Origin of the sequence: Gluconobacter albidus (assembly GCF_002005485.1) — a bacterium.
Classification (GTDB): Bacteria; Pseudomonadota; Alphaproteobacteria; order Acetobacterales; family Acetobacteraceae; genus Gluconobacter; species Gluconobacter albidus.
Map to the genome: position 1 here is coordinate 2,877,470 of NZ_CP014689.1, position 55,991 is coordinate 2,933,460.

Genomic DNA, 55,991 nt, shown 5'->3' on the forward strand with positions numbered 1-55,991 from the left:
TCACACGACTTCGTCTTTGTTTATTTCGCATTTTTTGGGGGAGGCGCAGATTGATCGCGGTCCGGGAACGGGCTCGACGATCGGAAATGCCACGTTCGGTGGCACGATGGGTTTCACATCCAAGACGCCTCCGGCCAAGAGGGGCGTGTCGCTCTATGGGACGTATGGCAGTTTCAATACGCGGGCCGGTGGGATCGAGTTTGACAGCGGCAAGACGCGTTTTGGTCGGGCGTTTCTCGACATGCAGCACGAGGAGACGAACGGATATCTGACGAACTCGGCAGAGCGCCGGAGCAATCTGATGTTCAAGGACGTGATTGATCTTGCGCCCGAGACGACGCTGACATTCGAGGCGACCTATAACAAGGAATGGCAGTTTACGACGCAGGGCGCGACGCTCGCGGAATATGCGAAATACGGGAAGAATTATGGGCTGTGCAACGACCCGGCCGCGCAGTGTTATTATGGATATAATCCCAGCACCTACACGTCGGATTTTGATTACGTCAGTCTGAAAAGCCGTCTTGCGTCGTGGCTGACGATGGAGAACCAGCTTTATACGAGCGGCTTCGAGCATGATTATACGGAAAGCACGGATGCCAGCCAGACGAGCACCGCTGCGAATGGCGTGACGTTCTATAATACGGCCGGGAAGAAGGTGGCGACCTATGCCAATGATATTCCCGGGAAATATGCGGACGCCAAATTCCGTTCCTATGGCGATACGTTACGATTTAAGGCGCATACGTCTTACGGGGATGTTCTGTTCGGTGTGTGGGCGGATGTGCAGAAGGATCGCCGATACACCTATGCACTCGATCTGAGTAAAAATGCGATACCGGTTCCGTCCAAAACAGGGTCGGCTTACAGTTATGATATTTCGGATCTGAACACGACCATTCAGCCCTATCTCGAACTGGATATTCACCCCTGGAAAGGGGCAGTTATCAAGCCGGGTGTGAAATATTCCATGTTCACAAGGGACTATGATGCAGCCATTAACAAGTCCACGAAGGTGCCGCTGAATGATACGCAGCATTATGGATCCTGGCAGCCATCCATTGCGATCAATCAACGGATTATGAAAAACTGGAGCGCTTATGCGCAGATCGCGCGAGGCTTTCTGGCACCTCCAATGTCGGTTTTCCAGGTGAAGTCGGTTGGAAACGTGAAGCCCGAAACGACACTGAATTATCAGGTGGGGTCGGTCTATCACGGCAAGAACTGGATGCTGTCACTGGATGGATATTATATCGATTTTTCCAATTATATCGCATCCGCACAGATCAAGGTTGATGGTATCGGAACCACGTCTACATACGTGAACAGTGGCGGCGCGATTTATAAGGGGATCGAGCTTGAGGGGCAGTATGTCATTGGATATGGCTTCTCGCTTTACGGCAATTACAGCGTAAATGATGCGCGCTACAAACATAGCACCGTGCGCGTTGCGACGACGCCGGATTCACTGGCATCGTTCGGTCTGCTTTATGAAAATCCGAAGGGGCCGTATTTCTCGCTGATGGGGAAATATGTCGGGCATCACTGGGGGCTGGACAGCACCACAAATGCGGCTGGAAATGCTGTGTTTGAAAACCAGTACAAAATTCACAGCAATGTGACTGCGGATCTGGCACTGGGGTGGCGCATTCATAATATCGGTGGTTTCATGCGCGACGTGACGCCGAGCCTCAAGATTTCCAACCTCTTCAACAATCGCTCCATCAGCGATTTTGCGGGCAACCAGTCTTATGGTGATGCGCCGCTTTACTGGCGCCTGGCCGGGCGCAGCGTCTTCTTCAACATGACGGCGACCTTCCCGTGAAAAAGACGCACTTTATTCTTCTGTGGGCCTTGTTCCTGACGGGATGTTCGGAGAGTGCTTCCGTGCCGTCGGGGCCTGTTCTGGAAAAAGTCGTGCTGCTGTCGCGGCACGGGATCCGCAGTCCGACGGCGTCTGCAACGGCGTTGCGGGAGAAGACCGGTTTCAACTGGCCTGAATGGTCTGTCGCGCCCGGAGAAATGACGTCGCATGGGGCTGTGGCGCTTGGGGCCATGGTTCAGGCTGTTCGGACGCATTATATGGGTCTCGGGTTTGATCCGTTACGATCCTGTTCCAATGGCGTGCGGATCTGGGCGGATGGCGCGGATCATCGGACGCAGCAGACCGGGCAGGTCTGGGCGCGTGGTTTGGCTCCGGACTGTCATGTTTCTGCGCAATGGCAGGAGCATGGGCCGGACCCAGTGTTCAATGCCATTTCGGCTGGACGCGCGGTGCCGTCGAAGCAGGAGACGGAGCAGGCGTTTGCCTCCATGCTGCCTGTCTCGAAGCGTTCGGATGTTCGGGGTGGTTTGCAGGCTTTGCAGACACTGATGGCGCCCGGCGCGTGTGATGGTGTTGCGCATACGGCGTGGTGTCTGCGCGATGATGCGGTGCTTGAATGGAAGAAAGGCGCGCCGCGTCTCTCGGGAGGGGTGGCGACGGGTGGCATGGCGGCGGAAAGTCTGCTGCTGCTGTATTCCGAAGGCTTTGCAGAGGGTGTTTTCGGGTCTGCGAAAGCGGATGTTCCGGGGCTGCTGAAAACCGTTCTGCCGGTTCATGAAGCAGAGAGCCGGATGTTGCGACGTCTGCCTGTTGTGGCGGCGGCGCGTAACGGGGTGATGGCCGAGAGCGTCCGGGCGTTTCTGGCGGACCGTTCGGTGACGGAGATTCCGGGTGTGACGGATTCCACGCGGCTTCTGGTTCTGGCGGGGCACGATACGAACCAGGATGCGCTGGCGGCGATTTTCGGGCTGTCATGGACGTTTGACGATCAGCCGGACAGCACGGCGCCGGATACGGTTCTGGCGTTCGAGCAGTGGCGTTATCCGGACCGGCATGTTGAGGTCAGGGTGCGGATATTCCATCAGTCTCTTGAGGAACTGCGTGCGGGGCAGGCGTCCGGGGTGGAGCGTTCGATGCAGACGCTTGAGCCGGGGAATGCGATCCTTCCCTGAGATCAGCGTTTCATAAAAAAAGCCCGGCTGGTGACAGCCGGGCTTTTTTTTATGGTGTCCGTGCGGACGGGACGCGGATCAGTGCGTCCAGTCAGCCGGAACCTTGCCGCCATTTTTGGCCAGCTCGGCATAGACCTGCTTGATGAGCCAGACGTTCATCGTCGCGGTGTCGTCCGTGCTGCCCGAATAATGCAGCTCGCCGGCCAGTTCCTTGCGGGACTGGAGCGAGCTGTCGAGGCCGAGCAGCTTCAGGAGGTCCACAATGGAAGTCTTGTAGTTCAGCGGCTGGCCTGCATTTGCGGCCAGACCGGACAGGACGGCGTCCACATCCACGGGCGCTGCTGCCGGGGCTGCTGCTGCGGTGGCCGGAGCTGCGGCTGCTTCAGCCGGAGCGGCTGTGGTGGACGGTGTGGCGGCTTCTGCATGTCCGAAGATCTTGGACATGATCGTGCTGAAAAGACCCATGAGTGTAACTCCTGTTGGTTAAGGAAATCCGGAAAGGGCGCAATCAGGATTCCGCCCTTCCTGATCCGCCTCGTCTTAGTAGCGGTATTCTTCGTGCTTGAACGGACCGTTGACGGGAACGTCGATGTAGTCCGCCTGTTTCTGTGACATTTTGGAAAGTTCTGCGCCGACCTTCGCGAGGTGCAGGGCAGCGACCTTCTCGTCCAGAGACTTCGGCAGGGTGTAGACCTTGACTTCGTACTGGCCGGGCTTTGCCGTCCACAGTTCGATCTGCGCGAGGGTCTGGTTGGTGAAGGATGCGGACATCACGAAGGACGGGTGGCCCGTTGCGTTGCCCAGGTTCACCAGACGGCCTTCGGACAGAAGGATGATGCGGCGGTTCGGAGCCAGCTCGATTTCGTCAACCTGTGGCTTGATGTTGTTCCAGCGGTAGTTGCGCAGGGCTTCGACCTGGATTTCGCTGTCGAAGTGACCGATGTTGCAGACGATTGCACGGTCCTTCATCTCGCGCACATGGTCGATCGTGATGATGTCCACGTTGCCGGTGCAGGTGACGAAGATGTCGCCGCGCGGCGCTGCGTTTTCCATCGTGACGACTTCATAGCCTTCCATGGCCGCCTGAAGAGCGCAGATCGGATCGACTTCGGTCACGAGCACGCGGCAGCCTGCGTTGCGCAGGGAAGCAGCGGAGCCCTTGCCCACGTCGCCGTAACCGGCAACCACGGCGACCTTGCCGGCCATCATGACGTCCGTGCCGCGACGGATCGCGTCCACGAGGCTCTCGCGGCAGCCATACAGGTTGTCGAACTTGGACTTCGTGACGCTGTCGTTCACGTTGATGGCCGGAACCTTCAGCGTGCCCTTCTTGGACATTTCCCACAGACGATGCACGCCCGTTGTCGTCTCTTCGGAAATGCCGCGCACGTCCTTGAGCATTTCGGGGTACTTGTCGTGCATCATGATGGTGAGGTCGCCACCATCATCGAGGATCATGTTCGGCGTCCAGCCATCGGGACCGTGGATGGTCTGCTCGATGCACCAGTTGAACTCCTCTTCCGTCAGGCCCTTCCAGGCGAAGACGGGGATGTTCGCTGCGGCGATGGCGGCGGCGGCGTGATCCTGCGTGGAGAAGATGTTGCACGAGGACCAGCGGACCGTGGCACCGAGGTCGATCAGTGTCTCGATCAGAACGGCGGTCTGGATGGTCATATGCAGACAGCCGGCGATGCGTGCACCCTTGAGCGGCTGTGTGTCCTTGTACTCTTCGCGAAGAGCCATCAGGCCCGGCATTTCGCCTTCGGCGATGGAGATTTCCTTGCGGCCCCAGTCTGCCAGAGTAATGTCGCGAACCTTGTAATCCTGCGTCGTCATGAAATGGCCCTTGCTGCCCATCTTTGGATGGCTGCCTGTATAAAGGCTTGGCGGACCCGCGGAAAGGGCGGGCCCGGCAATAGGCTTTTCCGTCTTATTCCGGCGACGACGTCTTGCTCGGAGCAGGCGTCTTTTTATGCGTGTGATGATGCTTGCCGGGAAGCTTGTGCACGTCCTTCTGGTCCGACGGGACGGGGCCCGTTTCGTTCGTACTGCGGGTCATGGGGCTGGGCGCGGCGGGAGCGGGCTGGTCCGGCTGTTCGGTTATGGTGCGCGGGTTGGTTGGCAGGGCGTTGTTCGGCTGGCTGACCGTGGAGTTCTGCGCTTTCTGGATCGCAGAGGTCGAGCTCTGTGGCTGGTCGTTGCTGGGAGCGCTGACCGCCTGGGCCATTGCAGGAGCAGCGATTGCAGTGCCGAGCAGGAGGCTGCTGGCGAAGAAAGCTGTGCGGATGGACATGAATGTTCCTTTCCGGAGGAGCGTGCCCGTGTGTCAGGGCTGACTCATTGCGATATGGTGTTTTAACTGTCTGTTTGGGGTGGAGTTGCATTCGCGGGACGGTTTCGGTGCGGAAAGACGGGTATATTGCGTCTGTATGCAGGGCATGCGAGAAGCCGGAGAGGGCGCGTTGCCCCGTCGTTTCTGTTGAACCTGCATGCCGGTTCTGCCGGTCCTGAACCCCCTGAAAACAGGAGGATGTCGTGTCAGACAGCACTGCCTACAACTTCCCCTTCACGGTTCTGGACCCACAGCATCAGGAAACCGGCGCGCCTGCGTTCGCAAACGGGCTTGTCTGGGCCGTACATGCCGTTCCAGGGCAGGATCTGCGGACGCTGGGATCGGCCGAGGTGGAGGCGCTCCTGGCGCCGGGACGTCCGCTTGAGAACGAAGGCTGGTACTGGCTGCATTTCGATACGGTGCATAGTTCGGCGAGGGGGTATGTCGCACATCTGCCAGATCTGCCCGAAGACGTCTGCGCGATGCTGGCCGAGACAGAATATGGGATTGCGCTTGAGGCGTTCGAGGATCTGATCTGGGGGGCGCTGCCCGCCTTTGACGATGCGCTGTCTGAAGAAGACCGGGAGATCTGTGCCTGGCGCTTTGCGATGCGCCCGGATCTGCTGATTACGACGCGGCGCAATCCCATTCCGGTGCTGGGAGCGGCCTATCGTTCCCTGCGGCCGGATCAGATCCCCAGGACGCCTGCGGGGATCATTGATCGTGCCTTGCGGGAATTTACTGGGACCGTGCGGCGTCAGCTCGGGCATCTGGATGATGAGCTGGACCGGGCGGAAGATGTGCTTCTGCTGATCGAGCATCGCTCCGATCTGGGGCATCTGGGTAGTATCGTGGGCAAGGTGCGCCGTCGTGCGACCGAGCTGCGCCGGGTTGTGACGCCGATCGACCGTGTTCTGAAAGACGAAGATCTGGATCTTCCGGACTGGGCCGAGGATGAACTGCGGGACCGGGCGGAACGGCAGGTTCATGCGGCTCTGGACGATCTGATCGCGCTTCAGGACCGTGCGCGGTCGTTGCAGGACGAACTCGGGTCCAATCAGGCGGAAGAGACCAACCGGCGGCTGTATATCGTTTCCGTCGGGACCACGTTGATGCTGCCCGCGACATTCGTAACCGGGTTCTTCGGCATGAATACCGGCGGGATGTTTCTGGCTCAGGGATCGCTGGGGACCGTGGAGGCAGGCATTGTCTGTTTCGTCTTCATGAGCGTGACGTTTCTGTTCATGAAGGTCGCGCGTCTGCTCTGACGGTCGTCAGGTTTTCATGTGGTACAAAAGAAAAACCCCCGTGTCTGACACGGGGGTTTTTCTTTGGAGACCTGTTTGTGGTCAGGTGTTGATCAGGTGTTCTGGGGCTTGCGGGAGTTTGCGGCTGCAACGGCCTTGCCCCACTGGACCAGTGTCTTGGTGCAGTCCGTCCGGTCGAGCTTGCACTCGATGAGCGTCGGGCCACGGGTGTTCTTCTTGGCCTTGGCGATGGCTTCGGCCAGTTCTTCGCCCGTCGTGGCATGCAGGCCGAGACCGTACTTGCCGCTTTCCTCGCCGGGGACGCCCTGGTTGAAGCACTGCATCAGAGCGGCGTAATCCCAGTTCTGGATGTAGTTGTACGGGCCGTCATGGATGGCGATTTCGATGACGTAGCCGTGGTTGTTCACCAGGAAGATGATGACCGGCAGTTCGTAGCGGACCATCTGGGCCACTTCCTGCGCGGTGAGCTGGAAGGAGCCATCACCAACCATCAGCACATGCTTGCGCTCCGGCGAGCCGGTGGCGTTGCCGAACATGGACGGAACGGACCAGCCGATATGGCCCCACTGCATTTCCGTCTCGACCTTCGCACCTTCGGGAAGATGCATGCGCATGGCGTTGAACCATGAGTCGCCGGTCTCGGCGAAAAGGGTGGTGTTGCCGTCGACCAGATCGTTGATCTGGCGGGTCATTTCGTCGTTGGTCAGCGGCTTGGCCTGATCGGCCTTGGGCAGGATGACGGGCTTGTATTCGCCGGTCAGGGCTGCGGACTTCTTCGGGGCCTTCTCGGTCAGGGCCTTGACGAATTCCTTGAGGCGGAAGCCGTCGAAGGTCTTGCCGTTGACGGTCACACGGTCCGGATCGATTTCGAGAACCTTTTCGCCGCGGATGATGCTCTGCCAGCCGCCCGAGGAGTAGTCGTTCCAGACGGGAGCAAGGCAGATCACGGCGTCGGCGCCTTCGATGATCTCCTGGGCACCGGGGCTGCTGACATCGCCCCAGTAGACGCCCCGGAAGCCGGGATGCGTTTCGGGGAAGTAGCTCTTGGCGGCAGCCATGACCGTCACGGGGCAGCCGAGCTTGTCGGCCAGTTCGACGGTTTCTTTGAGCGCTTCGGCGGCGCGCAGCTTGGTGCCGACGAGGATGGCGACCTTGGTGGCCTTGTCGAGGAAGCTCAGGCTTTCGTCCAGAGCGGCCTTGAGGCTGCCTTCGTCGGGGCGTGGGTGGGCGTGCAGGGACGACACCGGACCCGGACGGACACAGGGTGCGGCCGAGACGTTACAGGCGATTTCGAGATAGGCCGGCTTCTTCTCGCGCAGCATGGTGCGGATGACATGGTCGATCTTCGCCGGAGCTGTCTCGGCGGAGGTGATGCTTTCGGCCGCACAGGTAACGTGTTTGGCCATTTCCATCTGGTAGCTGTATTCGGTCGTGCCGATCGTGTGGTGCAGGACATGGCCCGAACCGTGATCGTTGGTGTTCGGCGCGCCGGAAATCACGAGGATCGGCAGGTTTTCGGCATAGGCGCCGCCCAGACCGTTCATGGCGGAAATCGCGCCGACGCTGAAGGTGATGATGGCTGCGGCGGCACCATTGGCGCGGGCATAGCCTTCGGCGGCGAAGCTGCAGTTCAGCTCGTTGCAGTCATAGATCTGCTTGGTGCCGCCCTGTTCGATCATCTGGTCGAGCAGAACGAGGTTGTAGTCGCCCGCGACGGCGAAATGGTGCTTCAGGCCGATCTGCGTCAGGCGTTCGGAAAGATAATGTCCGACAGTGTAGGTCATGATTTCGATACCTCAGAAGCCATAGGGACGGTCAGATGACTGGATGGTCTGGCGTGCTGACAGGACCATGCAGTCATCTGACCAGAGACAGGCGGATGGCAGGTTGCGGGCTGGTGTCTGGAGCAGGGTGTCGGGGGTAACGTGCCGTCAGGGGAGAGTGGAAAATCGTAAAGGCCGGGATAGCGATTGTCTGTCGTTAAATAATGAACAGTATAAGACAATAAACGGTCCGTTCCGTAAGGACGGCCCCTGAACGCGGCAAGAAAAGAACCTGTTGGCGACATATCTTCCCATGACAGCCGGAAAGCAGACCGGCTTCGTATGAAATACCTGTCTGCTCCAGACGCATGAATGTTTAGAACAAAAATTCTGTCTGTGAAGGACATCAATCAAAAATTACAATTAATTGAAAAAACCCTTTCTCATGAGGGAGAATCCAATACAGACAGGGAATTTCCGTGGAACCGATGGGGACCAGAAAGGTCTTGTTCAAATATTACAGGCAACGGAGCATCTCCTGATCCGCAAGGCGTGCAGGAGGTATGTCTGCGCCTTGTGGATCAGGAGCTGTTTTTAAGGGGAAGGCGGCTGGGTGGGGGCTTCGCGGGAAGCGGTGACGGAAGTTGGCGGGGCGTCGGCGCTCCATGTGAGTGCGAGGCTGGTGGTGTTTCCAGGCATGATCTGGCCGATCTGGATCAGGGCCGCCGTATTCAGGAACAGGGGGAGGGATCTGTCACCGAACTGGAGGGTGAAGCCGTGCTGGAGTGCGGGGGCGGGAAGGCTGTGTCCCGCGTCGTCTTTTAGGCTTACGATGTCTGGCTTCAGGATCAGGGAAAGCCCGCGCAGCATTTCCATTGTCATGGGAAAGAACGTTTCCCATTCCCTTGGCTCGGGGGCTCCGAAATCTATCGAATCCGCGCCGGTTGGGGCGCTTCTCAGATAGGTTCCACTCTGTGGAAGGAAAAAGACCACGCGGTTTGGGGCATGTTCCCGCAGTTCCATTTCGGGAAAGGGGCGGGGCATTGAAATCCGTTTTTCCAGTAGCGGACGGCAGGGAAGCTGGAAAGGCAGCGGAACGCTGGCGCTGAGGCCCGGAAGGCGGCCTTCCTGAAAAGGAGTGCGGCACAGCGCGTCTTTCAGGGAATTATGATCGAGCATCCAGCCGAACCAGTCCATGAACCAGAGGCGGAGTGTCGGAGGGGTCTCAGTCATCATGTCTCCGGAGGCGGTTGGGTGAGGGCCAGACATTTCTTCATGACGCCGGGCAGCGCGGCGCGCTTCGTTGAGCGGAACGTGCCGAAAGAGGAATCGATCCCTGCATTATGGCCCTGTGGAAGGCAAGCCTCATAGACCGTGAGGAACAGGGTGAAATGGGTGAAGACATGGCGGATTTCGCCTCTGCGGGTCCAGTCGGTCAGGCCGGGGGCGAGGGCGAGGGCTTCGTCTTCGCTCCAGGGCGTACTGCGCCAGTCTGTTCCCGGCAGTTCGTCCATGCCACCCAGAAGGCCTGTGGGCGGGCGGGTCCGCAGCAGGATCTGGCCGTTGGAATCGTGCAGGAGGAAATGTGCGCCGTAGCGGGTGGGGCGTGTCTGTTTGGGCTGTTTGGCCGGGAGTCGGGCCGCGATACCGCGGGCATGGGCGATGCAGGAGGTCTGCCAGGGGCAGGTCAGGCATGCAGGGTTGCGGGGCGTGCAGATCGTTGCGCCGAGGTCGAACAGGGCCTGAGCGAAGTCTGACGGGCGGCTTTGTGCGACAGGGTCGGCGTTCAGGAGCGCGGCCTGTTTTGCCAGAAGGGGGCGTGCAGCCGGGAGCGGCTCTTCGGTTGCGTTGAGGCGGGCCGTGACGCGTTCGACATTGCCGTCAACGGGGACAACGGGGCGTCCAAAGGCGATGGCGGCGATGGCGCGGGCTGTGTAGGCGCCGATTCCGGGAAGGGTCAGCAACTCTGTGACCGTGTCTGGGAAACCGCCGCGTTCGGAGACGCGTTTCGCACAGGCATGGAGATTGCGGGCACGGGCATAGTAGCCGAGGCCGGCCCAGAGATGCAGGACATCTTCGAGCGGAGCCGCTGCGAGATCCTGAACTGTGGGGTAATGCGTGAGAAAGCGCTCGTAATAGGATATGACGGCTTTGACAGTTGTCTGCTGGAGCATGATCTCGCTCAGCCAGACGGCGTACGGATCCGGGCGCTGGCCGGGCAGGCTGCGCCAGGGAAGGGCGCGGCGGTGGTGGTCGTACCAGCGCAGCAGGGCGGATGCATCAGGAGTCACGGGAACGGATATGACGAAGGATCGCGGTTCGGACAAGCGCCCGTTACGAAATACGGCCCGAAAGAAACCGGCGCAGGAGCCTGATGGCTGGGTGCCCGCGCCTGATCGTAACTGGACGCCGCGCCGTTCGGGCACGAAGCAGATCGGGTCTTTCGTGCAGGCGCTGACGCAGCCAGTCTTCAAGAAGAAGCCGCCGGTTCTGGCGCGTCTGATGATGGACTGGGCGGATTTTGTCGGCCCGCGTCTGGGGAAACAGACCGAACCGCGCCGTCTGTCTGCGGGGACGCTGACGCTGGCCTGTGCGGGGCCGATCGCGATGGAGCTTCAGCATCTGGCGCCGCAGATCATCGAGCGCATCAATGTGGCCTGTGGGCTGCGGGGCGAGTATGGGATCGAGCGTCTGAAGATTGTTCAGGATCTGGTGGCGTTCGAGCGACCGACGCCGAAGCGTCCGAAACCGTTGCAGATCGAAGTACCGGATATCGAGGACGAGGAGCTTCGTCTGGCGCTGGAAAGCCTGGGCGGGCATCTGGGCGCGAAGCGCAGGCGAAAGTGACGGAAGTGTTTCACGTGAAACAAGTTGTTTCGTCATGGAAAGCCCTCTTCCTACACGATCTGGTAATGCCGATATGGAAAACATGATCGGGCTTTCCCGCAGGAGACTTGCCATGACCTTCACAAACAGACCGGCCGCCGCACTGATGCTGGCCTTGCTGGCATCCACGATTTCCGTTCCCGCTTTTGCCCAGCATGGGGGAGGTCCGGGGGGCGGAGGTTTTCATGGCGGCGGCGGAGGGCCCGGCGGGGGCTTTCACGGTGGTGGTATGGGACCCGGCGGTATGGGGGGCGGTTTTCATGGTGGTCCGGGCGGTGGCGGCGGGTTTCGCGGCCCGCCCGGCGGCGGTGGATATCGTGGAGGCTGGGGTGGTGGTGGCTATGGCGGTGGCCGTCCCGGATGGGGGTTCCGTGGTGGCGGCTGGGGCGGAGGCTGGGGTGGCCCTCGCTTTGGCGGTTGGGGCTATCCGGGCTGGGGTGGTTGGAACGGCTGGGGTGGACCAGGCTGGTTTGGCTATGGCTGGGGGATGCCGGGCTGGGGCGGCGGCTGGGGCTGGGGCGGCTGGGGCCTTGGTGTTGGTCTTGGCGTCGCGACCGGGATGGCGATCGAGGCCTCGCCTTATGGTTATGGTGGAGGGTATGGCGGCGGATATGGTTATGCGCCGGGCTATGCTCCTGGTTATGCCGTGCCATCCTATTCCAATGTGCCGCCCTATACCTGGGGATACTGATCGAAAAAAAAGCCGCCGGAGAATCTCTCTCCGGCGGCTTTTTCGTATCGTCAGGGTTTGAGGTCCGGTCAGTCCGTGACGAAATCCTTTGCACTGTAGCCCTGTGCGAAGAGATGTGCGCGCAGGCTGGCGAAGTTGATCTGTGTGGGAATGATGCGGCGGACATTGGGTTTGGCGTGGAAGGCCAGACCAAGACCCGCGCTGGCGAGCATGGGGATGTCGTTGGCGCCGTCGCCGGTTGTCAGAGCCGCACGAAGCTGTACGCCGCGCTCTGAGGTCAGGCGTTCGAGGTGGTCGCGCTTGGCATCGGGACCGAGGATCGGGCCAGCGAGACGGCCGGTGATTTTGCCGTCTGCGATTTCCAGTTCATTGCCGTAATTCTCGTCGAATCCGCACAGTTCGGCGACGCGCTGGGTGAACCATGTGAAGCCGCCCGAGACGAGAGCTGTGCGGCCATTATGCCTGCGCATGGTCTGCACGAGTTCGCGGGCCCCTTCCGTCAGGGTGACGGACTCCCAGACCTGTTCGAGAACAGAAGCAGGTTTTCCGGCCAGAAGGGCCACGCGCTGTTCGAGCGCGGTTTCGAAATCGAGTTCGCCGTTCATCGAAGCGCGGGTGATGGCCGCGACGTCTTCGCCGCAGCCCAGAAGGTCCGCCAGTTCGTCGAGCGTTTCGCCCGTGACGATGGTGCTGTCCATGTCCGCGACGAGGACGGCCCGGCGGCGACCGCGTGTTTTGAGAAGCAGGGCGTCGACACGATAGGGCGCGAGTGTTGCGCGGATCGTGGTGATGTTGGCCGATCCGGGGCGTGGCGGCGGGCAGGGAATGTCTACCGCTTCTCCCGGAGACAGGACGATGGGCGCGTTGCCCTTGACGAGCGCGCGGGCCATGTCGATGGCCTCGGGTTTGAGGGGACCGGATTTCCGGTCGGCGATGAGGGTCAGGACGGCAGGAAGGGACATGAGATCTCGTAACGGTCCGGCACGTGTGGCAGGAGGGGAGAATGAACGCCCCGAAGACAACAAAAACTGCGATCATTGTGGCCGGACCGACGTGCTCCGGCAAGTCGGCACTGGCGCTCGACCTCGCGCGACGCTTTGACGGCACGGTCATCAACGCGGATTCCATGCAGGTTTACCGCGATCTGCGGATTCTGACGGCCCGGCCCGACGATGTGGATGAGGCGGCCGTCCCGCACCGGCTTTATGGGGTTCTGGATGCGGCTGTGCCGGGCAGTGTGGCCTGGTGGCGATCCGAAGCCCTGCGGGAAATGGACGAGGCGTGGGCCGTGGGGCGTTTGCCGGTCCTGTGTGGTGGGACGGGGATGTATCTGCGGGCGCTGACGGATGGTCTGGTGGAGGTGCCGGATCCCGGAGACGCTGCGCGGACCGAAGCGCGGGGGCTGGCGGAAGAGATCGGGCCGGAGGTGCTGCATGGGCGGCTGATGCAGGTTGATCCTGAAACGGCGTCCGGCCTGCGTCCGAACGATACGCAGCGGATTTCGCGGGCCTGGGAGGTCTGGACGGGGACGGGGCGTGGACTGGCCTGGTGGCGGTCGCAGCCGGGTCTGCCGCCGGCGTCCTGCCGGTTTGTGTCGGTGCAGCTTGATCCGGAGCGGGAGGGGTTGCGCCGGGCGATCGATTCCAGATTCGGGCTGATGCTGGAGGCCGGAGCTCTGGAGGAAGTGTCCCGTCTGCTGGAGCGGGGGCTCGATCCGGTTCTGCCTGCCATGCGGGCGCATGGCGTGCCTGAACTGGCAGCCGTTCTACGGGGGGAGGAAACGCTTGAGGAAGCGCGGAAATCCGCGGTCCTTGCCATTGGGCGCTATACGCGACGGCAGGCGACGTGGTTCCGGCATCATGCGTTGGGAAAAGAGGGTGACGCGATGATTTCGTTGCGCAGATATGCCCATTTTGCGCAAGAATCGGAAAGTCATTATGAAAAAATAGAGAACTTTATATCGGAACGAGTTGACGCCGCCGCGTTGTCGTCCTAAATCCCGCCGCTCATACCTTGGGAGGAAACGGTGACGGCTGCTGAAAGAGACGCAGGAACAGGCAACGAGGCGCTGAATGGCGCGGAAGTGCTTCTGCGCGTTCTCGATGAAGAGGGTGTGGAGGTCATATTCGGATATCCGGGTGGGGCTGTTCTTCCGATTTACGATGCTCTTTTCAAGCAGGACCGGATTCGACACATTCTTGTGCGTCATGAGCAGGCCGCCGTTCATGCGGCGGAAGCCTATGCGCGCTCGACGGGCAAGGTTGGCGTGGTTCTGGTGACGTCGGGTCCGGGGGCGACCAATGCCGTGACCGGGCTTGTGGACGCGCTGATGGATTCCATTCCGCTCGTCTGTCTGGCGGGACAGGTGCCGACGAAGCTGATCGGCAATGATGCGTTTCAGGAAGCTGACACGACGGGCATCACGCGCCCTGCGACCAAGCACAACTATCTCGTCCGGGAGCCCGGAACACTGGCGCAGACCGTGCGTGAGGCGTTCGAGGTGGCACGCTCGGGGCGTCCGGGGCCGGTTCTGGTGGATCTGCCCAAGGACATCACGGTTGGCAAGGCGCCGTTGACGAAGCCGGCACTGTCGCGCCTCCAGCGGCTGCGCCATCAGGGTGGGCCGGATGCGGAGGCGATCGCCCGGACCCTCGAAGCCATGAAGACGGCGAAGCGCCCGCTCTTCTATACGGGGGGTGGCATCATCAATTCCGGGCCGGAAGCGTCGGACCTGCTGCGTCGTCTGGCGCGCAAGACCGGTTTCCCGGTGACATCCACGCTGATGGGGCTGGGGGCGTTTCCGTCTCCTGATCCGCAGTTCCTGGGTATGCTGGGGATGCACGGTTCGGTCGAGGCGAACATGGCCACGCATGGCTGTGATCTGCTGATCGCTCTGGGGTCGCGTTTCGATGACCGCGTGACGGGGCGTGTGGATGCGTTCTCGCCCAATTCGTTCAAGGTTCATGCCGATATCGACCCGAGCCAGATCGACAAGATCGTGCCGGTGGATGTGCGGATCGAAGGCGATGTGCGCGATACGCTTGAAGCGCTGCTCGAGGGCTGGGGGGAGACCCCTGCGCCGGATCTGTCGACCTGGTGGAACCAGATTGCGTCCTGGCGGAGTGTGGACGGGTTTGGCTTTACGCAGGACATGACGCCGTCTGCCGTCATCCGTCCGCAGCATGCGGTTCGCCGTCTGTATGAGCTGGCGAAGGAAACGGGTCGCGATACGTTCGTGTCCACCGAAGTTGGTCAGCACCAGATGTGGGCAGCCCAGCACTTCCAGTTCGACAAGCCGAACCGCTGGCTGACGTCGGGTGGGCTGGGGACGATGGGCTATGGTCTGCCGGCTGCCGTAGGCGCGCAGGTGGCGCATCCGGATGCGCTGGTGATCGACATCGCCGGTGAGGCGTCCACGCTCATGAACATCCAGGAACTGGGGACGATCGCGCAGTATCGCCTGCCGGTGAAGATTTTCATCCTGAACAACCACTATATGGGCATGGTCCGTCAGTGGCAGGAACTGCTTCATGGCTCGCGGTATTCGCAGTCCTACAGCGAGGCGCTGCCGGACTTCGTGAAGCTGGCCGAGGCGTTCCATGCGACCGGGATGCGGGCGACGCATGTGGGTGAGCTGGATGACGTGATCCGCCGGATGCTGGCGCATGACGGGCCGGTCGTGGCCGATATCTGCGTGGCCGAGGGCGAGAACTGCTATCCGATGATTCCATCGGGTGCGGCGCATAACCAGATGCTGCTGGGTCCGGATCAGGATTCCGAAGCGGCGGGACTGACCGAAGAAGGGAAGATGCTGGTCTGATGACGGAGACGATCCAGAATTCGGTCATTTCAGTCCTGATCGAGGACGAAAGTGGCGCGCTGGCCCGCGTGGTGGGCCTGTTTTCCGGCCGGGGCTACAACATCGAGAGCCTGACGGTGGCGCTGGTGGATGCGGAGCAGAAGCTCTCGCGCATCACGGTGCTGACGTCGGGCACGCCGATGGTGATCCAGCAGATCAAGGCGCAGCTCAAGCGCCTGATCCCGGTGCATGACGTCTGCGACCTGACGCAGGAAGGCCCGTATGTGGGCCGCGAGCTTGCGCTGGTGAAGATCGTCTCGTCCGGCGAGCGCCGGACGGAGGCCCTGCGCATTGCGGATTCGTTCCGCGCGCGGCCCGTGGATACGACGGCCACGAGTTTCGTGTTCGAGCTGACGGGGTCGCCCGAGAAGATCGACGCGTTCATCGAGTTGATGCGCCCCCTTGGTCTGGCCGAGGTTTCGCGCACCGGGATTGCCGCCATCGGGCGCGGTCCTTCAGTCTTTCACCTTAAAAAGGAGCCTGTCTGATGCGGGTATATTATGATCGCGATGCCGATCTGAATCTGATCAAGAGCAAGAAAGTCGCGATCATCGGCTATGGCAGCCAAGGTCACGCTCATGCCAACAACCTCAAGGACAGCGGCCTGACGGACATCGTTATCGGCCTGCGTCCGACGTCTTCTGCCGTCAAGAAGGCTGAAGAGGCCGGTTTCAAAGTCATGTCCCCGGAAGACGCAGCCGCGTGGGCCGATGTGGTCATGGTTCTGACGCCGGATGAAGGCCAGGGCGCCCTGTACAAGGACAGCCTTGAGAAGAACCTGAAGCAGGGCGCAGCCCTTGCTTTCGCGCATGGTCTGTCCATCCATTTCCGCATCATTGAAGCCCGTCCGGATCTGGACGTGTTCCTGATCGCGCCGAAGGGCCCGGGCCACACGGTCCGTTCCGAATATCAGCGTGGTGGTGGCGTTCCGTCCCTCGTGGCCGTGGCGCAGAATGCTTCGGGCAATGCGCTCGAAATCGCTCTGTCCTATGCCAGCGCCAATGGTGGCGGCCGTGCAGGCATCATCGAGACAACCTTCAAGGAAGAAGTCGAAACCGATCTGTTTGGCGAACAGGCTGTCCTGTGTGGTGGTGTGGTCGATCTGATCCGCGCCGGCTTCGAGACGCTGGTTGAAGGTGGATATGCGCCGGAAATGGCTTATTTCGAGTGCCTGCACGAGATGAAGCTGATCGTGGATCTGATCTACGAAGGTGGCATCTCCAACATGAACTACTCCATCTCCAATACTGCGGAGTATGGCGAGTACGTGACGGGTCCGCGCATCATCACGGCGGAAACCAAGGCTGAGATGAAGCGCGTCCTGACGGACATTCAGGACGGCACGTTCGTTCGCAACTTCATCCTTGAGAACCAGTCCGGTGGCGTTGGCTTCAAGGCCATCCGCGCCCGCAACGACGCGCATCAGATCGAAAAGACCGGTGAGAAGCTGCGTGCGATGATGCCGTGGATTGCCAAGGGCAAGCTGGTCGACAAGAGCAAGAACTGATCAGGCGGGTTCGGGAGGCCGGATTCGGCTTCCCGGAAACGGGACGTATCATCGTCTGTCGGGCGTCGGGATGTGTGGGATTCGTTTCCCGCAGATCCGGCGCCCGAACTGTATGCGGGGTCTTGGATTCAAGAATTTTCCGCGTTCCAGCCCTGTGTGCAGGAAAGGGAAAACCTCTTTCTCATGCAATGGGGACATGCGGCGGGGGAGATATGTGACATATTGGGGAATCGCCCCATAAAGTGCTTGCATCAGGGGGGAGGGGCCGCTAACTAGCGCGCTTCCTGGCCCAAGGGGGCATTTTTTGCCCAACAGGCTGTCTACTGGTTTGGGGGTACGTGATGAACGCACTTGCTCAACTGGGGATGGTATCGGAATTCCCGAGAGATATCCAGAACAGCGACGCTCACTTTGTTGAAGATGAGCGCAAGGATTACTTCATTGAGCGTGATGGCGAGCGTTTTGCTGGCAATCACCTGCTGATCGATTTCTGGGACGCCCGGAATCTCGATGATCCGACGCGGATTGATGAAACGCTGTGCGAAGCTGCGGTTGCGGCTGGCGCGACGATCCTGCACAGCCATTTTCACCACTTCACGCCCAATGGCGGCGTGTCGGGCGTGATCGTGCTGGCGGAAAGCCATATTTCGATCCACACGTGGCCGGAGCGGAATTATGCCGCTGTGGACGTGTTCATGTGCGGCGTGTGTGATCCGAACCTGTCGATTCCGGTGATGCAGCGCCTGTTCCAGGCCGGCCGGATCGAGGTCGATGCCGTGCGGCGCGGCCGCGTGCAGGACAAGGCCGCAAAAGCGGTCTGAACTGATGAAAGGGCCGGGTCACCGGCCCTTTTTCAATATACTCCGACAAGGAAACGATGATCCATGGCTGAAACATGGCTCAACGAGACACTGTACCCGGACTGGGGACAGCGTTTTCTCGTTACGCGCGAACTCGCACGGGTAAAATCCGACTTTCAGGATGTGGTGGTGTTCGAAAGTTCCAGCCACGGCCGCGTGCTGGTTCTGGACGGCGTTATCCAGATTACCGAGCGTGACGAGTTCGTCTATCAGGAAATGCTGACGCATGTGCCGCTGCTGGCGCATCCCTGTGCGAAGCGCGTTCTGATCATCGGTGCGGGTGATGGTGGCGTTCTGCGTCGCGTGTTGCAGCATGAGACGGTCGAGAAGGCTGTCATGGTCGAGATCGACGGTGCGGTGATCGAGCTGTCCAAGCAGTATCTGCCGAACATTGCCGGAGATGCCTGGAACGACCCGCGGGCCGAGGTCATTGTCGGCGACGGCATCGACTATGTTCTGAAGGCGGCTGATGGCGCGTTTGATGTGATCATCGTCGACAGCACCGATCCGATCGGTGTGGGCGAAGTGCTGTTCACGGATGAGTTCTACAGCAACTGCGCGCGCATCCTGTCGGACGAAGGTCTGATCGTGAACCAGTGTGGCGTTCCGTTCATGCAGGCGGATGAACTGCATGAGACGAGCCTGCGTCGTGCGAAGTTCTTCCCGCATGTCGGTGCGTATGTGGCGGCTGTTCCGACCTATGTCGGCGGGTTCATGACGCTGGGTGTGGCCTCCAAGGGGCAGGCACCGAACACGCAGACGGTCGAGCAGATCCGCGCCCGTGCGGATGCTGCGAAGATCGTGGGTACGACGCGCTACTGGACGCCGGCGATCCATGTCGGGGCGTTCAACCTGCCGCCTTATATTGCCGAGCATCTTCCGAAGACCGGAAAATGATCCCGCGCCTGCCTCTTCCTTAAAGGGGCAGGCGGTTACAGCTGCTCTTTCAGGCTGCTGTTGATCCGTTCCAGAAGTGTTACGAGAATATCGCGTTCGAGGGGTGTAAACCCCTTGAGTGCTGTGTCGGTTAAATGTTCCATAACAGGAACGATATTCCGGCTTTTCCGCTGACCGTCCAGTGTCAGTGTGACCAGTGTGCTGCGGCGGTCTGTTGGGTCTGGTTCGCGCCGGATCAGGTCGTCGCGTTCCATCCGGGCGAGAAGTGTCGTCATGCCCGGCTGTTCGATATCCGCAAAATCCGCGAGCGCTTTCTGATTGAGGGTCTTTCCGTCCTGCAAAGCCTGCAACACGGGGAGCTGGCCGATCCGGAGGCCGGTCTTTTTGAGTTCGCGTTCCAGCAGGAGTGTGAAGAGCCTGGTGTTGCGGGTGGTCAGGGCGCTCAGGGGAGAGGGGACGGTCATGCGGATTCCGGGGATCATGTGGATAGAATACATAACATGTTATGTATTGAGGCCATGAAAAAACCCGGCGGCTCTTTCGGGCCTGACCGGGCTTGATCTGACCAGGCTGAAAAATCAGGGTGTCATTTTGGCCAGTGGGGCGACGCAGCGGTGCTCGCGGTAGAGCGTCCATTCGTCGCAGATCTGGTTGGGCGGGAAGGTGCAGGTGCCGGTTTCGCCGCCTGCAGTCCGGACATCACCGTGTCGGCCGCCCTGCTGCGTGCAATAGACGCTGGCGGGGTTGGGAATGCCGATCAGGCGGGTACGCGGATTGTGCTGCGGATGGGAAGCGCACGCGGACACCGTGCCGCACAGGAGGGTGATGGCCAGGAGGCGTTTCGTGCTTGAAAGATGCATTGCTCAGGGAGCCCTTTTCTTCAGGAAGCGGACGCTGCGTTCCTTGATGTCCAGTTCTTTTACAGCGTTTGCGAAGACCTCGAAATGCGGGGTCCTGAGGTGCTCTTCGAAGGCCGCGCGGTCGGTATAGACTTCCACCAGGATGACGGTATCGGCTTCCGTTTCGGGGGAGAGGACCGTGAAGCTGTGGCAGCCGGATTCGTCGGCGACGGAGCGTTCGCTGTCATAGGCGCAGACCTTGAGAAATCTGTCATAGGTTGCCGGTGTGGTCTCGAATTCTGCAATGACCGTCAGTTCGCCAGCCATGGAGTTCTCCTTTGTGCATTTAAGGTCTCGGGACACAACGCAGGAGCGATCGTAACGATTGCGGAGTTTTTCGGAAACTGGCAGGATCGGAAGGACCGACACGGGAGAGACCGGCCGAGAGGCTGGCGCCGAAGGAGCAACCGCCCCGGAAACTCTCAGGCCAAAGGACCGAGGCGGTCAGGACATTCTGGAGAGAGGTGCGCTTGACGCATCCGCCGACGGGATAGCGATCTCAGGCGAAAGGACAGAAGGGGCGACGTTTTTTCCGGCCGCATTCTGCGGGAAGCCGGGGGCGTCTGCATCTTCACGTCTTGAGATAGAATGGACCGGGCTTTTTCGTATGAGCGATTCCCTCCAGCGTACTCCCCTTTACGATCTGAATCTGGAACTTGGCGCGAAGATGGTGCCGTTCGCAGGCTTTGAGATGCCGATCCAGTTCCCTGCGGGACTGATGGCGGAGCATCTGCATACGCGCGAGAAGGCTGGTCTGTTCGACGTGTCCCATATGGGGCAGATCCGTATTGCTGCGAAAAGCGGCGACGTGAAGGACGCGGCTGCGGCTCTGGAGACGCTGGTACCGGCGGATTATGTCGGACTTGCCGCCGGGCGCCAGCGTTATGGACTGCTGACCAATGAAGAGGGTGGCATTCTGGACGATCTGATGGTCGCCAATATGGGCCATGATCTTCTGGTGGTCGTGAACGCGGGTTGCAAGGTTCAGGACGCAGACCGGATCGAGGCCGCGCTGTCTGATCGGTGTGTTGTGACGCGCCAGTTTGATCGGGGGCTTATGGCGCTTCAGGGGCCGGCTGCGGAAGCGGCTCTGGCGCCGCTTTGCCCGGCCGTGAAGGACATGCGCTTCATGGATGTGATCGAGACTGAACTGGCCGCTGCGACTGGGCCCGTGAAGGTGACGGTGTCGCGGTCCGGCTATACGGGCGAGGACGGGTTCGAGATCGGCTGTGCGGGCGCGGATTCTGAAAAAATCGCACGTGCGATCTTGGCGCAGCCGGATGTGCTGCCGATTGGTCTGGGCGCGCGGGACTCGCTGCGTCTGGAGGCCGGGCTGTGCCTGTATGGCAATGACATTGATGTCAAGACAACGCCGGTTGAAGCCTCGCTGGGCTGGGCGATCCAGAAGGCGCGTCGTGAGGGCGGCTCCCGCGCTGGCGGCTATCCGGGGGCGGAAGTTGTGCTGAAGCAGACGCGCGATGGCGTGTCGCGCAGGCGCGTGGGTCTGCTGGCGGAAGGTCGGGCTCCGGTGCGGGCGGGGGCGAAGCTTTTTGCCGACGCCGAGGGGCAGAAGGAAATCGGGGTGGTCACGTCCGGGGCGTTTGGCCCGAGCGTGAAGGCTCCTGTTGCGATGGGCTATGTCGCGTCGGATCATGCGGCGCTGGACACACTCGTCTTTGCGGAATTGCGGGGCAAGTATGTGCCGCTGCATGTGCGGGCGATGCCGTTCGTGGCACCCGGTTTCAAGCGCTGAACTTACAGTCGAATTTCAGATCAGGAAAAAGCAGCAATGACGACCTATTACACGAAGTCCCATGAATGGATCCGCGTCGATGGCGAGCAGGCGACTGTTGGCATCACGACGCATGCCTCCGAAGAGCTGGGCGAACTGGTGTTCGTTGAAGCCAAGGACGAGGGCACGGAAGTTGCCGCCGGTGACGCGGCTGCGGTTGTCGAGTCCGTGAAGGCGGCGTCCGACATCTATGCGCCGGTGGCGGGTACGCTGGCGGGCTTTAACGAAGCGCTGTCCGATGATCCGACGCTGGTGGGCCGCGATGCGGAAGGCGAGGGCTGGATCTTCCGCATGACGGTTTCCAACCCGGACGACCTCAAGGGCCTGCTGACGGCCGAGCAGTACAAGAGCCTCTGAGGCTTGCGGGGTCTGCGTTGGCAGACCCCGTTTTTCTTTCATCCCGCCCCGAATTTCTGCCTCCGCTTTTCATGAAATGCCAGAGAACCTGCCTGTGACGACCTTGTGGCCTGCCCAGACCGAAGATTTCAGCTCCCGCCATATCGGCCCGCGCCCTTCCGAAATCGGAGAGATGCTGCGGGTCGTGGGGGCTTCCAGCCTTGATGACCTGATCGACCGGACCATTCCGGCCGCCATTCTCGATCGCGGGGATCACGGGATCGGTGCGGCCCTGACCGAGCAGGATGCACTGGCGCGTCTGCGGCAGATCGCCTCGCGCAATCAGGTTCTGACGTCCATGATCGGGCAGGGTTATTACGATACGGTTCTGCCGCCGGTCATCCAGCGGAACATTCTCGAAAATCCGGCCTGGTACACGGCTTACACGCCGTATCAGCCCGAAATCAGCCAGGGCCGCCTTGAGGCGTTGCTGAATTTCCAGACGCTGGTGGCAGATCTGACGGGGCTCGACATTGCCAATGCGTCCCTGCTGGACGAGGGCACCGCCTGTGCGGAAGCCATGGCGCTGGCGCAGCGGGTGGGCAAGTCGAAGGCGACGGCGTTCTTCGTGGATGCGGACACGCATCCGCAGACGGTTGCCGTGATCCGCACGCGGGCCGAGCCGCTGGGCTGGGATATTGTGGTTGGAGATCCGGAGACGGATCTGGACGCATCGTCCGTGTTTGGCGCGCTGCTGTCCTATCCGGGGTCTTCGGGGCAGGTGCGGGATCTGCGCGGCGTGATTGCGGCGCTGCATGAGAAGGGTGCGATTGCGGCTCTGGCCTGTGATCCGCTGGCGCTCGTGGTGCTGGAAAGCCCTGGTGCGCTGGGCGCGGATATCGCGATTGGCTCGATGCAGCGTTATGGCGTGCCGATGGGGGCTGGTGGCCCGCATGCGGGGTTCATGGCGACGCGCGATGCGTTCAAGCGGCACATGCCGGGGCGTCTGGTCGGCGTGTCGCGCGACAGTGCGGGCAAGCCCGCCTATCGTCTGGCGCTTCAGACGCGCGAACAGCATATCCGCCGCGAGAAGGCGACGTCCAACATCTGCACGGCGCAGGCGCTGCTGGCGATCATCGCGTCCATGTATGCGGTGTATCATGGTCCGGAAGGGCTGAAGGCGATTGCCGCACGCACACACCGGATGGCGGCGATCCTGTCTGCCGGGCTGAAGGCTCTGGGCGCGAGCGTCGAGACGGAGGTGTTCTTCGACACGATTACCGTTCAGGCGGGTGTTGCTGCGCCGCAGGTGCTGGCGAGGGCCGTGGCCTCGGGCATCAATCTGCGCGATGCGGGGAATGGCCGGATTGGTGTGTCCTGTGACGAGACCACGACGCCGGAAACGATCCGTGCGGTCTGGGCGGCGTTCGCGGGCGAGGGTGCGAATCTGGCGTCTGTCGAGCAGGGGCTCGATGTGACGGATGCGCTGCCGGAGGGCCTGTCCCGGACGGCGCCGCTGCTGACGCATCCTGTGTTCCATGCCCATCGTTCCGAGACGGATCTGCTGCGCTACATGCGTGCGCTGGCGGACAAGGATCTGGCGCTGGACCGGACGATGATCCCGCTGGGCTCCTGCACCATGAAGCTCAATGCGACGGCAGAGATGATCCCCATCACTTGGCCGGAATTTTCGCGGATTCACCCGTTCGCACCCGCCGATCAGGTTCAGGGTTATGCCGAGCTGTTCGCGTATCTGGAGCGCACGCTCTGTGCGATTTCGGGCTATGATGCCGTCTCGCTTCAGCCGAATTCCGGTGCGCAGGGCGAATATGCTGGGCTTCTGGCGATCCGTGGCTATCACCGGGCGCGTGGGGATGAGAACCGCGACGTTTGTCTGATTCCGGCGTCCGCGCACGGGACCAATCCGGCTTCGGCCCAGATGGTCGGAATGCGGGTTGTCGTCGTGGCGTGCGATGAGAACGGCAATGTTGATGTCGAGGATCTGAAGGCGAAAATTGCGCAGCATGACGGGCGCGTGGCGGCCATCATGATCACCTATCCGTCCACGCATGGCGTGTTCGAGGAGCGGATCGTGGAGATCTGCGAACTGGTTCATGCCGCCGGCGGTCAGGTCTATCTGGATGGCGCGAACCTCAATGCGCAGGTTGGTCTGGCACGGCCGGGTCTGTATGGCGCGGATGTCTCGCATTTCAATCTGCACAAGACGTTCTGCATCCCGCATGGCGGTGGCGGTCCGGGCATGGGGCCGATCGGCGTGGGCAAGCATCTTGCGCCGTATCTGCCGGGGCAGCATGGCATTGCGGTATCCGCAGCGCCTTACGGCTCGGCGTCCATTCTGCCGATTTCCGCGGCCTACATCATGATGATGGGCGACGAGGGACTGCGTCAGGCGACGACGATGGCGATCCTGAATGCGAACTACATCGCATCGCGTCTGGAAGGGCATTATCCGGTTCTGTATCGCGGCACCAACGGCTTTACGGCGCATGAATGCATCGTGGATCTGCGGCCGCTGAAGGACACGGTCGGTGTGACGGTGGATGATATCGCCAAGCGTCTGATCGACCACGGGTTCCATGCACCAACCGTCAGCTTCCCGGTGGCGGGGACGTTCATGATTGAGCCGACGGAATCCGAAGGGAAGGGCGAACTGGATCGCTTCTGCGATGCGATGATCGCCATTCGCGCGGAGATTGCCGAAGTCGAAGCCGGGCGCGTGGCGATGGACGCCAGCCCGCTGCGTTTTGCGCCGCATACCACGGCGGATCTGGCAGGCGCGTGGGACCGTTCCTACAGCCGCGAGGCAGGGTGTTTCCCAGGCGGTGTGGACACGTCGAAATACTGGTCGCCGGTCGGGCGTCTGGACAATGCCTGGGGGGACCGGAACCTCATCTGTTCCTGCCCGGATATTTCGACCTACGCTGAAGGCTGAGCGGCTTTTTCCGTCTGGTGTTCGGGACAGGGCGCCTTCCTTCGGGGAGGCGCCTTTTTGCTGTTCGGTCTTTGTGGGTGTGATACCCGGCATGGGTTCTTTCTCACAAAGTGGTGAGGTATGGTTTCACGTGAAACGCTGCCCGCTTTCGGAAGATGCGGATGGGGTAGCTTCTATTGTTGATGAGGAGTTCCATCATGAGCCAGACGGTTCACATCACGGCCGTTGTTACGGTTGCCGCCGAACACGCTGCCGCTGCCGAGCAGGCTTTTGCGGCCTGTGTTGTCTCTTCGCGCAAGGAGGAGGCCTGCCGCCAGTATGTGATCAGCCGGGATACGGAAAAGGCTGGCCGCTTCGTTGCCAACGAAATCTGGGCTTCGGAAGCCGGGTTTGAAGCGCATCTGGCGTCACCGCATTTCAAGGTTCTGGGTGAGGTGCTTGCGAAATGTGGAGCGCAGGCTGAAATCATGAAGGTCCAGCCGCTGGACGAGTCAGCTGACGCAGCCTGAAAAAGCTGTTTGCATTTTTGCGGGAATATGTCCCACTCGTGGATCGGCTGTTTTGCGGAGCAGCCTTTGAAGACAGGAGAGTCTGTTATGGTTTCGATGGTGACGTTCAAGGTTGACGGGATGTCGTGCAACGGATGTTCGGGCAAGTTACAGTCCGCCCTGTCCAACGTTCCGGGTGTGTCGTCGGCGGAGGTAACGCTCGATCCGGGACAGGCTGCCATTCAGTATGATGAGCAGAAAGTGACGCCGGTGGCGTTGCAGCATGTCGTGGAAGATGTCGGGTTCGACGTTATCGCCTGACAGGCGTTTGAATGTGCCTGCCGCCTATCGTTTGTAATGCGGCAGGCCGAGCCCTTTGATGAGGGCCGCAGCGCGCAGGCTGAAGCCGGCCAGAACGGCGAGATCTGCGGCAATTGTGGTGCTCAGACCCAGCGCCGTCAGGGAGACATAGGTTCCTGACGCCAGGGCAACGGCCGTGACGTAGAGCTCCGGCCGGATGATGATGGACGGCACGCCTGCCAGCACATCCCGGAAAATACCGCCCATGCAGGCGCTGACGATTCCCATGAGAGCCGCCGGGATCAGCGGGATGCCGTAGGCCAGCGCCTTGGCTGAGCCGAAGACGCCATAGGCTGCGATCCCGAGACCGTCAAACCATTCCACGGCGCGGGCTGGCCAGAAGCGGGCCGGGGTGAACCACACGGCAATGGCGGACAGCAGACAGGCCGTAATCGGGATGGAGGTGTGCATCCAGAAGACGGGGGCGCCAATCAGCAGGTCCCGCACGGTTCCACCACCGACGCCGGTAATGGCAGCAAAGAACATGAACGTCACGATGGTCAGGCGCGCGCGTGCGGCCTCGATCGCGCCGGAAATCGCGAACACGATCGTGCCTGCGATGTCGAGGACGGGCAGAGCGGAGGAGGAGAAGGCCTGAAGGGCGGGAGGGATCATCGGGCCGTCTTGACGTGGTGTGTTGAAAACAGAAAAGCCCGGCACGAAGGCCGGGCTTTCCGTAGACGTGATGTTCTGACCCGGATCAGACCGAGTAGTACATCTCGAACTCTGCCGGATGCGGCGTATGTTCGAACTTGTAGACTTCCGGCCACTTGATGTCGATGTAGCTTTCGATCTGGTCCTTGGTGAAGACGCCGCCTTCGAGAAGGAATGCGTGGTCTTCCTTGAGGGCTTCGAGAGCCTCACGGAGCGAACCGCAGACCGTCGGGATCTGGGCCAGTTCTTCCTTCGGCAGCTCGTACAGATCCTTGTCCATGGCGTCGCCCGGGTGGATCTTGTTGCGGATGCCGTCGAGGCCGGCCATCAGCATGGCGGCGAACGCGAGATACGGGTTTGCCATCGGGTCCGGGAAGCGGACTTCGACGCGCTTGGCCTTCGGGTTGGTCGCGTGCGGGATACGACACGAAGCCGAACGGTTCGCTGCGGAGTAGGCCAGAAGCACGGGCGCTTCGAAGCCCGGGATCAGGCGCTTGTAGGAGTTGGTGGACGGGTTCGTGAAGGCGTTCAGAGCCTTCGCGTGCTTGATGATGCCACCGATGTAGAACAGCGCGTCTTCGGACAGGTCTGCATACTTGTCACCGGCGAAGGTCGGCTTGCCGTCTTTCCAGATGGACTGGTGGACATGCATGCCCGAGCCGTTGTCGCCCGAGATCGGCTTCGGCATGAACGTGGCTGTCTTGCCGTAGGAATGGGCAACGTTGTGCACGCAGTACTTGTAGATCTGCATGAAGTCGGCGGACTTCACGAGCGTGTCGAACTTCGTGCCGAGCTCGTGCTGCGACTGTGCGACTTCGTGGTGGTGCTTTTCGATCGGCAGGCCCATTTCACCCATCGTCGAGAGCATTTCGGCGCGCAGGTCATGCTCGCTGTCCACGGGCGGGACCGGGAAGTAGCCACCCTTGACGACAGGGCGATGGCCCATGTTGCCTTCCGGATAGGCCTTCATGGAGGCGCCGGGACCTTCGATGCTGTCGAGCTGATACGTGCCGAAATTCGGGCCTGTGCCGAACTGCACGTTGTCGAAGATGAAGAACTCGGCTTCCGGACCGAAGAACGCCGTGTCGCCGAAGCCGGCTGACTTAAGATAGGCTTCTGCGAGCTTGGCGGTCGAGCGCGGATCGCGGTTGTAGAAATTGCCCGTCTTCGGATCAATGATGTCGCAGAACAGGATCAGCTGCGGCTTGGCGGAGAACGGGTCCATGACGGCCGTTTCCGGATCCGGAAGCAGGACCATGTCGGACTCGTTGATGGCTTTCCAACCCTGGATGGACGAGCCGTCGAACATGAAACCTTCGACGAAGGTGTCGTCTTCGATGGTCGAGACCGTCTGGGTCGTGTGGTGCCACTTGCCCTTCGGGTCGGTGAAGCGCAGATCGACGAATTCCGCCGCGTGCTCCTGGATCATCTCGAAGACGCGGGCCACGGCCTGCGGGTTCGGAGCGGGCGGCTTGCCTGAAGCTGCGGGGGCAGCCTTGGGCGCTGCGGCCTTCGAGGTACGGCGCGCCGGGGCGGCCTTCGGTGTCGCGGTAGAGGAAGTGGGGGCTTTCTTGGCCATCGATCTGTCGCCTTGCATCGTGTAAACGGCTGCAAAACGATTAAGCGACAAATGCCCGTCTGTCGAGTATGGGAAATTACGCCATTCTGCGGATTTGAGGTAGAATCTTGCGGAAGCGGATCAAAGCTTTCCACGTCTGGTCCGGAACTTGCATGGAAAGAGGGCAGCGAGACTCTTTTTGGGAAATATCCTCATGACCCGTGCTGCCGAATCTCTGGATGGCTGGAAAGACAGTGATCTTCTGTCCCTGCCGGTTGAGCGTTATCTGCATGAATTCCGGGGCGGCCTGCTGAGCCTGCCCGAGAGCGAGCGGGACCTGATTGTTGCTGAAGTGCGGGCGCAGGTTGCGGCGCAGGCGCGGCTGGGCGATGGCGCCGTACAGGCACTTCTGGAAAAGCTGGGGAAGCCGGGCAGGCTCGCTGCACGCTTTACGATCCGGCATGAGCTGTCGGTCGGGGTGCAGCAGTCCAATCCGTTTGCCCTGTTGTGGGTTGTGTTGCGGCTGGCTGCGGGAAGCCTTCTGGCGTTTACTGGTGGCTTGGTGGTCATTGTGTTCGGTCTGGCGGGGGTTCTGCTGGCGGCGATGCCCGCGTTGCGGTTCTTTGTTCCGCAGGACGTGTTCATTATGAATGACGAAGCGTTTTCGTTCACGATCACGACGGATGGTGCACCGAAAAATGCCGTTCCCCTTTCCTGGACGGCAGCTATTGTTTCCTGTGGTGTCGGCATTGTTCTGATCGTGTTGGCGATGCTTCTTATGCGGGGGCTGGGGCAGATCCTGCTGCGCGATATGCGTCGGAAAACACGGATGCGGGACTAAAGGCTTTTCAGCCCCGCGCTGGCCTGCAATGGTGAGGCGCTTTGTGTTTTTCGTGTGTTCTGGACCTCATCAATGAAAACTCCGAATCAGTATCTTGCGGGTCTTCCGACGACCATTTTCACGATCATGTCCCAGCTGGCCGTAAAACATGGGGCGATCAATCTCGGGCAGGGATTCCCGGATACGGAGGGGCCGCAGGATATCATTCAGGTGGCTGCGGAGGCGCTGCAGGACGGGCGTAACCAGTATGCGCCGCTGACGGGGCTGCTGGAGCTGCGCGAGGCTGTGGCATCTTCCAACCGACGTTTCTATGGGCTGGAGGTCGATCCGGCGACGGAAGTTGTGGTGACGTCCGGGGCGACCGAAGCACTGGCGGCCTGTCTGATGGCGGTGGTGGAGCCGGGGGATGAGGTGGTGGTGATCGAGCCGCTTTATGACACCTATCTGCCCGCACTCAGACTTCTGGGAGCTGTTCCACGCTGTGTGCGGCTCCAGCCGCCGCACTGGTCGCTGCCGGAAGCGGAATTGCGGGCGGCGTTTGGGCCGAAGACCAAGGCGATCATGCTCAATTCGCCGATGAATCCGTCCGGGAAGGTTTTTGTCCGCGAGGAGCTTGAACTGATTGCGGATCTGGTGCGGGAGTATGATGCGTATGCGATCTGTGACGAGGTTTATGAACACCTGACGTTTCACGTGAAACACATGCCTCTGATGACGCTGCCGGGAATGCGGGAGCGGTGCATGCGGATCGGAAGTGCGGGCAAAAGTTTCTCCCTGACGGGATGGAAAGTCGGCTATGTGACCGCGCCGGCCGCGCTGGCATCGGTGGTGGCGAAGGCGCATCAGGTTCTGGTGTTCGCGACTGCTCCGAACCTTCAGCGGGCTGTGGCTTATGGGCTGAACAAGGACGAAAGCTATTACCAGGCTCTGTCGGCGCAGATGGAAATGCAGCGGGATCTGTTGCGGGACGGTCTGCATCGTCTGGGCTTTGAGACATTGCCCGCCGATGGAAGCTATTTCATCGTGGCGGATATCTCACGTCATGCGGATGGGCGCGATGATGTGGACTTCGCGCGCTGGCTGGTTGAGCATGCAGGGGTCGCGACGATTCCGGTTTCAGCCTTCTATGACCCTGAGGGGGATGCTCCACCGCAGAACCTGATCCGGTTCGCATTCTGCAAAAAGCCCGAGATCCTCTCCGAAGCCTTGAAACGGCTGGAAAAAGCCCTTTCTTAAAAGCACGGTTCCGCCACCCGTTTTCTGTTTCTGTCTGGAGATTTTTCATGTCTGTTGCTGCTGATGCTCTGGGCGCTCTTGCGACGACCGATGCCCTGTTTTTCGGACGGCCTGATTCAAAGCTGACCCGTGACGATGCCAAGGCACTCGTTGATCGGGGGCTTGAGGGTGTGGATGACGGCGAGCTTTTTCTGGAATATCGGGAAAACGAGAGTATCAGTCTGGATGACGGGACGATCCGTTCGGCCAGCTTCAACACGTCTTCAGGGTTTGGTTTGCGGGCCGTTCTGGGAACGGAGACGGCTTTTGCTCATGCTGACGATATCAGTCGCGATGCTCTGGCGCGGGCCGTCAGTACGGTGGGGGCTGTTCGGCAGGGACGGAGTGGCGTTATGGCGCCGGGGCCGCAGGCGACAAACCAGCGGCTCTATGGAGACTCCCGTCCGCTTGAAGGGACGGATTTTGCGGCCCGGGCTGCAGTTCTGAGCGAAATTGATGCCTATGCACGGGGGCTGGATTCCCGTGTGGTGCAGGTCAGTGCCGTGCTGAGTTCCGAATGGCAGGCAGTGCAGATCATGCGTCGGGCAGATGCCGGGGGCGATGTTGCGGATTTGAGACCTCTGGTGCGGATGAACGTGTCGGTCGTTGTGGAAAAGGATGGTCAGCGCGAGAGTGGAAGCTGTGGTCTGGGTGGTCGTTACGAACTGGACCGTCTGCTGGCCCCGGAAACGTGGCGGGATGCTGTCGACAAGGCGCTGAAACAGGCCCTGATCACACTGGATGCAGCGCCGGCCCCTGCGGGCGAGATGGATGTGGTGCTTGGGCCGGGCTGGCCGGGCATTCTGCTCCATGAGGCCGTAGGTCACGGGCTGGAAGGGGATTTCAACCGCAAGGGAACGTCGTCCTTTTCAGGGATGATCGGCAAGCGTGTGGCCTCTCCAGGCGTGACCGTGGTTGATGACGGAACGCTACCCGAATGTCGGGGGTCGCTTAGTGTTGATGATGAAGGCACGCCGACGTCCCGGACAGTGCTGATTGAGGATGGGATTCTCACCGGATATCTTCAGGACCGTCTGAATGGCCGGCTGATGGGAACGAAATCGACCGGAAACGGGCGTCGCCAGTCCTATGCCCATGCTCCGATGCCCCGCATGACCAATACGCTGATGCTGGAAGGGAGTGCCACGACGGACGAGATGATCCGCTCGATCAAACGGGGCCTCTATGCCGTGAATTTCGGCGGCGGGCAGGTTGATATTACGTCGGGAAAATTCGTGTTTGCGGCCTCGGAAGCCTATTTGGTGGAAGACGGGAAAATCGTCCGTCCGGTAAAGGGGGCGACTCTGATTGGAAACGGGGCGGATGCCATGAACCAGATTTCCATGATCGGGTCCGATGTGGCGCTTGATCCGGGGATTGGAACCTGCGGCAAGGCTGGGCAGGGTGTGCCGGTAGGTGTTGGGCAGCCGACCCTGAAAATCTCCGGTCTGACGGTGGGTGGTACGGGCTGACCTTCGAAAAATCTCGGTCGGAAAAGCGAAAGCAATCAGCGATGGGACATAACTACGCAAAGCCGTTAACGGCTGAAGCGCGCATGGAGCGGATTTTTTCCCGTATTCCCGAGGACTGGAGCATCAAGATGGAGCGCCCGCAGGGAGGGAAGTGGTCGGTCCTGATGCAACGTCCGGACGGGATGCTGCATCAGGAAACTGCTGACAGTCTCATTGAGGCGCTTGAAGAGGTGTGGCGCTCCCTGAGATAAAGCTTTTTAAAAGCTGCTCTGGGTTGCGAGCATGAAAAAGATCCGGTTTACGGCCGGATAGACCAGAAACTGGATCAGCAGCAGCACCACCATGGGGGCAAAATCTATGCCACCCGTATTTGGCAGGATATTTCGGATTGGCGACATCACGGGCTCTACGATCTTGGCCAGTGTGTTGAAAATGGAATAGAAAAAGCGGTTGCGGATATCGAGAATCCCGAAACCAAGCAGCATCGACAGAATGCAATACGCCAGAAGAATCCATACGAAAGCCTGGATCAGCATCAGGATAATGGCATGCAGGGCAACCATGTAAAACCTCGTCGAATGTCGGTCGGGGCAGCCGAAAGGCCGGTCGGAAAAAGCTTGTAGCCATAGCAGTAGCACAGAACAACATCCTGCGCGCAGCTCCGCTTGACAGTGTGTGGGAAGAGGAGAACTATTGCTTGACCGTGGGGCTGTAGCTCAGATGGGAGAGCGCCTCGTTCGCAATGAGGAGGTCAGGGGTTCGATTCCCCTCAGCTCCACCACGGTCATCTCTTTCTCTTATAATAAGACAGTTTTTGAAAACTGCTTTTTTCTTGTCGTTGATTTGTCAGGAAACGGTTTTTCGATCTGGCCATACCCAATAGGCCATGGACTGCATTATTGCATGCAGCAGCCCATGGCCGGTTGAATTTATTTATCGAAGAACTTCGGTGTTATTCAGCCGCTTTGGCTGCGATTGTAGCAGAGGGTTTCTTGATCCGGGTTTTGGTCTGGATTTTTTTAGTCACGGGCTTTTTCGTGGCAGGAGATGTCTTTGATTCTGCTGTGAGCGTTGAAGTGTCCCAGAGAGGACGAATTTTCTTTCTCGCAGATTCGAGAGGGGGATATCGCGTTTCATCCACGCCCGGGATTGTCAGGTCAAAAAAGACCTGTCTGTCGAGGGTGAAATGCGGATTGTAGAATGGATCCGCACGAAGCGTATTGCCCCATTTTTCAATCATGAACTGCGTTTCGTGGAAGAAGCGGCGTTCTGTTGAAGGACGATCATCGCTGCCGCGGCTCAGACTTTCATGATGCTCTGCACAGAAATCCGGGGTCCAGATGACCTTGTAGCCAGCGTCGCGCACCTTGAGGCACAGATCAATATCGTTGAACGCGACTTTGAGGTGCTCTTCGTCAAAGCCTCCGACCAGTTCGAAGGCTGGACGACGGATCAGCATTCCGGCGGCGGTCACAGCCGAGATTTCCTGTGGGAAGTAGGCACGACCTGCGTAACCGCCTTCGTTCCGCGGGATGCCGACATGGGCATGCCCGGCGACATCACCGATCCCGAGCAGGACCCCGGCGTGCTGCACGGTCTGATTGGGATAGACGAATTTGCCGCCGACGATTGCAACCTGCGGATCTGCAAGGGCTTCGTTGACAAGGATTTCGAGCCAGTTTTCCTGCTCAACAAAAACGTCGTTGTTCAGGAATAAAAGGAAATCGGATGTTTCGTCTTTTGCTGCGAGATTGTTGATGCGGGAGTAGTTGAAAGGTTCTTTGACGGTCAGGATCTCAACATTGGGAATGTCATCGACTTTCTGTGCAAAAGCCTCCGCTTCCTCTGTGATCGACCAGTTGTTGACCAGAATAACCTTGTAATTCGGATAGCGTGTATATTTCTGGATGGCATCCAGGCAGCGGGCGGTCGTGGGAATTTCATCCTTGTAGGGAATGATGATCGTGACCGACGGAAACTGATTGAACTGCCAGTTCACTGTGTAAAGCGTCATTCCCATCTGGGAATCGACATTTGCGGGCAGATTGCGACGTTCGAGATGGTCGTTCACCGCTTTGATGCCCGCATCAATGGCATAGCGCTTGTTGCCAATGTCGGAAGCCGTTGAATTTGCAGTGATGCGCCAGTGATACAGAATTTCAGGAACGTGATGGATTTTTTCTGAAGGAATGTGCTCGGAGGCGCGAAGCAGGAAATCGTGGTCCTGTGCGCCGTCATATTCCTTGTTGAGGCCGCCGACTTTCTGCAGGGCAGAATGACGGATCATCACGAAATGGCAGACATAGTTGACGCCAAGAAGAAGCCTGTAGTTCCAGTCCGTTTTGAAAGCGGGCTCCCGGTAATAACCGCTGGCGTCAATTTTATCTTCGTCTGAATAGATCAGATCGGCGCGGCTTCTTGTGGCTTCCCGGAGCATGTATTCGACGGCGACATCCGCGAGCAGATCATCGTGATCGAAAAACGCGACCCATTCACCTTGGGCGGCTTCAAGTCCCGCATTAGTCGCAATGCTGATGCCACCATTCTGTTTCTGGAAAAGCGGCTTTATGCGGGAGTCAGCTTTGGCAAAATCTTCGATGACGGCGCGCAGTTCAGCATTTTTGCTACAGTCATCAACAAGGATGAGTTCCCAGTTCTGCCATGTCTGGGCGCGGACGCTTTCGATTGCTGCTGTAAAATCCGTGAGATCCGGATTCCAGACCGGACAGACAATGCTGACCAGCGGGTTTCCCAAGATAAGGTCATTGTTGCGGGTACGGTCGACATATTTGCGAAGAACCGGGAAGTAGGCTGTTGCCCAGGAATGATAATCGGCGATGGTAAATCCGGGTTGCGGGAGAATTTCCCTGACTTTGCGGCGCAGGCGCGTCAGTTCCACATGGAGCGCGTCAATCTGGTCGATCACGTCAATGATCAGGGATTCGTTGGCGTCCGTGACAAAGCTGGTCAGACAGGGGCTGTTGGCAACTTCCAGCATATCGGGCAGGACGTAGAAACGGAATTCCTGCTCGTAGGGCTTGCGGTACAGGTCTGGTGGCGAAAACTGGAAGCCGCAATAAGGGTCACAGGACAGGGCTTTTCCAACATCGCCTCGATATCTGTTGGCCTCGATCTGGGCAATTTTCTGACCGTTACAGGTCACGAGAATTTGCTGGCCCCCCTTCCATCCTTCGGCTGCATTGCCACGAACGACCCAGCCACTCAGAACGCCCTGTTTCAGGCCATCGACGAAAGAATGGGTTTCTACAGGGAGCCTGCCAGAGAAGGAAATATGTTCCAGCCCCTGGCCTTGTGAATAGATTTCAATCTGCTGGAGGCGGTTTTTGAAGGTGATAGTATGCGTTTTGCCGTCAAGAAGGCTGTGCGGCATTGGGATCTGGAAGCCGGTATTGAGTGAAGGAATACCGGAGGCATGCACATCTTCACGCAGATCCGTGCAATGAAACTGAAGGAATTCCTGACCGTCTGCCAAAGCGTGAAGGAATACGGGCTGCGAGGGATTTTCAGTATCTGTTGCCCATCCCCGTATACCGTTAACAGAAAATTCATCAATTTGGCAGATAATCATTAATTTTCTCCTGACAAATCATTAATGCTTTGATTCTGACATAGTATTTCAAGCTTAGGATAAAAACTGGCGCCGTCAAAGACTTGGTTATGTTGACTGTTTGTTATCAAATATCAGAGCGTGAGACACGCGAGGTTTCAATTTTATGATACGCGGGACGCGCCATTAAGATCCCATATTTTCTCCAGTATCGTCTGAATTCTGCGATGTGTACAGTCATCGAGGGGCGAAAAGCCCTAAATCAAGATGGTGTCCGTTTGAATAATTGATGCCCTGAAGGCGCCCATACTCGACAATGTCGAGGCCGTATTGGGTTAATTCTTTATTAAAAATGGGTTCATCCCGGCGATCAATCAACGCCAGACTGCATTGCGGGTGATTGTGCAGATATTCTGCTGCGGCTGCGGGGCCTATGAGCTGAGTGTTGGGACCTGCAAGGAAGACGAGGCTTGGCTCTGAATAGGATGAAGAGACGAGGATGCTGTCAGGGCAGGGACGGACGTTTTCGAAGAGGTCTGCGATCCGGGGGCTGAGGCGGATGGTTTGCAGATTAGGGATGACGCCTAGGAAAAGGCCGGCATGAGCAATGACGGCTGCGCCCATGGCGCAGAAGGCAGCCTGTTTGCGGTCCCGTTTCAGCAGCAGCATGACAGCTCCGAGCACCAGCGGCAGGGCACCGCCCAGAGCGATCAGCGCTGAGAGAGAGACTGTGTGCTCAAGACTGTAGAGAGCAATACTGCCAGCGAAGCAGAAGCCGACACCGAGGATTGTCCACACAACACCGTAAGCGCCGAGCAGGGCTTTTGCCCATCGCGGGCTTTTGGGAATGGGCCAGATCATCAGGCTGGCTGCGGTGAGAATGGCAATCGCGGGATAGGTCGGTAGGACGTAGTGGGGGAGTTTGGTGGCGATCAGTTCAAATACCAGCCAGTGTGGGAGAATCCAGCTCAGCAGAAAGCGGACCTGTGGAAGTTTTCTGTTCTTCCAGACGGCCGGGATGGCGAGGGCGGCGAAAAGCGATCCGGGCCAGAAGGCCAGTCCGAAGACCAGAAGGTGAAAGCCGGGGGGCAGTCCGTGGGCTTCCTGACCATGGGCCACCTTGCCGAGAAAATTGCGTCCGACCGCACGGGCAAAGAAGTCTCCGCCGCTGATGACTTCGATGGCGACGCACCAGGGAACGACGACGGCAAGCATGATGAGCCAGCCCCAGCGAGGGCGAAGACGTGACCACCATGACCGGTCCCGCTCCATCAGCCACAGGGCCAGAGGGGTGCCGAAACCCGGAATGAGGACGACGGGGCCCTTGAGCATGAGACCCACACCCAGAGCGAGCCAGTAGGCAACCGCGACCCGGAGATGGGTGGGGCGGTTTTTTTGTCGATCGGTGAAGGCGCACAGAAGTGCGGCCTGAATACACAGGATATCAAGCAGCAGGACGGTGTCGATGGTCGCCATATGGCTTTCGGCGACGAACAGGGTCGAGACCATCAGCAGGCCAGCGGCCATCAGGCCGGTGGGGCCTCCGAACAGGGTTGCGCCGATCCAGGCCGTCAATGGCACGATCATCGTGGCGGCGAGCAGGCTGGGAATCCGGTACGGCCAGGTCTTGCGCAGCACCGATGGGCCAAAGATTTTTTCGGCGGTAGCGGTGGAGGCCGCTTCCAACCAATAGATTCCGGCTGGCTGAAGATAGCGTGGCTTGTCCTGAAAGCGGACGTCGATGAAGTTGTGCGAGAGAAGCATCTGTTCCGATGCTTCCATGTAGCGCGGTTCGTCCCGGTCAAGCGGCGGAAGTGTCATGCGGCCTGGCAGGGCGAGCAGAAAGGCCAGCAGCCCCAGAAAAGCATAATGCCGGAGGTTCAGGATCATGGGCACTCTCCGCGCCGTTCTGTCAGGCCGGACGTGCGGCAGGGAGCCGCGAAAGCGTGACCCGGTGACGGTTTCAGTGTTCGGTCAGGTGATCGGGCAGATGCGTGCGGTTCTGAAGCCACATGACGCCCAGAAGGTCACGGATACCCACAAGAGCCCGGTTAAAATTGGTATATTTCGAGCTGCCATGCAGTCGGGCGCGATGCTGGACTTCGATGCAGATCAGCGGTGCGCCGTAATGTCCCAGCAGGGCGGGAAGAAAGCGGTGGACGCCTTCAAATTGTGGAATTTTCAGGAAGAGGTTGCGCGGGAAGAGCTTGAGCGGTGCGCCTGTATCGGGGCAGCCGTCGTTCAGGAGACGACGGCGCAGTCCGTTTGCGAAGCGCGTGGCGACCCGGCGTGAGAGGCGGTCGTTGCGCTTGCGCCGGACGCCGACCACCAGAGGCGGGGCGTCCGGAGTCGATGTCGCACGCTCCAGCATTGTCAGGATGGCGGACGGATCATCCTGCCCGTCGCCGTCAATGGTGGCGATCCATTGTCCCTTCGCGGCGGTGATGCCTGTTCGGAGAGCAGCTGATTTTCCGAGGCGCTTCGGATGGCTGATGATCCGCAGGCGGGGCAGCAGGGTCTGCCGGGCTTCCAGCAGCTTTTGGACGGTGGCGTCAGTGCTGCCGTCGTCAATGGCCAGAATTTCTATTGAAGGGTCGGTACCGAAGGTCTCAGCCAGTTCCTGACAGACAGGGAGGATATTGTCCGCTTCGTTCAGAACGGCCATGACGACGGAGAGCCTTATGGGCTGTCCGTCGTCATGAAAGGAACCTTGCACCGTGGAGGCGGGCATCGGATCAGGCAGCGGAGCGCCGAAGGGCTTCCGGCAGGCTGTTGATGCTCTGGTCGAGCAGGCTGGAGGCGATGTCGGGGCTTTCCGTCAGGCGGGTCGACACGACGTCGCGGGCTGCGGCGACTGCGATCTGGGCAGCGCGATCCTGAATTTCACGGATGGCCGAGCGCTCGGCAGCGTGAATCCGATCCTGCGCCATCTTCTCGTAGCGGGCTGCGGCGGCTTCAGCATCCTTGCGGGCGCGTTCTGCCAGACCGGCGGCCTCGGCTTCGGAGCGTGCAAGCATGGCCTGTGTTTCGGCCAGGGTCTTTTCACGCTCGCGGGTGGCATCTTCCAGCATCTGCTCGGCTTCGCGACGCAGGCGGGCTGCTTCGTCGAGGTCGTGACGGACGCTTTCAGCGCGGGCATCCAGGTGGCCGGTAATGGCGACCCAGAGCTTGCGCCCGAAAATGACGAAGAACAGGACGAAGGCGAGGGCGGTCCAGAACCGGGGATCGTGGAACATCATCGTCTCCTTAGGCGCTGACGCGTTTGACGGCGCTGGCGACAGACTGTTCGTCCTGTGTACCGATCAGACGCGAAACCAGATCCTGGGCGGTGCTGGTGGCGATCTCGGACAGGCTGGACAGGGCCTGTTCACGGGACTGGGTGATTCGGGTCTCGGCGTTTGCGATCTCGGTTTCGAGACGCTTGGCCGTTTCCGCAGCGTGAGCATCCGCGTTGGCGCGGGCTTCGCTCTGGATCCGCTCCACGTGGGCGCGGGCCTGCTCGGCTGCTTCATGACGGGCGCTGAGGAGTTCCGCGCTGGCGCGGTCAGCCTCGGCTTTTGCCTTGCGGGCAACATCCAGATCGCTCTGGATGCGGGTCCGACGGTTGGTCAGGACCCGTTCGACACGCGGCAGTGCGAAGCGGCTCAGGCCGAGATAGAAGCCGCCGAAAATGACGGCTCCCCAGACGACCTGTCCGATCAGCAGCGGATCGTGAAAGTTCAGCTGTGGCATGCCCGCAGCCACGGCACGGCCCGGCACGGCCGCAAGCGGAGCGGCGAACAGGAAGAGGCGTGGCGTACGGTACATGTTCGACCTCAGGCGAACAGGATCAGGAACGCGATCAGCAGGGCGAACAGCGCGACGGCTTCCGTCAGCGCGAAGCCCAGCATGCCGATGCCGAAGACATGCGGACGCGAAGCCGGGTTGCGGGCAACCGAGCTGATCAGCGTGGAGAAGATGTTGCCGAGACCCATGCCGACACCGGCGAGGGCGAAAACGGCAATACCGGCACCGAGGTCACGGGCGGCCTGGGCGATGCTGATGCCGAATTCGTGAGCGGCTTGAACGTCCATTGTCAGGTTCCTTGTTGGGTCGATTAAAGGGTTAGTGCGAAGCGGTGTGGCTCAGTGAGCGACGGCCTCACGCAGATAGATGCAGGTGAGGATGGCGAACACATAGGCCTGCAGCACACCCACCAGCAGTTCGAGGGCCGTCAGCGCGACATTGATCGCGATCGGGGCGATGGCCAGGACATGGCCGAATGCGCCCAGACCGGCGAGCATGATCGTGAAGCCGGCAAACACTTCCAGAAGCACGTGACCCGCCACCATGTTGGCGAAAAGTCGGATCGACAGGCTGACCGGACGCGAAAGGAAAGAGATGAGCTCGATCGGCACCAGCAGCGGAGCAAGCCAGACAGGCGTTCCAGCGGGCAGGAAGTGCTTGAGGAAGCCGACACCCTGAAAACGGATGGAAGCAAGGATCGAGATGACGAACACCATGATGGCCAGACCAAAGGTCACGGCGATGTGGCTGGTGTACGTGAAGGAGAAGGGCAGCAGACCGAGATAGTTGCCGGCCAGGATGAAGAAGAAAATCGCAAAGACGAACGGGAAGAACGTCGCGCCATTTTCGCCGATCGTGCTGACGGCAAGGTCATGTACGAAGTCGTAGCTGATTTCGGCGGCGGCCTGAAGGCGACCCGGCACAACAGCGGCAGGACGCATTCCGACATACAGGAAAACGAGAACGATGGCGACGGCGATCAGCATGAACAGTGGTGACTGCGAGAACCGCAGGGCTTCTCCCAGATGTCCGAGAACCGGATGGAGCTCGAACTGTCCGAGCGCGTCAATCGTCGATCCGGCTGCCACGCTGGCTTCTCCCGTCATCTTTCGGTCCGGACACCATGTCCGAATCCTTCAAAACCCGCCAGACATTCAACATGCCGGCACCACATCCCGCCAGGGCGAAGACGGACAGGAACAAAGCCCTGTACCCGAACCAGTGACCCAAGGCGTAGCCTATGGCTACACCGACCGCGAGCCCGGCCACAAGGTCGGTTCCCACGCGGATCGCCAGTCCAAAGGATGACATGGAACTGTCATCATTGCCCGCGTCGGTTACGGCGAATTCCCCTGAGCGGGGATCGAGCTTCTGACGGGCGCGCCGGAGGCGTTCGTCGAAGTTTCCGTCGTTACCGGCAGGGGCGTGTCCCATGAGATCTGATCCCTTACCCTGTACGCATCGTTTTCACCCGGTCATTCAACCGGATTCCTTCTCAGCGCAGGCGCTAGCTACCGGCGAGTCCGTTGACTGTCAATGTATTCTGCTCGCCGGAGCCATCGAAACCCGTTTTCGCCCTAGCTGACCAGCTTCAGGCGGCGTCCGCGGTCTTTCCATTCCGGGCTCTCGCCCGAGCTTCGTCCGAAGGGAAGCATGGGGGCGGGGTCTTCCGAACCGGGTTCGAGGCGTGGGGCGTCGGGCATGGGCTGACCGAGGTAGGCGTCCGACAGGGTGCGGAAGGCATAATCCAGCATTGAGGTCGCGTAGGCCGTGGAGGGATCGCCTTCCACGGTGCCCGCGGGGCCAAAGCGCGTATAGGCGAATCGCTCCACGAAGGATTCCAGCGGCGCGCCATATTGCAAGCCGATGCTGACGGCATGACCCAGGCAGTCCATCAGGCCGCGGGCCATGGGGCTTTCGCGGGGCGGGGTGATGCTGATTTCGCCGAGCGTTCCGTCTTCGAACTCGCTGGTGCGCATGAAGAGGCTGTGCCCTCCTACTGCGGCGCGCTGGGTGAAACCGGTCTGGCGCATCGGGAGTGGACGCCGCACGCCGCGGGCCAGTCTGGCCTGAAGATCGGCGAGATCGGGTTCGGGGACGGCGGGCAGGAAATCCACAACGCTTTTGAGGGCGGCATGCATGGCGCCCTGTGCTTCGGGGCGAACGGGCGGCAGTGGCGTTTCGCCCGCCAGCGCCAGTGCGAGCGCGGATTCGGGCGTCAGGCCGCGGCAGGCCAGCCGGGCCAGCGTGGAGGCGCGCAGATGTCCGTCCTCGCGCAGGGGAGAAAATGCCGGGGCGAGGCCGCAGGTTTCGACGCCCAGAAGCCCCTCGGTCGGACCGGGAGAAGAAAAGCCGGTTTCGATCGGGCAGAAATGCCGACCTTCCTGCGTATTGTAGGCCGAGGATGCAGCGGCGCGGAGGTCTGTCAGCGGGGATTCCGGGATGGCGGGCGGCGGCAGTTTCGTCCCGGCGCGGGCCACCGTGGTGGCGAGTGCGGACAGGGCGCGGGCCGCGTTCCGGGCGTCGTCGCTGTCATAGTCGAGACCGAGGGCCGCCAGGCAGGCGTCCAGATCGGTCAGGAGGACGAGACCTGCGGCTTCGTCTTCAGGCTTCGCGGGCAGATCGAACAGGGGCAGCTCGCCGGTGCGTTCGATCCGTGTTGCGGCATGAAGGCGGCGCAGGGCGTCGCAGGCCAGACGCAGGCAGGCGACGAAATGTTCCGTGGCGAATCCGGCATCCTGTACGAAGCTGGACAGGCGGATGGTGAAGCCCGGCGCTTCGTCCGGCTGGCACTGCCAAAGCGCCGTATTGGGCGCCATCTGCTGCATCAGAAGAAGATAGGACAGGCTGCGCCCCGGAGCGGGGGTGTTCGCCGGGGTGCCGGGCAGAGGGGGGCACGCGTCGATCGTGTCCACCCAGCGCGCGGCTTCGGCGGCAAGTCTGACCGGCCCGCCATTCAGGGTGATGCGCGCGAGGGCCTGTGCGGCCTCGTCATCCCAGGCAGCGGGAAGGGTGACGGAGCGCATGGCGCTGTCGTCGGGGTCGGTCATGACCTGAAGCGTCCTCATGCGAACGCCGGTCCAGTGAAGGCGAGCTGTCATGGTGTAAATCTACGCCCTGTGCCGGTTGGGCCGTAAGCCGGAAAAGGGCCTCTCGACGGGCGCTAATGGGTGGGAACATGGGGATATGGGGGATAACATTTTTCCCACGCCTGATCGGGACGATTTCTGCGGGGGGATTGGACGCGGGAAGCGGAGTCGGGTAGTGCAGGAAGGATGATTTTCACGAGGGTATTGTCATGACCGCTGTTACGGTCCGCCATGACCGGCTGGAGCTTCTGGCCGGGTTCGCAGTCCTTGTCTGCCTTGCGGGACTTCTGGTGGCGGCGATGGTCGGGCATCATCAGGGTAACGACGGAGGCTATCCGGTTCATGCCTCGTTCAGCCAGATCGACGGGCTGAATGTGGGGTCCGATGTGCGTCTGGCCGGAATTACCGTCGGGCATGTGACCGGTACGACGGTCGATCCGAAGACGTTTCAGGCGCAGGTGACGTTTACGCTGGCGCCAGATGTGAAGCTGCCCACGGATTCCGCTGCGATCGTGACGTCTGACAGCCTGCTGGGTGGCAAGTATATTGCGCTGTCTCCGGGTGGGGCGGATTCGCTGGTAAAGCCCGGCGGTGTCATGACGGAAACCCAGGGCTCCATCAGTCTGGAGCAGCTTCTGAGCAAGTTCATTTTCTCCGTGACCGATTCTTTGCAGAAGAGCCAGAAGGCTGCTGCGTCCAAGCCGGCTGCGGGCAGTCTGTCGGACGAGCCCTGAGTCATGACGCAGGTGCGGGAAGGTGCTTTTCTGTGGGTCGACCATGAGGGGAACCCCGTGTCCTGTGTGGAGAAGGTGCAGATCCTGCGCGAGAACGATGCGGAACTGCGTCAGGCCCTACAGGATGCTTTTGAAGACGGGATTCTGATGGGGGTTGCGCCCCAGGCGATGTTGCAGACGTTTCAGGCCATGTTATCGGATCTGAAGAATCCTTTGCAGGGGCGCTCCGGAGGAGAACCGTCATGATGAAACGGCGTATTATGGGCCGGGCGCTTCTGTGCGGCATTGCCGGGGCGTGTCTGTCGGGGGCAGCGCAGGCTGCGGTGGGCGTGGCGCCGCCGGTCATGTATCCGGCTGCGACCTGGCAGGGGCAGTCACAGGCGGTGCTGCGTGTTCTCGATCGGCTGGACGGCCATCTGGAACTTCTGACGGTTCCTGTGGGCGGGAGTGCGACCTATCGCAGTCTTTCGGTTGAGGTTGAGTCCTGTGTCAGCCGGCCGCAGACGCTGGCGGCGGATGCAGGGGCTCTGCTGCATCTGAAGGACAGCAGCGACCCAGGACGGCCGCCTTTTGATGGCTGGATGCTGGCGCAGGAACCTTCTGTCGCAACTTATGGCAGCCCTTTGTACGATGTGCGCGTTGTCTCCTGTGCGGGTGTGCCGACGGCACCGCAGGCGGGACCCCTGCCGGCGGTAAAGGCGCCCGTGCTCGCCGGTGCGGACGTTCCGGTGGAAGAAGGCGGCGATGCTCCGGTATCTGCGCCCGGTTCCGCCTCGGGTGGTCCTGTACCGCTTGCTCCGGACAGTCATAATCCCATTCCGCTCGCGCCCTCCACAGGTGCGGCACCGTCCCTTGCTCCGGCGCCGCCTTCAGGGCAGCCCCTGGCGCCTCCCGAGGCTGATCCCGGCCTCGAATGAGGATGGGACGGGGCGGAATGACCCAGAAACAGGAAGAAATGACAGCTTCATGATTCAGGTTCCCTTTTCCCCATCCCGGGCAGCCCTGCTGCTTGATTTTGACGGTACCCTTGTAGATATCGCTCCCACGCCTGAAGCCGTCCGTGTTCCGGACGGGCTGACGGCCGATCTGCAGCGGCTGCGCGATATGCTCGACGGTGCGCTGGCGATCATCACGGGGCGACCCATCGCCCAGATTGATCATTTCCTGCCGGGTATTCCCTATGCTGTGGCAGGTGAGCACGGTGTTGCCGTGCGTCCGGCGCCGGATCAGGACGTGCGCCAGCGCGTGTTGCCGCTGGTTCCGGCCGACTGGACCGCGAAAAGCGAGGAACTTGCCGTCCGTTATCCCGGGGCCAGCATTGAACACAAAAAAGCTGGAATGGTGCTGCATTATCGCCGTGTTCCCGAGGCGGAGTCGGCGTTCCGGGAACTGACGTCGGTCTGGCCCGTGGAGAGCCACGGGTTTCATCTTCAGGATGCGCAGATGGCCATCGAGCTTCGGCCGCTGGGGATCGACAAGGGCAAGGCGCTTGAGGAACTGATGGCGGAACCGCCTTTCAGGGGACGCCTTCCGCTGTTTGCCGGCGATGACGTAACGGACCGGGACGGGGTGAGGGCTGCGCGCCAGATGGGTGGCGAGGGCTGGCTCATTCCGGATGATTTTCCAGATGCGGCCACGTTCCGACGCTGGCTGCACGATCTTTCGGAGGGACGCGGATGGGGCGCCTGATCATTGTATCGAACCGCACACCCGCGCCAGGGGAGCGGACGCAGCCTGCAGGCGGGCTGACGGTTGGCCTGTACGACGCGGTCCAGACGCGGGAGACCGTCTGGTTCGGGTGGTCGGGGCATCAGCATGCGGATGCGGCCGATCGGCCCGTCCAGCGTGAGCAGGTCGGGAACGTTAATTATGTGACGTTTGATCTGACGCAGAAGCAGTACGACCGCTTCTATCTTAATTTTTCCAATGGTGTGTTGTGGCCCCTGTGCCATTACCGCACCAACCTGATCCGCTACACGCGCGAGGACTGCGACGTCTATTATGAGGCGAACCGGGTTTTTGCGGATCGGTTGATCGCGCTTCTGGAGCCGGGCGATACGATCTGGATCCATGACTATCATCTGTTCCCGCTGGGGCAGATGCTGCGTGACAGGGGCGTGACGGGGCGGATTGGCTTCTTCCTGCATATTCCGTTCCCGCCCTGGAGTGTGGCGCGGCTTCTGCCCAAGCTCGACATGCTGCTGACCGGTCTGGCGGCCTGTAATCTGATCGGGGTGCAGACGCCGGAAGATGAGGCCAATCTCAGGGGATGTTTCGAGGCCTATGGTCTGAAAGCTGCCGTCAAGGCGGTGCCCATCGGGATTGATCCCGTGAGTTTCCGCCAGCAGGCGATCAAGAGTGCGGCTTCGGACGAGGTTGTGAAGATCGTCGATACGCTGGAAGGCACGCGGCTGATCATCGGGGTGGACCGGCTGGATTATTCCAAGGGTCTTCCGGAGCGGATGAAGGGGTTCGAGGCTCTTCTGAAAAATTATCCTGAACATCGGGGGCAGGTGACGTTCCTTCAGGTCACGCCGGTTTCGCGTGGCGGGGTGGAGAGTTACCGGCTGCTCAAGGAAGAACTGGACGGGCTGGTCGGGACGATCAATGGCGCTTATGGCACGCCGGACTGGGTGCCGATCCGCTATACGACCTGGCCGATCGGGCGTGATATTCTGGCTGGTCTGTACCGGATGGCGGATGTGGGGTTTGTCACACCCCTGCGCGACGGCATGAATCTGGTGGCCAAGGAGTTCATTGCGGCGCAGGACGAGGACGATCCCGGCGTGCTGGTGCTGTCGCGGTTTGCGGGGGCTGCTCCGGAAATGCCGGAGGCGCTGCTGATCAATCCGCTGGATGCCGAAGGGATGGCGGATGCGCTGCATATTGGCCTGACCATGGACGTCAAGGCCCGTCATGCGGCATGGTCGGCGATGTATGGCGAAGTGTCGCGCAATACCGCAGGAAGCTGGTCCAAGCAGTTCCTTGATAGTCTGGAGGAAATCCATTCGTGCCCATGAACAGACCACGTCGCCCCGTTTCCACGTCTGCGCTGGGTGGGTTTTATGTTCTGGCCGGCGCGGTGGCGCTCGGGGTTGTCTGGTTTGCTGAACACTGGCTGAAGCTCGCGCCCTGCGAGCTTTGCCTCTGGGAGCGGCGCCCGTGGTGGGTACTGATCGGGATCGGGATTGTCACGATCGTTCTGCCCAGACGTTATGCGCGTTATACGGTTTTTGCCGGGATTTTATGCCTGATGACCAGCATCGGGCTGGCGGTGCTGCATGCGGGCGTGGAGCATAAATTTTGGCCTAGTCCCGCCCCCGAATGCCGGGCACCGGTTTTTCATGGTGGCAGTTTCAAGGACTGGATGTCGGCCATGCCAGCCCGGCCGAACAAGCCGTGTGATTCGCCGGATTACCTGTTCGGTCTGCCGGTTTCCATGACGGAACTCGGTGGTCTGTATGCTGTAGCAGTCTTTCTGGTTGCCTTGGTCGGGAGCGTCCGCATGGGACGCTCCCGCCGCTGAAGGCTGTACTCAGAGACGGGTGCCGCGTCCGCGCCCGAAGATGAGGCTGATGACCAGCAGTACCAGGAAAATGAAGAAAAGGATCTTGCCGATATAGGCAAAGTCTGCCGAAATTCCGCCGAAGCCCAGCACCGCGGCGAACAGGGCCAGGATCAGGAAGGCAATGGTCCAGCGTAGCAGGTCCATGGGGTGTCTCCTTTGTCAGTCGCGCCCTCCGACGGAGAAGCGGGTGTTGAAAAGGCTGAACGGCGGCGGGATGAACGGGTTCATTTTCGCAGCATCCGTTTTATGTGGGGGCCGGGCGCGCGGTTCCTGTTTTCGTGAAGCCTGCCTGCCGGAGGATTGTCATGACCCTGTTCCGTTCCCTGTATCATCAGGGGTTTGCCCGGATCGCAGCCTGTACGCTGCCGGTGATGCTTGCTGATCCGCTGAAGAATGCGGAACGGACGCTGAATGTTCTGCGGGACTGTGATCGGCAGGGTGTGGCGGCGGTGGTTTTCCCTGAACTTGGGCTGACGGGCTATACGCTGGACGATCTGCGGTTTCAGGATGTGGTGTTGGAGGGAGCGCTTGAGGCTCTCCGACGGGTTGTGGCGGGGTCGCGGGATCTGTTGTCCGTTGCGGTGGTGGGGGTGCCGCTGGTGCGGGGCGGACTGCTCTATAACTGTGCGGCGGTCGTGCATCGGGGGCGGATTCTGGGCGTGGTGCCGAAATCTCATCTGCCGCGCTATCGGGAGTTCTATGAGCCGCGACATTTCACGTCCGGGTTGCGTACGTCGGGGAGCATTTGCCTGTTTGAGGAGAACGTGCCGTTTGGTGCGGATCTGCTGTTTCAGGCAGAAGATCAGCGCGGCCTGACGCTCGGCGTGGAAATCTGTGAGGATCTGTGGGTTGCGTCTCCGCCGAGCGGGAAGCTTGCGGAAGGGGGCGCGACGGTCATTCTCAATCCGTCTGCCTCGCCGGTAACAATCGGGCGGACGGATGACCGGTCTTTGCTATGCCAGGCGCAGTCCATGCGGACGCTCACGGCCTATGCCTATGCGGCGGCAGGCGAGGGGGAATCCACGACGGATCTGGCCTGGGACGGACAGGTATCGGTCCATGAGGCCGGGCGACTTCTGGCGCAGTCGGACCGTTTTCCGCAGGACGAGCGGCTGGTTGTGGCGGATGTGGATCTGGATCTGTTGCGGCAGGAGCGGATGCGGACCGGGCAGTTCGGGCAGGCGGGTCAGGAGTTCCGGGCTGTCGGGTTCATGCTTCAGCCTCCGATGACGGATCTGGGGCTGAAGCGGGAGGTTGTGCGGTTTCCGTTCGTGCCATCCGATGCGCGGACGCTGGCGCGGGACTGTTACGAGGGCTGGACCATTCAGGTCAGTGCGCTGCGGCGCCGATTGCAGGCCAGCGGGGCGCAAAGGGCCGTGATCGGGGTGTCGGGCGGGCTGGACAGCACACTCGCGCTTCTGGTGGCGGTGCGGGCGGCGGACGAGCTTGGCTGGCCGGGGACGCATGTTCTGGCCTACACGATGCCCGGATTTGCGACGGGAAGTGAAAGCCGCTCTCTGGCTCATGCGCTCATGAAGGCGCTGGGTGTTGAAGTGAATGAGCTGGATATCCGGCCTACGGCGCAGACCATGCTGGCGGGGATCGGCCATCCCTTTGCGGAAGGAAAACCGGTTCATGATATCACGTTCGAGAACGTGCAGGCGGGGTTGCGAACCGATTTCCTGTTCCGGATCGCCAATTACCGCAATGGGATTGTGATCGGGACGGGCGATCTGTCGGAACTGGCGCTGGGCTGGTGCACCTACGGCGTGGGGGACCAGATGTCCCACTATAACGTCAATGCCGGGATGCCGAAGACTCTGATCCAGCATGTTATCCGCTGGCTGGCGCGTGAGGGAAAGCTGGGTGAAGGTGTTGGGCCCGTTCTGGAGCGGATTGTCAGCGCGGAGATCACGCCCGAGCTGGTTCCTGATACCGGGCAGGGTGTGCAGAGCACGGAGCAGACGATCGGGCCCTATCCGCTTCAGGATTTCACGCTCTATCATATTCTGCGTCATGGGTTCCGCCCGTCCCGGATCGCGTTTCTGGCTGAGATTGCCTGGGGGGACGCATCCCGCGGAGACTGGCCCGCGCATTATCCGGAAGATCGAAAAATTTCATACGATCTGGCCGAAATCAGGCACTGGCTGGAAATTTTTCTGCGGCGGTTTTTTGGGGCGAGCCAGTTCAAGCGCTCCGCCATGCCCAACGGGCCGAAACTGGTCGCGGGCGGCTCTCTTTCGCCACGGGGAGACTGGCGCGCGCCCTCTGACAGTACGGCGACGGCGTGGCTTGAGGAGTTATGGGATAATCTCCCCGAAACGAACACAGCTCTGTGAACTTTCGGGAGGGAGGAATGTTAGGGGGTTTTGTCTTTCGGCATTCGTGCCAATATGTCGCAAACACGTCACCATACAGGAATATGACCCGTCATGGCTTATGCTACGATCAACCCTTATACCGGTGAGACGCTCAAGACTTTCCCGGATGCCACCGATCAGGAAGTCCAGACCGCGCTGACCGAAGCCTATGATGCGTTCAAGAGCTGGCGCCACACCTCTTTCGCCGAGCGTGCGAAGATCATGACCGCCGCCGCCAATATCCTTCGTCGTGATATCGACAAGTATTCCCGTCTTCTGACGCTGGAAATGGGCAAAATTTATGCCGAAGCCAAGGCCGAGACGATCCTGTCGGCTGAAATCTTCGAATATTATGCCAAACATGCCGAAGAGCTTCTCAAATCCGAGAAGCTGCCGGTTGCGGACCCGAATTCGGGCGATGCCGTTCTGATCCACCAGCCGCAGGGCATCGTGTTTGCGATCGAGCCGTGGAACTTCCCGTTCTACCAGATCGCCCGCATCATTGCGCCGCAGCTCTCTGCTGGTAACACGGTCATTCTCAAGCACGCATCCAACGTGCCGCAGTGCGCGGCTGCGTTCGATGACCTGATGAAGGAAGCCGGGCTGCCGAAGGGCGGGTTCCGCAACCTGTATGCCGCCCGTCATCATACCGAGACGATCCTCAAGGATCCGCGCGTCTGTGGCGTGGCTCTGACGGGGTCCGAAGGCGCAGGCGCCATTGTTGCCGGGATTGCAGCGCAGGCCCTGAAGAAGTCCACGATGGAGCTGGGCGGTTCTGACGCATTCGTCGTCCTGGACGATGCTGATCTGGAGAAGACCGCGAAATGGGCGGCTTTCGGCCGTCACTGGAATGCCGGTCAGGTCTGCGTGTCCGCCAAGCGTCTGATCGTGGCGGATGCCGTCTATGATCGTTTCCTTGAGCTGTACAAGGCGGAAGTTCTCAAGCTGAAGGCTGGCGATCCGATGGACGCGTCCACCACGCTGGCGCCGCTGTCGTCGCAGAAGGCTGCGGACGATCTGAAGGCTCAGGTCGAGGAAGCCAAGAAGCATGGTGCGGTTGTCGAGGCGATTGGCCCGTCGGTGCCGGAGAAGGGTGCGTTCTTCCAGCCGCTGCTGATGACCAACCTGCACGAGAACAATGAAGCCCGTCTTTGGGAGTTCTTCGGTCCGGTGACGCAGCTCTATCGTGCCAAGGACGATGCGGACGCCATTCGTATTGCCAATGACTCGCCGTTCGGTCTGGGTGGTTCGGTCTTCACGAAGGATACCGCGCGCGGCGTGAAGGTTGCCGAGCAGATCTATACGGGCATGGTCTATATCAACCATCCGACGATGGTGAAGGCTGATCTGCCGTTCGGTGGCGTGGCCCGTTCGGGTTATGGCCGCGAGCTGATTGGTCTGGGGATCAAGGAATTCGTCAATCACAAGCTGATCGACGTTGTGGATATCGACGCACCGTTCTGATTGGGGCGTGTCGGGCTTCTTTCGAGGAGCCCGGTTCGATCTTTCAGGTTATGAAAACCCGCTTCCGGAGCTGTCCGGGAACGGGTTTTTTTTGTGGGTGATCTGGAGGGGAAGGTTAGTTTTTCCGGGGTTTTGCCTGTTCAGCGCTGAGGCGGATCCACGGATGGCGTGCCTGAACGAAGGCCACGACGCGGGCCTTGTGGGCGTCTTTTTCAGTCGAGGCATTCGTCATGGATGTCTCATGCTGGCGGTAATCAGCCAGAATCTGCGGGACGTGATGGCCGGGCAGGCCGCGTTCTGCCATGGAGCACCACAGATCGAAGTCCTCCCAGCCCATTGCTTCACGTGAAACATAGTAGCCGCCGACGGCGGCCCAGGCCCATTTCGTGACCATGGCCATCGCGTCGATGCGGTTTCCGGAAACGAGGGAGAGCGGGTTGAAGGGCAGGTCTCCCAGAAGTTCTGGAGTGCCTGGCTGGTGTTGGGTGTCAGCAGTCATGTCCATCAGGACTGGGCCGTTTTCGTTGAAACAGGCGATGAGCGGATAGGCATAGGCTGTGCCGTCATTCATGGAGCCTAGAAGGGTTTCGCAGGCTTCGGGGCGCAGGGTGTTGTCGGCATCGAGCTGCATGACATGCACTGTTTCGGCTGCATCCATTCCGATGTTGCGTGCGCCACCCAGACCGGCATTCGTGAGGGACTGACGCAGGATCAGGCGATTGAAGCGTTCGCGGTGCCGTTCCATCCATGTTGTCGCCAAAGCAAGCGAGCCGTCGGACGATCCGTCATCCACGACAATCAGATCCAGTACCGGCAGGGTCTGAGCGGCGACGGATTCCAGAGCGTCCAGAAGATGCGCTTCGTAATTATAGGACGTGATGACAACCGTGACCGGTGCTTCCCCCAGGGCATCATGGTGAAAAAGGGTCCGGCTGGCGGGAATGACGGGCAGGCCTGACGGTGCAAGGCGATCTCTGGCCAGGCCTGTTTCCACGGCGAGGGCCGCTGCGTCGTCGCCATTTAGGGAAGTCAGCGCAAGTTTCATCCGCCGGGCCTGGGCCTGCGGACCAAAGGGCCAGAGAATGGAATGATAGGCATCCCGCGCCATCCGGATGCGCCGTTCGGGGTTGTCGATCAGAGCGATCAGAGCATCGTGCCATTCGGTCGGGCTGTTGGCGAGAAAGCTGGTTTCTCCGTGATGGATGACGCGCTGGAACGGACCTGTGGGAGAGGCGACCGTCACCACGCCGGACAGGGCGGCCTCGAAAAATTTGATCTCGCTCTTTGCCTCACAGAAGACATTTCCTGTTTCCAGGGGGGCGATGGAGATGTCGAACCGGGCAAATTCGTCCTGAAGCTCCGCGAGCGGCACCATGTCGCGCCATTCGATCTGGTCCTGCACAGGGATCAGGCTGGGAAATTCGTCCATGAGCAGAATGGGGCGATGTGTGTCGGGTTCGCGGAACAGGACAAGCCGGACCTGCGGGCGTTCGTGCAGGATGTCCGCGATGGTAGTGCAGATGGGGCCGAAATCCCGCTGATGTGTCCGGGAGCCTGCGGCGTAGCCGATGCGGACCAGTCCGTCTTCGGCGTTGACGCGGCCCGGCTCTCCACGCATGCGAAGCGCCATCCGGGCGCGCTTTAGCGAGGTCATGTCGTAGACATTGGGTAGCAGGTGAACGACGGGGCGAAGGCTGTGCATGGCAAACACCAGTTCCGCCGTCGTGGTAGAGCCTTGGTCGCAGCGCAGGAAGGTGCGGCGCATGTCCGAGAAGCAGCGCTCGATCTGTTCTTCCGTAGCGCCGATCGAGCGGATACCATCAATCAGATCGACGCGTGCGTAATGCGGCACAAAGACAATATCGTCCGCGTCAAAAATGGTCATGACGTTTTCGGATCTGGCGAGATCGAAAATCGTACTGACATGACCGCTATATTCAACGCGCCAGAACACCATGACGTCTGCCCAGCGGATATCGTCGAAGCCCACAGAGGCACAGGGGACGACTCTGGCCTCGAAGCCCGCATCCCGGGCTGCAGCTGCATTCCTGTCGCACCGGTAGAGAACGCCGGGTGTGCCCGGTTCGCCGGCGATGAAAAGGACGCGGGAGACGGAGAAAGGAGCTGGAGAAGAGAGTGTGGCGTCCTCGTCAGTAGCGGGATTCGGAGCGGGAATGTCGATGGGCGAAGGCCGGGGACGAAGGGAGCGCTTCAGGCGGCGGCAGGCCCGGAGCCACAGGGGAGGCACCGGAACGGAAGCCGCTTCGACGGAAGGTGCAGTGTTCTCTTCCGCAGGGTTATTCGGATGTATGCCTGCAAGAGTCGCTGCCTTGCTGTTGGACAGCATGCGAAGTGAAACGCGCAGATCCTGAATAATGTGTGTCTTTTCCAGAGATTCCTGCTGAACCTTCTGTGTCCGTGTCTGCAGGAGACGCGTTTTTCGGTCGTTGCGGAGAAGCTGCTGGATGGCCTGTCGGTAATGTCTGCTTTCCGGCGTGTCGGAGAGTAGACATCCCAGAAAGGGGGAATCGCCTGCATGGATCAGGACATTTTCGGGAGTGAAAGCGAAGGACCCTTCAGAGTGATGAGCTCCGAACTGTAAAACAGGAAATGAGGCAGATCCTTCTGTTGCGTCTCCGATGACCTGAAGCAGGACGGGGGGAGACACTTCGTTATTCCGGGGCGGGTGGGGCACGATCCGGATGTCGCTGGCCGGAAGGTGTGTGTCCAGAAGTTGACGGAGATTCTGCCCGGTGTGGCCGGGAAGGCGCGGTGAGTATTCGATCCGGGCGGTTGAGATGCCCTTCTCCTCGGTCAGGATCATCGTCAGCCAGGTGATCAAGTGAACGTGATCGGCCACATCCTGTCGGTTCGAAGTGATATGGTCATCGGTCTTTTCTGATGTCAGGAGAAGCGCCAGACGGACCAGAAAACGGTCGGCCTCTGAAGAGGGGAGAGAAGGCGGTTTGGAAAAATTCACGAGAAGGCCTGTGCGGGTCGGTTTTTCTGCGGAGGGCAGCATATCCTGAAAAAAGGACATGCCGTTTTCCATAAGGACTGAAGCGGTAGTCTTAATATTTATTTCTTATCAAATTAACATTCACGGAACTTTTGCGATATAAAAGGATTTGATTGAAGAGTTGGGTGATCCGCTCTTTTCCGTTTTCATATAATGAAAATGGAGAACTCTTTGTCGGCGCTGCCTTCGAATCTGTAAATGTTGGATCGTGAATCCTTGTATCATGCGCAAAGTTGATTGCCTTTGATAATCCGGCTCTGGTATGTGCAAGACTCGTCGCTCGATCATTTGGGTGGTCCGAGGGCCGCCGGTGCGAGGCAACCTTATTTTAGGAGTGCATGGTAATGGCTAACATTACTACAGTCGTTGGCGCCTCCGGCCAGACCTTTGCGGTCACGGTCAATGGTGGTCAGACCCAGCTTCTGGCGCAGCAGTACCAGACTGCTCTTTCCACCCTCCACACCAGTGGCGGTCTCGAATCTTATGACCTGGTCGCCGGTAGCAACTCTGCTACGGGTTCCAATCCTGGCCATGGTCTGATCAGTCAGGGCGGTGATTATTCCGTTTCTGGCGGTACCACCCAGTACATTTCCGTTGGCAGCTATTCCGAATCTGGTCAGGACACGCTGAATTCAGCTGTGAGCCTGGACGTTTCGGGCAGCACGGCCAGCAGCATCAGCGTTCTTGCCGGTGATTATGCCGGTGTTACGTTCAAGGCTGGCAACCAGAACGGTACGTTCGTTGGTGGTGTTGGCAACAATACGTTCAATGGCGCCGGTTCCTCGGGCAACTGGACCGTTGCGACGGGTGACGGCAACGACACCATTACGGGTACCAGCGGTAACAACACCATCAGCGGTGGTGTTGGCAACAACAGCATCGTTCTGGGCAGCGGGACGAACGTCGTTCGCTCCGAGGGTCAGGACACCATCGACGGTCTGACCGGTACGGATACGGTTACGCTGCTCGGCGGCAGCTCCGTGGTTACGCTGGGTTCCAATGCAACGGTGTACGACACGACGTCGCACAACACTGTTTCGGGCGGCAACAACAGCTTCATCACGGGCGGCAGCTCCAGCACGTACTTCTCGACCGGCGCCATGAGCACCGTCTCGGGCGGCCTGAATGACACGATTTCGGCTTCTGCCGACCTCTGGCAGGTTCGCGGTACGTCCAATTCCATCACGGCCTCGGGCTCCCTGACGTTCCTGAACGGCACGGGTGCAACGACCGTCTCCGCTGGTACGTCCACGCTGTTCGGCGCTTCGGGCCTCGACCTGCTGCTGGTTGGCGGTTCTGCAAGCTCGACCAACCTGTTCGTTGGTGGTGATGGCAACGAGACCGTGTCGGCTGCATCTTCCAATGGCACGCTGCACGCTTTCGCAGGCAAGGGCAACGAAACCATCATCGGTGGTTCTTCTGCCGATACGCTGGTTGGTGGATCGGGTTCTGCCACCCTCACGGGTGGTTCGGGCGCTGCAAACCTGTTCGCCCTGACCAAGGGTGCTGCTGGTGGCGATTATACGATCACCGACTTCGGCAGCGCTGCCGGCAACTTGATGGCTCTGTATCAGTATGGCCTTCAGAACAACAACGGGCTGGCGAATGTTCTGTCGAGCGCTACGGTTGCTGGTGGTAACACCACGATCGCACTGTCCGACAGCTCCAAGATCACGTTCGTTGGCGTCAGCGATCTGAACGCTTCGAACTTCACCCTGAGCTGATCATGGGCTCTGTCATCTGACAGATCTGTGGTGTTCAGGAAGGCCGGATCCGCAAGGGTCCGGCCTTTCGTGTTTTTGACCTTTTTGAAAGCCTGACGGAATGCGCGATGACGCGCGTGATACACTGACTGAAAGCTATCGAAGTGCGGCCCGGCTGAATGGATTGAGGGCCGAGCAGCTGCAAAAGGAAAATCAGCTTCTTCTTCGGCAGCTTTCTTTGATTCAGACCTCCCTGTCCTGGCGTGTGACGCTTCCTCTGCGCGCTATTCGTGCATTGATGTTGGGTAAACTGCTGTCCGGCAGACCTGTGCGGGAGGTTCCGGGACGGTTTCTGCGTCTGTGGGGGCGGGACGGGTTGGCTGGGATTCAGAAGACTGTCGTCCATCGCCTGCGTCGTCTGCAACGGGTTGGCGCGAAAGTGCGGGATGGTCTTCCTGAAGCCGGTAGCGAAACGGGGCAGCCCCATCCTTACAAAGCCGCTTGCGGACATCAGGCAGAGGGGTTGCGACCGAAGGTTCTGATCATCGCGGAACTCAGTCTGCGACAGTGTGCCAAGTATCGTGTCTGGCAGAAGCGGGATTTTCTGACGGCGCTGGGCTGGTTGGTTCAGGTTGTTGACTGGCGCGATATTGCTGATGCCATGTCGGCGTTGCAGCTTTGTACACAGGTCATTTTTTATCGGGTCCCCGGGTTTGAGGATGTTCTGAAGCTGGTTCAGGAGGCTCATCGGCTGGAGCTTGCTCCTCGCTGGGAGGTCGATGATCTGATTTTTGATGAAGAGGAATATCGTCAGAACGGAAATATCGAAGCTCTTCCTGCGGAGGAGCGCGATCTTCTGCTGTCGGGGGTGGTGCTGTTTCGCCGGTGTATGCTGGCCTGTGGTGGGGGCATTGCTTCTACCGAGGCGCTTGCAGGTGCCATGCGCAGGGCGGGTCTGTCGGATGTGATGGTTCTGGAGAATGCTCTGGATGTGGAGACGCTGAAAATTGCA

At 60.2% G+C, this 55,991-nt stretch carries 54 protein-coding genes, 1 tRNA gene and 2 riboswitches (2 of these 57 running past the window's edge); of the genes, 31 read left to right on the top strand and 24 right to left on the bottom strand.

Annotated elements, in window-relative coordinates; all coding sequences use genetic code 11:
* Positions 1-1,825 carry the 3' portion of a TonB-dependent receptor gene (locus tag A0U94_RS13145; RefSeq protein ID WP_077803627.1) on the top strand. The gene continues 440 nt to the left of window position 1, outside the view, so 1,825 of the gene's 2,265 nt are visible here — the last part of the coding sequence; its start codon lies beyond the left edge, outside the window; the stop codon is at positions 1,823-1,825.
* Positions 1,822-2,997 (top strand): histidine-type phosphatase, encoded by a 1,176-nt coding sequence (locus A0U94_RS13150; RefSeq protein WP_077803628.1) that lies wholly within the window; start codon positions 1,822-1,824, stop codon positions 2,995-2,997. The genes A0U94_RS13145 and A0U94_RS13150 overlap by 4 nt, the downstream gene beginning before the upstream one ends.
* Positions 2,998-3,075: 78 nt before the next feature.
* Here the strand turns inward: A0U94_RS13150 and A0U94_RS13155 are convergent, their stop codons facing one another.
* The 3 genes from A0U94_RS13155 to A0U94_RS13165 all read right to left on the bottom strand — a co-directional run bounded on the left by A0U94_RS13155 (position 3,076) and on the right by A0U94_RS13165 (position 5,290).
* Positions 3,076-3,462, bottom strand: a complete 387-nt coding sequence (locus A0U94_RS13155; RefSeq protein WP_062032594.1) for a DUF3597 domain-containing protein — start codon at positions 3,460-3,462, stop codon at positions 3,076-3,078.
* A 75-nt stretch (positions 3,463-3,537) separates the two neighbouring features.
* The gene (ahcY, locus tag A0U94_RS13160) at positions 3,538-4,833 is read right to left on the bottom strand and encodes an adenosylhomocysteinase (RefSeq protein WP_062107190.1); all 1,296 of its coding nucleotides are present in this window, start codon (positions 4,831-4,833) and stop codon (positions 3,538-3,540) included.
* Positions 4,834-4,927: 94 nt separating this feature from the next.
* On the bottom strand, positions 4,928-5,290 hold the full coding sequence (locus A0U94_RS13165) for a hypothetical protein (RefSeq protein WP_077803629.1): 363 nt from the start codon (positions 5,288-5,290) through the stop codon (positions 4,928-4,930).
* Positions 5,291-5,532: 242 nt separating this feature from the next.
* Between A0U94_RS13165 and A0U94_RS13170 the strand changes: the two genes are divergently transcribed.
* The gene (locus A0U94_RS13170) at positions 5,533-6,597 is read left to right on the top strand and encodes a transporter (protein ID WP_062032587.1); all 1,065 of its coding nucleotides are present in this window, start codon (positions 5,533-5,535) and stop codon (positions 6,595-6,597) included.
* Between the two features lie 92 nt (positions 6,598-6,689).
* On the opposite strand, the gene A0U94_RS13175 is transcribed toward A0U94_RS13170, so the two are convergent.
* From A0U94_RS13175 to mutY, 3 genes are all read right to left on the bottom strand, one after another.
* Positions 6,690-8,381, bottom strand: coding sequence for an alpha-keto acid decarboxylase family protein (locus tag A0U94_RS13175; protein ID WP_077803630.1), 1,692 nt, complete (start codon positions 8,379-8,381; stop codon positions 6,690-6,692).
* A gap of 573 nt (positions 8,382-8,954) precedes the next feature.
* Positions 8,955-9,596, bottom strand: a complete 642-nt coding sequence (locus A0U94_RS13180) for a hypothetical protein (RefSeq protein ID WP_149026774.1) — start codon at positions 9,594-9,596, stop codon at positions 8,955-8,957.
* Positions 9,593-10,651 carry an A/G-specific adenine glycosylase gene (gene mutY, locus A0U94_RS13185; protein ID WP_077803632.1) on the bottom strand — a complete coding sequence of 353 codons (1,059 nt, stop codon included), beginning with the start codon at positions 10,649-10,651 and terminating at the stop codon, positions 9,593-9,595. The genes A0U94_RS13180 and mutY overlap by 4 nt, the downstream gene beginning before the upstream one ends.
* A gap of 10 nt (positions 10,652-10,661) precedes the next feature.
* On the opposite strand from mutY, the gene A0U94_RS13190 reads away from it, so the two are divergent.
* Positions 10,662-11,207, top strand: a complete 546-nt coding sequence (locus A0U94_RS13190; RefSeq protein WP_062107111.1) for a DUF721 domain-containing protein — start codon at positions 10,662-10,664, stop codon at positions 11,205-11,207.
* Positions 11,208-11,319: 112 nt separating this feature from the next.
* Positions 11,320-11,937 carry a hypothetical protein gene (locus A0U94_RS16265; RefSeq protein ID WP_198945445.1) on the top strand — a complete coding sequence of 206 codons (618 nt, stop codon included), beginning with the start codon at positions 11,320-11,322 and terminating at the stop codon, positions 11,935-11,937.
* Positions 11,938-12,005: 68 nt separating this feature from the next.
* Here the strand turns inward: A0U94_RS16265 and serB are convergent, their stop codons facing one another.
* Positions 12,006-12,899 (bottom strand): phosphoserine phosphatase SerB, encoded by an 894-nt coding sequence (serB, locus tag A0U94_RS13200; RefSeq protein WP_077803634.1) that lies wholly within the window; start codon positions 12,897-12,899, stop codon positions 12,006-12,008.
* Between the two features lie 41 nt (positions 12,900-12,940).
* Here serB and miaA point away from each other — a divergent pair, with 41 nt between their 5' ends.
* From miaA to speE, 6 genes are all read left to right on the top strand, one after another.
* Complete coding sequence (gene miaA / locus A0U94_RS13205) at positions 12,941-13,933, top strand: tRNA (adenosine(37)-N6)-dimethylallyltransferase MiaA (protein ID WP_077803635.1); 993 nt, start codon at positions 12,941-12,943, stop codon at positions 13,931-13,933.
* 30 nt (positions 13,934-13,963) lie between these two features.
* Positions 13,964-15,757, top strand: a complete 1,794-nt coding sequence (ilvB, locus tag A0U94_RS13210; protein ID WP_143412350.1) for a biosynthetic-type acetolactate synthase large subunit — start codon at positions 13,964-13,966, stop codon at positions 15,755-15,757.
* Positions 15,757-16,284 (top strand): acetolactate synthase small subunit, encoded by a 528-nt coding sequence (ilvN, locus tag A0U94_RS13215; RefSeq protein WP_062030599.1) that lies wholly within the window; start codon positions 15,757-15,759, stop codon positions 16,282-16,284. The genes ilvB and ilvN overlap by 1 nt, the downstream gene beginning before the upstream one ends.
* Positions 16,284-17,303 carry a ketol-acid reductoisomerase gene (gene ilvC, locus A0U94_RS13220; RefSeq protein ID WP_062030597.1) on the top strand — a complete coding sequence of 340 codons (1,020 nt, stop codon included), beginning with the start codon at positions 16,284-16,286 and terminating at the stop codon, positions 17,301-17,303. Before ilvN ends, ilvC begins: the two co-directional genes overlap by 1 nt.
* Before the next feature lie 341 nt (positions 17,304-17,644).
* Positions 17,645-18,124, top strand: a complete 480-nt coding sequence (speD, locus tag A0U94_RS13225; protein WP_077803637.1) for an adenosylmethionine decarboxylase — start codon at positions 17,645-17,647, stop codon at positions 18,122-18,124.
* 63 nt (positions 18,125-18,187) lie between these two features.
* The gene (gene speE, locus A0U94_RS13230; protein ID WP_077803638.1) at positions 18,188-19,060 is read left to right on the top strand and encodes a polyamine aminopropyltransferase; all 873 of its coding nucleotides are present in this window, start codon (positions 18,188-18,190) and stop codon (positions 19,058-19,060) included.
* Positions 19,061-19,095: 35 nt separating this feature from the next.
* Here the strand turns inward: speE and A0U94_RS13235 are convergent, their stop codons facing one another.
* The 3 genes from A0U94_RS13235 to A0U94_RS13245 all read right to left on the bottom strand — a co-directional run bounded on the left by A0U94_RS13235 (position 19,096) and on the right by A0U94_RS13245 (position 20,226).
* Positions 19,096-19,524 (bottom strand): MarR family winged helix-turn-helix transcriptional regulator, encoded by a 429-nt coding sequence (locus A0U94_RS13235; protein ID WP_077803639.1) that lies wholly within the window; start codon positions 19,522-19,524, stop codon positions 19,096-19,098.
* A gap of 114 nt (positions 19,525-19,638) precedes the next feature.
* On the bottom strand, positions 19,639-19,920 hold the full coding sequence (locus tag A0U94_RS13240) for a putative hemolysin (RefSeq protein WP_062107075.1): 282 nt from the start codon (positions 19,918-19,920) through the stop codon (positions 19,639-19,641).
* Positions 19,921-19,923: 3 nt separating this feature from the next.
* Positions 19,924-20,226, bottom strand: coding sequence for a putative quinol monooxygenase (locus A0U94_RS13245; RefSeq protein WP_062030589.1), 303 nt, complete (start codon positions 20,224-20,226; stop codon positions 19,924-19,926).
* Between the two features lie 91 nt (positions 20,227-20,317).
* Positions 20,318-20,407, top strand: a riboswitch (glycine riboswitch).
* Positions 20,408-20,484: riboswitch (glycine riboswitch) on the top strand. It begins immediately after the preceding riboswitch.
* An 82-nt stretch (positions 20,485-20,566) separates the two neighbouring features.
* On the opposite strand from A0U94_RS13245, the gene gcvT reads away from it, so the two are divergent.
* From gcvT to A0U94_RS13270, 5 genes are all read left to right on the top strand, one after another.
* Positions 20,567-21,712, top strand: coding sequence for a glycine cleavage system aminomethyltransferase GcvT (gene gcvT / locus A0U94_RS13250; protein ID WP_077803990.1), 1,146 nt, complete (start codon positions 20,567-20,569; stop codon positions 21,710-21,712).
* Positions 21,713-21,748: 36 nt separating this feature from the next.
* Positions 21,749-22,108 carry a glycine cleavage system protein GcvH gene (gene gcvH / locus A0U94_RS13255; RefSeq protein WP_062107071.1) on the top strand — a complete coding sequence of 120 codons (360 nt, stop codon included), beginning with the start codon at positions 21,749-21,751 and terminating at the stop codon, positions 22,106-22,108.
* Between the two features lie 76 nt (positions 22,109-22,184).
* Positions 22,185-25,040, top strand: a complete 2,856-nt coding sequence (gene gcvP / locus A0U94_RS13260) for an aminomethyl-transferring glycine dehydrogenase (RefSeq protein WP_077803640.1) — start codon at positions 22,185-22,187, stop codon at positions 25,038-25,040.
* A gap of 197 nt (positions 25,041-25,237) precedes the next feature.
* Positions 25,238-25,549, top strand: coding sequence for a putative quinol monooxygenase (locus A0U94_RS13265; RefSeq protein ID WP_077803641.1), 312 nt, complete (start codon positions 25,238-25,240; stop codon positions 25,547-25,549).
* Positions 25,550-25,636: 87 nt separating this feature from the next.
* On the top strand, positions 25,637-25,849 hold the full coding sequence (locus A0U94_RS13270) for a heavy-metal-associated domain-containing protein (RefSeq protein ID WP_077803642.1): 213 nt from the start codon (positions 25,637-25,639) through the stop codon (positions 25,847-25,849).
* A 24-nt stretch (positions 25,850-25,873) separates the two neighbouring features.
* Here the strand turns inward: A0U94_RS13270 and A0U94_RS13275 are convergent, their stop codons facing one another.
* Positions 25,874-26,503, bottom strand: a complete 630-nt coding sequence (locus A0U94_RS13275; RefSeq protein ID WP_062107065.1) for a trimeric intracellular cation channel family protein — start codon at positions 26,501-26,503, stop codon at positions 25,874-25,876.
* 85 nt (positions 26,504-26,588) lie between these two features.
* A complete protein-coding gene (gene glnA, locus A0U94_RS13280) occupies positions 26,589-27,971 on the bottom strand; it encodes a type I glutamate--ammonia ligase (protein WP_062030622.1) in 1,383 nt (460 codons plus the stop codon).
* Positions 27,972-28,314: 343 nt separating this feature from the next.
* Here glnA and A0U94_RS13285 point away from each other — a divergent pair, with 343 nt between their 5' ends.
* From A0U94_RS13285 to A0U94_RS13300, 4 genes are all read left to right on the top strand, one after another.
* Positions 28,315-28,941 (top strand): HAAS signaling domain-containing protein, encoded by a 627-nt coding sequence (locus tag A0U94_RS13285; protein ID WP_149026775.1) that lies wholly within the window; start codon positions 28,315-28,317, stop codon positions 28,939-28,941.
* 72 nt (positions 28,942-29,013) lie between these two features.
* Positions 29,014-30,177 carry an aminotransferase gene (locus A0U94_RS13290; RefSeq protein WP_077803644.1) on the top strand — a complete coding sequence of 388 codons (1,164 nt, stop codon included), beginning with the start codon at positions 29,014-29,016 and terminating at the stop codon, positions 30,175-30,177.
* Between the two features lie 47 nt (positions 30,178-30,224).
* Complete coding sequence (tldD, locus tag A0U94_RS13295; RefSeq protein ID WP_077803645.1) at positions 30,225-31,688, top strand: metalloprotease TldD; 1,464 nt, start codon at positions 30,225-30,227, stop codon at positions 31,686-31,688.
* Between the two features lie 41 nt (positions 31,689-31,729).
* Positions 31,730-31,939 carry a hypothetical protein gene (locus A0U94_RS13300; RefSeq protein WP_077803646.1) on the top strand — a complete coding sequence of 70 codons (210 nt, stop codon included), beginning with the start codon at positions 31,730-31,732 and terminating at the stop codon, positions 31,937-31,939.
* 6 nt (positions 31,940-31,945) lie between these two features.
* Here A0U94_RS13300 and A0U94_RS13305 read toward each other — a convergent pair whose 3' ends face one another.
* The gene (locus A0U94_RS13305) at positions 31,946-32,251 is read right to left on the bottom strand and encodes a YggT family protein (protein WP_062030570.1); all 306 of its coding nucleotides are present in this window, start codon (positions 32,249-32,251) and stop codon (positions 31,946-31,948) included.
* Positions 32,252-32,393: 142 nt separating this feature from the next.
* Here A0U94_RS13305 and A0U94_RS13310 point away from each other — a divergent pair.
* A tRNA-Ala gene (locus A0U94_RS13310) sits at positions 32,394-32,469 on the top strand.
* A 171-nt stretch (positions 32,470-32,640) separates the two neighbouring features.
* On the opposite strand, the gene A0U94_RS13315 is transcribed toward A0U94_RS13310, so the two are convergent.
* From A0U94_RS13315 to A0U94_RS13355, 9 genes are all read right to left on the bottom strand, one after another.
* On the bottom strand, positions 32,641-35,277 hold the full coding sequence (locus A0U94_RS13315; RefSeq protein WP_077803647.1) for a glycosyltransferase family 2 protein: 2,637 nt from the start codon (positions 35,275-35,277) through the stop codon (positions 32,641-32,643).
* Between the two features lie 216 nt (positions 35,278-35,493).
* The gene (locus A0U94_RS13320; RefSeq protein ID WP_077803648.1) at positions 35,494-37,146 is read right to left on the bottom strand and encodes an ArnT family glycosyltransferase; all 1,653 of its coding nucleotides are present in this window, start codon (positions 37,144-37,146) and stop codon (positions 35,494-35,496) included.
* 73 nt (positions 37,147-37,219) lie between these two features.
* On the bottom strand, positions 37,220-37,987 hold the full coding sequence (locus A0U94_RS13325) for a glycosyltransferase family 2 protein (RefSeq protein WP_077803649.1): 768 nt from the start codon (positions 37,985-37,987) through the stop codon (positions 37,220-37,222).
* Positions 37,988-37,991: 4 nt separating this feature from the next.
* Positions 37,992-38,492 carry a F0F1 ATP synthase subunit B family protein gene (locus A0U94_RS13330; protein WP_077803650.1) on the bottom strand — a complete coding sequence of 167 codons (501 nt, stop codon included), beginning with the start codon at positions 38,490-38,492 and terminating at the stop codon, positions 37,992-37,994.
* A 10-nt stretch (positions 38,493-38,502) separates the two neighbouring features.
* Positions 38,503-39,063, bottom strand: a complete 561-nt coding sequence (locus A0U94_RS13335; protein ID WP_062030561.1) for a F0F1 ATP synthase subunit B family protein — start codon at positions 39,061-39,063, stop codon at positions 38,503-38,505.
* Positions 39,064-39,071: 8 nt separating this feature from the next.
* The gene (locus A0U94_RS13340) at positions 39,072-39,299 is read right to left on the bottom strand and encodes an ATP synthase subunit C family protein (RefSeq protein ID WP_024717170.1); all 228 of its coding nucleotides are present in this window, start codon (positions 39,297-39,299) and stop codon (positions 39,072-39,074) included.
* 81 nt (positions 39,300-39,380) lie between these two features.
* Positions 39,381-40,130 carry a F0F1 ATP synthase subunit A gene (locus A0U94_RS13345; RefSeq protein ID WP_062030620.1) on the bottom strand — a complete coding sequence of 250 codons (750 nt, stop codon included), beginning with the start codon at positions 40,128-40,130 and terminating at the stop codon, positions 39,381-39,383.
* Complete coding sequence (locus A0U94_RS13350; RefSeq protein WP_077803651.1) at positions 40,108-40,476, bottom strand: AtpZ/AtpI family protein; 369 nt, start codon at positions 40,474-40,476, stop codon at positions 40,108-40,110. The genes A0U94_RS13345 and A0U94_RS13350 overlap by 23 nt, the downstream gene beginning before the upstream one ends.
* Before the next feature lie 143 nt (positions 40,477-40,619).
* Positions 40,620-42,143, bottom strand: a complete 1,524-nt coding sequence (locus A0U94_RS13355) for a TSCPD domain-containing protein (RefSeq protein ID WP_077803652.1) — start codon at positions 42,141-42,143, stop codon at positions 40,620-40,622.
* Between the two features lie 197 nt (positions 42,144-42,340).
* On the opposite strand from A0U94_RS13355, the gene mlaD reads away from it, so the two are divergent.
* Genes mlaD through A0U94_RS13385 form a run of 6 tightly spaced genes read left to right on the top strand, consistent with a single transcriptional unit; the run spans position 42,341 to position 46,391 of the window.
* Complete coding sequence (gene mlaD, locus A0U94_RS13360; RefSeq protein WP_062030554.1) at positions 42,341-42,865, top strand: outer membrane lipid asymmetry maintenance protein MlaD; 525 nt, start codon at positions 42,341-42,343, stop codon at positions 42,863-42,865.
* A 3-nt stretch (positions 42,866-42,868) separates the two neighbouring features.
* On the top strand, positions 42,869-43,111 hold the full coding sequence (locus A0U94_RS13365) for a hypothetical protein (protein ID WP_077803653.1): 243 nt from the start codon (positions 42,869-42,871) through the stop codon (positions 43,109-43,111).
* Entirely contained in the window at positions 43,108-43,782 is a 675-nt protein-coding gene (locus A0U94_RS13370) for a DUF2155 domain-containing protein (RefSeq protein WP_208611648.1), read from the top strand. The genes A0U94_RS13365 and A0U94_RS13370 overlap by 4 nt, the downstream gene beginning before the upstream one ends.
* A gap of 49 nt (positions 43,783-43,831) precedes the next feature.
* Positions 43,832-44,554, top strand: a complete 723-nt coding sequence (otsB, locus tag A0U94_RS13375) for a trehalose-phosphatase (protein ID WP_062107049.1) — start codon at positions 43,832-43,834, stop codon at positions 44,552-44,554.
* Positions 44,542-45,885: an alpha,alpha-trehalose-phosphate synthase (UDP-forming) gene (locus tag A0U94_RS13380; protein WP_077803654.1), complete on the top strand. Its 1,344-nt coding sequence runs from the start codon at positions 44,542-44,544 to the stop codon at positions 45,883-45,885. Before otsB ends, A0U94_RS13380 begins: the two co-directional genes overlap by 13 nt.
* On the top strand, positions 45,882-46,391 hold the full coding sequence (locus tag A0U94_RS13385; protein WP_062030544.1) for a disulfide bond formation protein B: 510 nt from the start codon (positions 45,882-45,884) through the stop codon (positions 46,389-46,391). The genes A0U94_RS13380 and A0U94_RS13385 overlap by 4 nt, the downstream gene beginning before the upstream one ends.
* A gap of 9 nt (positions 46,392-46,400) precedes the next feature.
* Here the strand turns inward: A0U94_RS13385 and A0U94_RS13390 are convergent, their stop codons facing one another.
* Entirely contained in the window at positions 46,401-46,577 is a 177-nt protein-coding gene (locus A0U94_RS13390; protein ID WP_077803655.1) for a DUF1328 domain-containing protein, read from the bottom strand.
* 161 nt (positions 46,578-46,738) lie between these two features.
* Between A0U94_RS13390 and A0U94_RS13395 the strand changes: the two genes are divergently transcribed.
* Together A0U94_RS13395 and A0U94_RS13400 are read left to right on the top strand one after the other, a co-directional pair.
* The gene (locus A0U94_RS13395; protein WP_077803656.1) at positions 46,739-48,772 is read left to right on the top strand and encodes an NAD(+) synthase; all 2,034 of its coding nucleotides are present in this window, start codon (positions 46,739-46,741) and stop codon (positions 48,770-48,772) included.
* 93 nt (positions 48,773-48,865) lie between these two features.
* A complete protein-coding gene (locus tag A0U94_RS13400) occupies positions 48,866-50,257 on the top strand; it encodes an NAD-dependent succinate-semialdehyde dehydrogenase (RefSeq protein ID WP_062107043.1) in 1,392 nt (463 codons plus the stop codon).
* Positions 50,258-50,372: 115 nt separating this feature from the next.
* On the opposite strand, the gene A0U94_RS13405 is transcribed toward A0U94_RS13400, so the two are convergent.
* Entirely contained in the window at positions 50,373-53,297 is a 2,925-nt protein-coding gene (locus tag A0U94_RS13405) for a glycosyltransferase (RefSeq protein WP_244178019.1), read from the bottom strand.
* Between the two features lie 323 nt (positions 53,298-53,620).
* Here A0U94_RS13405 and A0U94_RS13410 point away from each other — a divergent pair, with 323 nt between their 5' ends.
* Both A0U94_RS13410 and A0U94_RS13415 read left to right on the top strand, forming a co-directional pair.
* Positions 53,621-55,000: a beta strand repeat-containing protein gene (locus tag A0U94_RS13410; protein WP_062030538.1), complete on the top strand. Its 1,380-nt coding sequence runs from the start codon at positions 53,621-53,623 to the stop codon at positions 54,998-55,000.
* 100 nt (positions 55,001-55,100) lie between these two features.
* Positions 55,101-55,991 carry the 5' portion of a glycosyltransferase gene (locus A0U94_RS13415; RefSeq protein ID WP_077803657.1) on the top strand. The gene runs 1,797 nt beyond the window's last position, so the window shows 891 of its 2,688 coding nt (coding positions 1-891); it begins with the start codon at positions 55,101-55,103; its stop codon lies off the right edge, out of view.

Coding starts and splice junctions, on each gene's coding strand:
- otsB (WP_062107049.1), top strand. CDS start 43,832: ATGATTCAGGTTCCCTTTTCCCCATCCCGGGCAGCCCTGCTGCTTGAT.
- A0U94_RS13190 (WP_062107111.1), top strand. CDS start 10,662: ATGACGAAGGATCGCGGTTCGGACAAGCGCCCGTTACGAAATACGGCC.
- A0U94_RS13235 (WP_077803639.1), bottom strand. CDS start 19,524: ATGACCGTCCCCTCTCCCCTGAGCGCCCTGACCACCCGCAACACCAGG.
- serB (WP_077803634.1), bottom strand. CDS start 12,899: ATGTCCCTTCCTGCCGTCCTGACCCTCATCGCCGACCGGAAATCCGGT.
- A0U94_RS13395 (WP_077803656.1), top strand. CDS start 46,739: ATGACCCTGTTCCGTTCCCTGTATCATCAGGGGTTTGCCCGGATCGCA.
- A0U94_RS13270 (WP_077803642.1), top strand. CDS start 25,637: ATGGTTTCGATGGTGACGTTCAAGGTTGACGGGATGTCGTGCAACGGA.
- tldD (WP_077803645.1), top strand. CDS start 30,225: ATGTCTGTTGCTGCTGATGCTCTGGGCGCTCTTGCGACGACCGATGCC.
- A0U94_RS13330 (WP_077803650.1), bottom strand. CDS start 38,492: ATGTTCCACGATCCCCGGTTCTGGACCGCCCTCGCCTTCGTCCTGTTC.
- A0U94_RS13410 (WP_062030538.1), top strand. CDS start 53,621: ATGGCTAACATTACTACAGTCGTTGGCGCCTCCGGCCAGACCTTTGCG.
- ilvN (WP_062030599.1), top strand. CDS start 15,757: ATGACGGAGACGATCCAGAATTCGGTCATTTCAGTCCTGATCGAGGAC.
- A0U94_RS13335 (WP_062030561.1), bottom strand. CDS start 39,063: ATGTACCGTACGCCACGCCTCTTCCTGTTCGCCGCTCCGCTTGCGGCC.
- A0U94_RS13355 (WP_077803652.1), bottom strand. CDS start 42,143: ATGACAGCTCGCCTTCACTGGACCGGCGTTCGCATGAGGACGCTTCAG.
- speE (WP_077803638.1), top strand. CDS start 18,188: ATGGCTGAAACATGGCTCAACGAGACACTGTACCCGGACTGGGGACAG.
- A0U94_RS13265 (WP_077803641.1), top strand. CDS start 25,238: ATGAGCCAGACGGTTCACATCACGGCCGTTGTTACGGTTGCCGCCGAA.
- A0U94_RS13300 (WP_077803646.1), top strand. CDS start 31,730: ATGGGACATAACTACGCAAAGCCGTTAACGGCTGAAGCGCGCATGGAG.
- gcvT (WP_077803990.1), top strand. CDS start 20,567: ATGAGCGATTCCCTCCAGCGTACTCCCCTTTACGATCTGAATCTGGAA.
- A0U94_RS13380 (WP_077803654.1), top strand. CDS start 44,542: ATGGGGCGCCTGATCATTGTATCGAACCGCACACCCGCGCCAGGGGAG.
- A0U94_RS13245 (WP_062030589.1), bottom strand. CDS start 20,226: ATGGCTGGCGAACTGACGGTCATTGCAGAATTCGAGACCACACCGGCA.
- speD (WP_077803637.1), top strand. CDS start 17,645: ATGAACGCACTTGCTCAACTGGGGATGGTATCGGAATTCCCGAGAGAT.
- A0U94_RS13155 (WP_062032594.1), bottom strand. CDS start 3,462: ATGGGTCTTTTCAGCACGATCATGTCCAAGATCTTCGGACATGCAGAA.
- ahcY (WP_062107190.1), bottom strand. CDS start 4,833: ATGACGACGCAGGATTACAAGGTTCGCGACATTACTCTGGCAGACTGG.
- A0U94_RS13405 (WP_244178019.1), bottom strand. CDS start 53,297: ATGTCCTTTTTTCAGGATATGCTGCCCTCCGCAGAAAAACCGACCCGC.
- gcvH (WP_062107071.1), top strand. CDS start 21,749: ATGACGACCTATTACACGAAGTCCCATGAATGGATCCGCGTCGATGGC.
- A0U94_RS13400 (WP_062107043.1), top strand. CDS start 48,866: ATGGCTTATGCTACGATCAACCCTTATACCGGTGAGACGCTCAAGACT.
- A0U94_RS13305 (WP_062030570.1), bottom strand. CDS start 32,251: ATGGTTGCCCTGCATGCCATTATCCTGATGCTGATCCAGGCTTTCGTA.
- A0U94_RS13175 (WP_077803630.1), bottom strand. CDS start 8,381: ATGACCTACACTGTCGGACATTATCTTTCCGAACGCCTGACGCAGATC.
- glnA (WP_062030622.1), bottom strand. CDS start 27,971: ATGATCCAGGAGCACGCGGCGGAATTCGTCGATCTGCGCTTCACCGAC.
- gcvP (WP_077803640.1), top strand. CDS start 22,185: ATGCCAGAGAACCTGCCTGTGACGACCTTGTGGCCTGCCCAGACCGAA.
- A0U94_RS13370 (WP_208611648.1), top strand. CDS start 43,108: ATGATGAAACGGCGTATTATGGGCCGGGCGCTTCTGTGCGGCATTGCC.
- A0U94_RS16265 (WP_198945445.1), top strand. CDS start 11,320: ATGACCTTCACAAACAGACCGGCCGCCGCACTGATGCTGGCCTTGCTG.
- A0U94_RS13315 (WP_077803647.1), bottom strand. CDS start 35,277: ATGATTATCTGCCAAATTGATGAATTTTCTGTTAACGGTATACGGGGA.
- A0U94_RS13165 (WP_077803629.1), bottom strand. CDS start 5,290: ATGTCCATCCGCACAGCTTTCTTCGCCAGCAGCCTCCTGCTCGGCACT.
- A0U94_RS13320 (WP_077803648.1), bottom strand. CDS start 37,146: ATGATCCTGAACCTCCGGCATTATGCTTTTCTGGGGCTGCTGGCCTTT.
- A0U94_RS13285 (WP_149026775.1), top strand. CDS start 28,315: ATGACCCGTGCTGCCGAATCTCTGGATGGCTGGAAAGACAGTGATCTT.
- ilvC (WP_062030597.1), top strand. CDS start 16,284: ATGCGGGTATATTATGATCGCGATGCCGATCTGAATCTGATCAAGAGC.
- A0U94_RS13180 (WP_149026774.1), bottom strand. CDS start 9,596: ATGATGACTGAGACCCCTCCGACACTCCGCCTCTGGTTCATGGACTGG.
- A0U94_RS13325 (WP_077803649.1), bottom strand. CDS start 37,987: ATGCCCGCCTCCACGGTGCAAGGTTCCTTTCATGACGACGGACAGCCC.
- A0U94_RS13365 (WP_077803653.1), top strand. CDS start 42,869: ATGACGCAGGTGCGGGAAGGTGCTTTTCTGTGGGTCGACCATGAGGGG.
- A0U94_RS13290 (WP_077803644.1), top strand. CDS start 29,014: ATGAAAACTCCGAATCAGTATCTTGCGGGTCTTCCGACGACCATTTTC.
- miaA (WP_077803635.1), top strand. CDS start 12,941: ATGAACGCCCCGAAGACAACAAAAACTGCGATCATTGTGGCCGGACCG.
- A0U94_RS13350 (WP_077803651.1), bottom strand. CDS start 40,476: ATGGGACACGCCCCTGCCGGTAACGACGGAAACTTCGACGAACGCCTC.
- A0U94_RS13240 (WP_062107075.1), bottom strand. CDS start 19,920: ATGCATCTTTCAAGCACGAAACGCCTCCTGGCCATCACCCTCCTGTGC.
- mlaD (WP_062030554.1), top strand. CDS start 42,341: ATGACCGCTGTTACGGTCCGCCATGACCGGCTGGAGCTTCTGGCCGGG.
- A0U94_RS13390 (WP_077803655.1), bottom strand. CDS start 46,577: ATGGACCTGCTACGCTGGACCATTGCCTTCCTGATCCTGGCCCTGTTC.
- A0U94_RS13275 (WP_062107065.1), bottom strand. CDS start 26,503: ATGATCCCTCCCGCCCTTCAGGCCTTCTCCTCCTCCGCTCTGCCCGTC.
- A0U94_RS13385 (WP_062030544.1), top strand. CDS start 45,882: ATGAACAGACCACGTCGCCCCGTTTCCACGTCTGCGCTGGGTGGGTTT.